47 protein-coding genes and 1 pseudogene (1 of these 48 running past the window's edge) are annotated in these 53755 nt (G+C 37.3%); 7 read left to right on the top strand and 41 right to left on the bottom strand.

The features are described 5' to 3' along the window. Both BMX11_RS24905 and BMX11_RS15705 read right to left on the bottom strand, forming a co-directional pair. Window positions 1-169, bottom strand: a pseudogene (locus BMX11_RS24905) (IS5/IS1182 family transposase); the annotation flags it as partial. 203 nt (window positions 170-372) lie between these two features. Further along, entirely contained in the window at window positions 373-795 is a 423-nt protein-coding gene (locus tag BMX11_RS15705) for a DoxX family protein (protein WP_090885927.1), read from the bottom strand. Window positions 796-1038: 243 nt separating this feature from the next. On the opposite strand from BMX11_RS15705, the gene BMX11_RS15700 reads away from it, so the two are divergent. Continuing rightward, window positions 1039-1422, top strand: coding sequence for a winged helix-turn-helix transcriptional regulator (locus BMX11_RS15700; protein WP_090885925.1), 384 nt, complete (start codon window positions 1039-1041; stop codon window positions 1420-1422). A 332-nt stretch (window positions 1423-1754) separates the two neighbouring features. Here BMX11_RS15700 and BMX11_RS15695 read toward each other — a convergent pair whose 3' ends face one another. The 7 genes from BMX11_RS15695 to BMX11_RS24340 all read right to left on the bottom strand — a co-directional run bounded on the left by BMX11_RS15695 (window position 1755) and on the right by BMX11_RS24340 (window position 14592). Further along, on the bottom strand, window positions 1755-3728 hold the full coding sequence (locus BMX11_RS15695; RefSeq protein WP_217643851.1) for a glycoside hydrolase family 97 protein: 1974 nt from the start codon (window positions 3726-3728) through the stop codon (window positions 1755-1757). Window positions 3729-4350: 622 nt separating this feature from the next. Next, window positions 4351-4887, bottom strand: coding sequence for a DUF3347 domain-containing protein (locus tag BMX11_RS15685; RefSeq protein WP_090885921.1), 537 nt, complete (start codon window positions 4885-4887; stop codon window positions 4351-4353). Then, window positions 4884-7337 (bottom strand): zinc-dependent metalloprotease, encoded by a 2454-nt coding sequence (locus tag BMX11_RS15680; RefSeq protein ID WP_090885920.1) that lies wholly within the window; start codon window positions 7335-7337, stop codon window positions 4884-4886. The genes BMX11_RS15685 and BMX11_RS15680 overlap by 4 nt, the downstream gene beginning before the upstream one ends. Window position 7338: 1 nt before the next feature. Beyond that, the gene (locus tag BMX11_RS15675) at window positions 7339-8769 is read right to left on the bottom strand and encodes a RagB/SusD family nutrient uptake outer membrane protein (protein ID WP_090885918.1); all 1431 of its coding nucleotides are present in this window, start codon (window positions 8767-8769) and stop codon (window positions 7339-7341) included. Window positions 8770-8773: 4 nt separating this feature from the next. After that, window positions 8774-12379 (bottom strand): SusC/RagA family TonB-linked outer membrane protein, encoded by a 3606-nt coding sequence (locus BMX11_RS15670; protein ID WP_245738686.1) that lies wholly within the window; start codon window positions 12377-12379, stop codon window positions 8774-8776. 336 nt (window positions 12380-12715) lie between these two features. Beyond that, window positions 12716-13897 carry a rhodanese-like domain-containing protein gene (locus BMX11_RS15665; protein WP_090885914.1) on the bottom strand — a complete coding sequence of 394 codons (1182 nt, stop codon included), beginning with the start codon at window positions 13895-13897 and terminating at the stop codon, window positions 12716-12718. 41 nt (window positions 13898-13938) lie between these two features. Continuing rightward, window positions 13939-14592: a hypothetical protein gene (locus BMX11_RS24340; protein WP_175474580.1), complete on the bottom strand. Its 654-nt coding sequence runs from the start codon at window positions 14590-14592 to the stop codon at window positions 13939-13941. A 389-nt stretch (window positions 14593-14981) separates the two neighbouring features. Here BMX11_RS24340 and BMX11_RS15650 point away from each other — a divergent pair, with 389 nt between their 5' ends. Beyond that, window positions 14982-15824 carry an MBL fold metallo-hydrolase gene (locus BMX11_RS15650; RefSeq protein WP_217643850.1) on the top strand — a complete coding sequence of 281 codons (843 nt, stop codon included), beginning with the start codon at window positions 14982-14984 and terminating at the stop codon, window positions 15822-15824. A gap of 850 nt (window positions 15825-16674) precedes the next feature. On the opposite strand, the gene BMX11_RS15645 is transcribed toward BMX11_RS15650, so the two are convergent. Genes BMX11_RS15645 through BMX11_RS15635 form a run of 3 tightly spaced genes read right to left on the bottom strand, consistent with a single transcriptional unit; the run spans window position 16675 to window position 18402 of the window. Beyond that, window positions 16675-17064 (bottom strand): nuclear transport factor 2 family protein, encoded by a 390-nt coding sequence (locus tag BMX11_RS15645; RefSeq protein WP_090885910.1) that lies wholly within the window; start codon window positions 17062-17064, stop codon window positions 16675-16677. 41 nt (window positions 17065-17105) lie between these two features. After that, window positions 17106-17495 carry a nuclear transport factor 2 family protein gene (locus tag BMX11_RS15640; RefSeq protein ID WP_090885908.1) on the bottom strand — a complete coding sequence of 130 codons (390 nt, stop codon included), beginning with the start codon at window positions 17493-17495 and terminating at the stop codon, window positions 17106-17108. A 10-nt stretch (window positions 17496-17505) separates the two neighbouring features. Further along, on the bottom strand, window positions 17506-18402 hold the full coding sequence (locus tag BMX11_RS15635; protein ID WP_090885906.1) for an SDR family oxidoreductase: 897 nt from the start codon (window positions 18400-18402) through the stop codon (window positions 17506-17508). 234 nt (window positions 18403-18636) lie between these two features. On the opposite strand from BMX11_RS15635, the gene BMX11_RS15630 reads away from it, so the two are divergent. From BMX11_RS15630 to BMX11_RS15615, 4 genes are all read left to right on the top strand, one after another. Next, window positions 18637-19713 carry a succinylglutamate desuccinylase/aspartoacylase domain-containing protein gene (locus BMX11_RS15630; protein WP_245738685.1) on the top strand — a complete coding sequence of 359 codons (1077 nt, stop codon included), beginning with the start codon at window positions 18637-18639 and terminating at the stop codon, window positions 19711-19713. Window positions 19714-19821: 108 nt separating this feature from the next. Continuing rightward, the gene (locus BMX11_RS15625) at window positions 19822-20154 is read left to right on the top strand and encodes a winged helix-turn-helix transcriptional regulator (protein ID WP_090885905.1); all 333 of its coding nucleotides are present in this window, start codon (window positions 19822-19824) and stop codon (window positions 20152-20154) included. A gap of 71 nt (window positions 20155-20225) precedes the next feature. After that, window positions 20226-21098, top strand: a complete 873-nt coding sequence (locus tag BMX11_RS15620) for a helix-turn-helix domain-containing protein (protein WP_090885903.1) — start codon at window positions 20226-20228, stop codon at window positions 21096-21098. A 74-nt stretch (window positions 21099-21172) separates the two neighbouring features. Beyond that, on the top strand, window positions 21173-21724 hold the full coding sequence (locus BMX11_RS15615; RefSeq protein ID WP_090885901.1) for a cysteine hydrolase family protein: 552 nt from the start codon (window positions 21173-21175) through the stop codon (window positions 21722-21724). A 57-nt stretch (window positions 21725-21781) separates the two neighbouring features. Here the strand turns inward: BMX11_RS15615 and BMX11_RS15610 are convergent, their stop codons facing one another. The 21 genes from BMX11_RS15610 to BMX11_RS15515 form a co-directional block, all read right to left on the bottom strand. Further along, on the bottom strand, window positions 21782-23140 hold the full coding sequence (locus tag BMX11_RS15610; protein WP_090885899.1) for an MATE family efflux transporter: 1359 nt from the start codon (window positions 23138-23140) through the stop codon (window positions 21782-21784). A 203-nt stretch (window positions 23141-23343) separates the two neighbouring features. Beyond that, window positions 23344-23508, bottom strand: coding sequence for a hypothetical protein (locus tag BMX11_RS24335; protein ID WP_175474579.1), 165 nt, complete (start codon window positions 23506-23508; stop codon window positions 23344-23346). Window positions 23509-23514: 6 nt separating this feature from the next. After that, a complete protein-coding gene (locus tag BMX11_RS15605; RefSeq protein WP_090885897.1) occupies window positions 23515-24849 on the bottom strand; it encodes a c-type cytochrome in 1335 nt (444 codons plus the stop codon). A 5-nt stretch (window positions 24850-24854) separates the two neighbouring features. After that, entirely contained in the window at window positions 24855-26348 is a 1494-nt protein-coding gene (locus BMX11_RS15600) for a c-type cytochrome (RefSeq protein ID WP_090885895.1), read from the bottom strand. A 175-nt stretch (window positions 26349-26523) separates the two neighbouring features. After that, window positions 26524-26916 carry a hypothetical protein gene (locus BMX11_RS15595; RefSeq protein ID WP_090885893.1) on the bottom strand — a complete coding sequence of 131 codons (393 nt, stop codon included), beginning with the start codon at window positions 26914-26916 and terminating at the stop codon, window positions 26524-26526. A 180-nt stretch (window positions 26917-27096) separates the two neighbouring features. Beyond that, window positions 27097-27390 carry a hypothetical protein gene (locus BMX11_RS15590; protein WP_090885891.1) on the bottom strand — a complete coding sequence of 98 codons (294 nt, stop codon included), beginning with the start codon at window positions 27388-27390 and terminating at the stop codon, window positions 27097-27099. Between the two features lie 34 nt (window positions 27391-27424). Then, window positions 27425-28072: a DUF2911 domain-containing protein gene (locus tag BMX11_RS15585; RefSeq protein WP_090885889.1), complete on the bottom strand. Its 648-nt coding sequence runs from the start codon at window positions 28070-28072 to the stop codon at window positions 27425-27427. A 95-nt stretch (window positions 28073-28167) separates the two neighbouring features. Beyond that, window positions 28168-29202, bottom strand: coding sequence for a cytochrome-c peroxidase (locus BMX11_RS15580; protein ID WP_245738684.1), 1035 nt, complete (start codon window positions 29200-29202; stop codon window positions 28168-28170). A gap of 2 nt (window positions 29203-29204) precedes the next feature. Beyond that, complete coding sequence (locus BMX11_RS15575; protein WP_139180201.1) at window positions 29205-29984, bottom strand: MbnP family protein; 780 nt, start codon at window positions 29982-29984, stop codon at window positions 29205-29207. Between the two features lie 25 nt (window positions 29985-30009). Further along, on the bottom strand, window positions 30010-30873 hold the full coding sequence (locus BMX11_RS15570; RefSeq protein WP_090885885.1) for a helix-turn-helix domain-containing protein: 864 nt from the start codon (window positions 30871-30873) through the stop codon (window positions 30010-30012). Window positions 30874-30908: 35 nt separating this feature from the next. After that, the gene (locus tag BMX11_RS15565) at window positions 30909-31280 is read right to left on the bottom strand and encodes a hypothetical protein (RefSeq protein ID WP_139180200.1); all 372 of its coding nucleotides are present in this window, start codon (window positions 31278-31280) and stop codon (window positions 30909-30911) included. 4 nt (window positions 31281-31284) lie between these two features. After that, a complete protein-coding gene (locus BMX11_RS15560; RefSeq protein ID WP_090885882.1) occupies window positions 31285-31893 on the bottom strand; it encodes an SCO family protein in 609 nt (202 codons plus the stop codon). Window positions 31894-31934: 41 nt separating this feature from the next. After that, window positions 31935-32327 (bottom strand): hypothetical protein, encoded by a 393-nt coding sequence (locus tag BMX11_RS15555; protein ID WP_090885880.1) that lies wholly within the window; start codon window positions 32325-32327, stop codon window positions 31935-31937. A gap of 59 nt (window positions 32328-32386) precedes the next feature. Then, window positions 32387-33049 (bottom strand): SCO family protein, encoded by a 663-nt coding sequence (locus BMX11_RS15550; protein WP_217643849.1) that lies wholly within the window; start codon window positions 33047-33049, stop codon window positions 32387-32389. A gap of 6 nt (window positions 33050-33055) precedes the next feature. Beyond that, on the bottom strand, window positions 33056-33559 hold the full coding sequence (locus BMX11_RS15545) for a hypothetical protein (protein WP_245738683.1): 504 nt from the start codon (window positions 33557-33559) through the stop codon (window positions 33056-33058). Between the two features lie 11 nt (window positions 33560-33570). Next, window positions 33571-34494, bottom strand: coding sequence for a transporter family protein (locus BMX11_RS15540; RefSeq protein WP_090885878.1), 924 nt, complete (start codon window positions 34492-34494; stop codon window positions 33571-33573). 10 nt (window positions 34495-34504) lie between these two features. Further along, complete coding sequence (locus tag BMX11_RS15535) at window positions 34505-35548, bottom strand: cytochrome-c peroxidase (protein WP_090885876.1); 1044 nt, start codon at window positions 35546-35548, stop codon at window positions 34505-34507. Between the two features lie 3 nt (window positions 35549-35551). Further along, window positions 35552-36409, bottom strand: coding sequence for an MbnP family protein (locus tag BMX11_RS15530; protein ID WP_090885874.1), 858 nt, complete (start codon window positions 36407-36409; stop codon window positions 35552-35554). A 5-nt stretch (window positions 36410-36414) separates the two neighbouring features. Continuing rightward, window positions 36415-37482 (bottom strand): cytochrome-c peroxidase, encoded by a 1068-nt coding sequence (locus BMX11_RS15525; RefSeq protein ID WP_245738682.1) that lies wholly within the window; start codon window positions 37480-37482, stop codon window positions 36415-36417. A gap of 24 nt (window positions 37483-37506) precedes the next feature. Then, window positions 37507-38361, bottom strand: a complete 855-nt coding sequence (locus BMX11_RS15520; RefSeq protein WP_139180199.1) for an MbnP family protein — start codon at window positions 38359-38361, stop codon at window positions 37507-37509. 186 nt (window positions 38362-38547) lie between these two features. Then, entirely contained in the window at window positions 38548-38925 is a 378-nt protein-coding gene (locus tag BMX11_RS15515; RefSeq protein WP_090885868.1) for a hypothetical protein, read from the bottom strand. 427 nt (window positions 38926-39352) lie between these two features. On the opposite strand from BMX11_RS15515, the gene BMX11_RS15510 reads away from it, so the two are divergent. Then, entirely contained in the window at window positions 39353-39838 is a 486-nt protein-coding gene (locus BMX11_RS15510; RefSeq protein ID WP_090885866.1) for a hypothetical protein, read from the top strand. A 1046-nt stretch (window positions 39839-40884) separates the two neighbouring features. Here the strand turns inward: BMX11_RS15510 and BMX11_RS15505 are convergent. The 8 genes from BMX11_RS15505 to BMX11_RS15470 all read right to left on the bottom strand — a co-directional run. Beyond that, window positions 40885-41061: a sigma factor gene (locus BMX11_RS15505; RefSeq protein ID WP_262502421.1), complete on the bottom strand. Its 177-nt coding sequence runs from the start codon at window positions 41059-41061 to the stop codon at window positions 40885-40887. 593 nt (window positions 41062-41654) lie between these two features. Next, window positions 41655-44588 (bottom strand): M16 family metallopeptidase, encoded by a 2934-nt coding sequence (locus BMX11_RS15500; RefSeq protein WP_090885862.1) that lies wholly within the window; start codon window positions 44586-44588, stop codon window positions 41655-41657. A gap of 26 nt (window positions 44589-44614) precedes the next feature. Then, window positions 44615-45727 carry a TlpA disulfide reductase family protein gene (locus tag BMX11_RS15495; RefSeq protein WP_090885860.1) on the bottom strand — a complete coding sequence of 371 codons (1113 nt, stop codon included), beginning with the start codon at window positions 45725-45727 and terminating at the stop codon, window positions 44615-44617. Next, complete coding sequence (locus BMX11_RS15490; protein WP_175474578.1) at window positions 45699-46940, bottom strand: thioredoxin family protein; 1242 nt, start codon at window positions 46938-46940, stop codon at window positions 45699-45701. The genes BMX11_RS15495 and BMX11_RS15490 overlap by 29 nt, the downstream gene beginning before the upstream one ends. 26 nt (window positions 46941-46966) lie before the next feature. After that, a complete protein-coding gene (locus BMX11_RS15485) occupies window positions 46967-48058 on the bottom strand; it encodes an AhpC/TSA family protein (RefSeq protein ID WP_090885856.1) in 1092 nt (363 codons plus the stop codon). Window positions 48059-48193: 135 nt separating this feature from the next. Next, complete coding sequence (locus tag BMX11_RS15480) at window positions 48194-49606, bottom strand: RagB/SusD family nutrient uptake outer membrane protein (RefSeq protein WP_090885855.1); 1413 nt, start codon at window positions 49604-49606, stop codon at window positions 48194-48196. A gap of 20 nt (window positions 49607-49626) precedes the next feature. After that, entirely contained in the window at window positions 49627-52926 is a 3300-nt protein-coding gene (locus tag BMX11_RS15475) for a SusC/RagA family TonB-linked outer membrane protein (RefSeq protein ID WP_090885853.1), read from the bottom strand. 135 nt (window positions 52927-53061) lie between these two features. Beyond that, window positions 53062-53755, bottom strand: partial view of a FecR family protein gene (locus tag BMX11_RS15470; RefSeq protein ID WP_090885851.1) — the 3' portion only. It continues 431 nt past the right edge of the window; 694 of the gene's 1125 nt are visible here — the last part of the coding sequence; its start codon lies beyond the right edge, outside the window; the stop codon is at window positions 53062-53064.

Raw genomic sequence — 53755 nt, 5'->3', positions numbered from 1 at the left:
TGCCCTTAATCTTATAAGCATCCAACAGCCCCTGGATATTGATTCGGTTAATGACATCGTTCACAATGCGAACAGGATGGCCTTTTGCCACAAGTTCATCCAGAGTGGGCGGAATAGCCATGATCTGGTTCTGATAATAGGGCTTGAAAACTGGTTTCTGGACTGGCATAAATTTCAATTATTTATACTTAAATATCTGAAATACAGACAAATAAGCCAAATTTAAAAAGATGAAAAATTAATTTTTTTTCCACAAAAAAAGAGACTGCCTTTTTGAGACAGCCTCATTTCTTAATAAGTGCATAAGAATATCAATTCCTGAATTTTGGATAAGCAATTTGTGATCAAATCTTTATTCGAAGATTTGGAAAATCAATTTAACAATTCATTTTTAAATTTGTAAACACTATACTTTCCTCCACCAGTAAAGAGCAATGCCAAACCACCCCCTAAATATAATAGATTCAATTCAGCTACCAATCCTCCATACTCGCCGATAGCAAATGCGGACCACCCAAATGCAAGGAATAAAGTGCAGATCATTACCAAAACAATCCCTAATCCAGAAACACGGGTCAAAACTCCAAGGATTATTAATATTGGGGCAATTATCTCTGTAAGTGGAACACCGAGCCATAAAAAATCCAGCCATCCTTTCTGTGTTAAAATGCCCTTTACAGCCCCATGTCCATTGATTATTTTCGCTATACCATGGAAAAGCATTAACGCACCCACCGAAATGCGCAGAACTAAGATACCCAGATCAACATTTACTAATTTTGCATTATTACTCATATTTATTTATTTAATTTCTATAGAATTAACCTGCATGCGTATTTTCAGAACTTCTTAGCCAATAATATTCTAGCTAGATGACCGTCAAACACATTTGCATATACCACTAAACTTTACACTACAAATTTATTGTAATCGTAATCTAATGTTTGCACGGATTTCAGATTGGAAACTGGTTTCCTATTGGAAAGTAAGTGATATATATCTAATTTAGGCGCATATATTTTGCTCGTAATAAACCAGATGAAAAAGCAACCACAGCTTAACAATAACCAAATTTGCCAGACTAGATTAAATGCAATCAGAGATGCTATGGAAATTCTTTCAGGCAAATGGAAGTTAAATATCTTAGGTACAATCATTGTTGGCGGGAAAATGCGCTTCATGGATCTTCAACGTGAAATACACGGAATTGGCTCAAAAATGTTAGCAAAAGAGCTTCAAGATATGGAGGTTAATCAACTGCTTACGCGAACAGTTTTAGATACTAAGCCAGTTACTGTAGAATATGAAATCTCTGAATACGGGAAAGCATTGGCACCCATGATTGATGAAATGGTAAAATGGGGAATTGGTTATAGGGATTTATTGTCTCGGAAGTCAACAACAAAAGGCCAATTCTCTTAGGTATTCTATGAAATTTTGCTTACAAAAGATAAAGGCTTAGCATCATTCTTTCTGTATTACCGCTCTACAAGTTAGTGAAGAATTAGAAATAAAATCACATGACAAAAGCAGGCCTATTTTACAAAATAGGCCTGCTTGATTATACGTTAAGACAAACAATAATTATGAGCCGATAGATAATGTAATTTGTAGCTCTTCAAAAATGCTATATCCAAATCTGGCTGTTTTCAGCATTCAATAATCTTAGCTTTCGATATTATCGGACTATATTAGCTTGATCATTAATAAAAGATGACAGTGAACTAGATAAGTGAAATCCCCAACTATTTAGCTTACTGCTCTTCAAAAAACACAGCAAAACCTCCTCTAGGCAAAAGATCAACTGATAGTATATCCATTTGGGAAATCGTTCTTTCGCTAATGGAAAAAGCAGTATCATAATCTCCGTCTTGGATAATGGTTGCTTTGTATATTTTACCCTTTTCCAAGAAAGATAATTTGACTTGTTGTTTTTTCGATTTGCTTTCACCATTAATTCCCCCCAAATACCATTTTTTTCCACTTCGCCTGGCCAGCACTGCGAGTTTCCCTGGATAGCCATCGACGAACTTAGTATCATCCCAACCTGCAGGAATATTTCTTAAAAAATCCTTTACCACACTGGTAAGTTCCAAAAAGCCTTCAGGTCTGTCTGCCATATGTTGAAAAGCTGATTCAAATACTACCGAAAGTGCAAGCTCATGAGCATAAGAGGTGCTATGTTGGTGCTGAGAATTTGTAAAAGTTACCGGTGTGTAGTCCATTGAACCTATAATATTACGTGTATAAGGAAGTGTTGTATTAAGTTGTGGGGCAAGCGTAGTCATTTCTGGGCCGTTATTATACTGTTCGGCACCATAAACTGCCTCCATACTCATCAAATTAGGATAGGTACGGCTCCAACCCCTTGGTACAGTTGAACCGTGAAAGTTTACCATCAATTTATACTTTGCAGCGTCCTCCAAAATATCTAAGTAGTATTTTATAATATCCTGCTTATCACTGAGAAAAAAATCGATTTTAACTCCATAAATCCCAATTTTGTTTAACCACGAAAATTCTTTTGCCCTGCTTTCTCTTGTGAGCATACGGTCTCTTGGCGTAGCAGTAACATCATTATGCGGACCTCCAGAATTATACCATAACAATGGCTTTATGCCTTTGCTATTTGCGTATCTAGCAGCATCTTGAACATTCCCCCCATTAGACATAACATCCCATTCCCAATCGAAGAGCGTATATTTCCAGCCCATACTCGCTGCCAAATCAGTGTATTGATTAACTTTTTTGTAATCCATGGTTCCATGGTTATTTGCCCAATATATCCATGAACTAGATCCGGGTATTATCCAGCTTTCATCTTTAATTTTTGAGGGCTCACTTACGTCATTTATTAAAGTTGATTCTACTAAGTTTGCTAACTGTCCAATCACTGCCACTCTCCAAGGTGATTTCCATGGTAAACTCGATGAAGGATTAACCATTCCAGTAGAATTTCCATCAGTTGGAGCAGGGTAAGTTAGTTTATATATGTTTGCATCTTGCAAATTAGAAAGTTTTGTGGCGCAGTAATTACTATAAACCCCAGCTTCGCTTAGTAGCATCCAGCAATTATTCTTTTCATTTCCCATCTTAAATAGTGCAGGATATCCCCACTCACCTTTTTTAAAATCCCTCGTTTGAACTGGATAAGGCCCTTCATAGCTTCTAACAAACTGTTGTAAGAAACGCTCACTCGAATTAGGGACCTCAAAGCTTGTTAACTCCCGCTCCATTGTTATCTTTTCACCTTTCTTCCCGTAGAGAACATAACGGAACGCCACCCCATCATTATAAGCCCTAACTACGAAATCTATTTTTTTCCCACGAACATTTTTCAGGTGAAAAGTTTGCTCCATTGCTTCATTTGAACAATTGCTGCGCTTTCCATGTACTGCTAGGTAACGTTCAACAATTTTAACCTCCTTATCAGTACCTATTAGCGCAAGATCTTTGGAATAATCCTGTTTGCTCTCCATCAAACCAAGCTTAATCTTGGGAATCACACTAATTGACTGCCCTGCATCCACATAATCAACTTTCAAGTACCAGTTAGATTTTACATTGGAATCTTTTAAAAGCAAAATTTTAATATTTTGATTAGGTGAGATTACTTGATAGGACTGCGCCTGCAAGATCATGGGGGATAGGAATACTAAAACAATAAAAAGGCTGATATTAATCATTGATAGTATTTTTAAAGGTTTCATAAAAATTAGTGAGTTCATGTTGGTAATTTATTTAATAGTTATAGCACACTTATCGAATTCAGAAATTCTTCAATTAATTTTCAAGGGCATTAATTTGATTAGAAATGATTACCAGAGCAGTATTGTTATAGATTTACGAAAGCATGCTATGGTAAATATATTGATATTTATATTTTTTGACAGTATTGTTTTTTTTATTTTGCTAGTGTTGTATAGGCTTAACTAAGTTGAGATTTATTTAAGAACTGGAAATCAACGTCAGTTGAACTAAATACAAAACAAGCTATTCGTGGAAAGCTTTGAATTTGGCTTTATCTATTTGGTCTTCGCTAAGTTTCAGTTTTTCTTCAACCTAATTTATTCCTTTGGGTTGATTTTGTGCTTTTGTAATCCATGTTTTATCAGGTGTGTCTTAGACATTAAATTCTAATTTATCTCCATTTAAAATATCTAAACATCTGATATAGTTCTCATTTGTAGGGCTTTTCATTCAGTAAAACTGAACTGATGTAAACAGACTTTAGACTTTTTATTGAGATCGTAAATTTTCCACCTAAGTTGACATTAATCGAAAAAAGCTGCAAGAAACATCCGTTATCCTGCAGCAATCAATCACTAACTATCACTAAAAATTTCTACTTTACTTTTCATCAATTACCTCCCCACAGGTAAGCATATCTTTTGGAGAATATGGGTTTTCGATTTTCTTGTCATCACTTATCCAGGTACCTGCCATCTTAGGACATTTATTAAGATATAGCGTAAAATTTTCAGGTTTTACCTTTTCAATAATTGACCAAAATTGGAGTGATAATCCTTCCATGGGTTTTCTTTGGTGGCCAATAGATGGAGCAATCACGATACTATCAGCCATTTGCTTGATAATTCTACGGGCCAATGCTGCCGCGTTCATCTCGTCAGCTGTCAATTTTTTTAGTTTAAACTTACCTATTGCCTCCGAAAATTCTGAAGCAGATGTAGCTGTTTTTTTTGAATCTGAAATCACGAGACTATTTTTAATTTTTAGATAGCCAACAACTATGACTTTCTTTTGTTCCTCTCTTTGCTTGGCCAATTCTGGTGTAGCCACTTCTTGTGCCGATGCGTTGAATTGAGCAACAGCGGAATAACTAATACCTACTAAACTCATTATCATAAGCAATATATAATTTTTCATTTTAAAGGATTTACATTTTTTTTCTTTGTGATTTCTTCAATTTTATCAAGCATATCTTTCAGATGTACCTGATCAATTCCCGAAGTTTGAGGAATCAACTCCTCAACTTTTTTTCGAATGGCTTGGATATGGACTAAAGCTTCCAATCTTACATCACTGCGTTGTGCAGGGCTCATCGCCTTTCCATCTGCCACATCTTTTGGATTAATCAAAATGCTTAGCCTCTCCAGATAATAACGCTGTAAACTTCTTAAATAAGTATTTTGCTGAATATCACGTGAAGGCTTTTTCCATACGGTTGGTTGTAAATCGGCAAGAAATTCACTAACAGGATATGGATCAGAAGAGACTAATGCTTTTTGGCTTAAATTATACAGCATACCAGCGCTTAAAAAAATATTGAGTGCCTGCGATTGCTGATCAGAAATCTGTTCCATCGGTTTCAAATCGATATATTTTGCAATTTCTGCAGGATACATCCAAAGCGGTGCTTCGAAAACCTGGCGCCCCGCATAACTCAAGACACTTTTAACTATCTTTTTTGGAACTTCGGCATAAACAATGCCTTTCTCATCTACACTTCTTTTGGTTACGTAACGATTGCCAATATTTTTCATTACATGATACAGATAACGGCTATATTGCTTCACCACTTCCTTATGCAATTCTTCAAGATTATTATACTGGTCGCCAGGCTCATAAGTCCACTGATTTAAATGAGCCACTACCCTTTTCAGGTTTTTGATTCCATAATCACTTGCGGCAATTGCATCATCTCCTAAATCCTCAGATTGACTCCTCGGATCTTCATCTTTTCCTTCCCCACCAAACCATAATCTTGGATTTTTGGTTAACGTATCAGTTGTGATTTTACTCAACAGCTGCTCTTCTGCATATTCATCTTTTTCTCCATCAAAATAGCGGTACCCCCAGTTAATTGCCCATTTGTCGTAAGCCCCGATTCTGGCATAAATTCCTTTAGGCGAAATATTATCTTCAGGCTGCGCCACATAATTAAATCTGGCATAGTCCATAATAGAAACCGTATGGCCGTTTTTCTCCACCCAGGCTTTATCGCGAAGTTTTTCAACAGGGGTTTGGCTGCTTGCCCCCATATTGTGCCTTAAACCAAGGGTATGTCCAAGTTCATGTGAAGAAACAAAACGAATGAGTTGCCCCATCAGCTCATCATCGAACTGCATTTTCTGCGCCCTTTTATCCAATGGACCAGCCTGAATCATATACCAGTTGTGCACCAATTTCATCACATTGTGATACCAACCTACATGGCTTTCCATAATTTCCCCACTGCGTGGATCACTGATTCGTGGTCCATAAGCATTAGGCGTTTCTGAAGCATAATACCTGATAACGGAAAAACGGGCGTCTTCTAAACTCATTGTGGTATCGGCCAGCGGCCATTCTTTACCAACAATTGCATTTTTGAATCCAGCTTGCTCAAATGCCTTTTGCCAATCGTTTATTCCTTTAATGAGATAAGGACGCCATTTTTTTGGCGTTGCCGGATCAATGTAATAAACGATTTGCTTTTTCGGTTCTACCAGAATATCCCTGTTATATTTAGCCATATCTTCCTTTTTAGGTTCCAGGCGATATCGCTGCACCAAATACTTGGTTTGCGTTCTTTGGTAATCTTCATCAAACAGAATGTATTTGTTATTGAAATAGCCCACACGCTCATCAGAAATTCTTTTCCGCATTGGCACCTTCGGCAATAAAATAATGGATGTGTTTAATCTTAGCGTAACCGCTCCGGTTAAAGCACCTGCAGGAATTCCAAGCCCTGAACTGGCATAAGTTTTAGTGGTTTTTATTTCTGCATTAATTGGATAACAAGCAATACGCTCGATAAATGAACGATCATCGGCTAAGCTATTTAACTTTTTCGATGTTTTTTCCTCTGCGGAAATAGATACCACCGGGATATCTTTTTTAAAGAAATCGGTAACATCAATTACATAATTGCCAGTTATCGGATTTTTGGCCTTAATATCAAAACTCGCCACTATCGGACTCTCCTGAGATTGCATTACTGCTTGATAAATCGGCCCATCGGTATTTTTGGTTTCCTGGCGATAGATAACCCCTTTTAAAAAAAGGTTGTTATTATTTCCCTTCTGAAAGTAAAGCGTTTGCTCATTTACCTTTTCGCCACCAAAACTCCCAAAGCCTTGCGGCGTACTAATGTAACGGGTTACGGCTAACAAATAACGCCCCAATAAACTATCCGGAACTTCGAAAAACCATTTTTGATCTACTTGCCGAACATTAAAAAGTCCATCCTGCTTAATAGCAGTTGCCGGAATTACTTTATTGTAATCCAATGGTGCTTTTTGGGCGGCACTATCTGGCGTGGCAACAGGCTTCTGACCAAGTGCTGTCAACGATAGCGCCAATGAAATCGGAAATAAAATTTGTTTAAAATTCATCTTACAACGGAAGTTTTTCGTCGGTATTTAATGTAAGGTTTAGATTTTTCTTTAATATGCCAAGCGGGAATGGAATGATATATAAGCGTGATGTAGGTAATAGCGTATAGGTTTGTTGCGGAACAGTTTTGTTAACCAAAGGATAAGTTCGAACCACAGTTTTTGCATATTCTGCTTCTGTATTTAATCGTTTCAAATCGAAAAACCTGTTAAAACCTAAAACCATCTCTTTTCTGCGTTCATTAATGATGATCTCCATCATTTCTTTTCTGGTTGCCGGAACTGGTAGATTAATGGTTCCTGATAGGATACGTTTTTCGCGAAATTTATTAACAATGGCGATTGCACCTGCTAAATCATTTTGACGAGCCAAACATTCTGCCTGCATTAAGTAAACTTCTGTAGTTTTCAAACCAACCGTTGGATAGAAAAACCGTGTATAAGCGATACTATAATATGCAGCGCCAGAGCCAATATCCAAAAAGCTTGCGCTTGTGGTATTGAAAAACATATTGAAACGGGCATCATTGGTTCCAAACAATGCTCTCAATTCAGGACTGATTAACCAGGTATATCCAAAGTTGGTTTCGTTATAACCTTGAATATATTGATAACTTAAAACCTCAGGATTGTTAGGTGCAATGATTGGTGTAACTGATGGTCCACCTTGTGTAGTAGTGTATTTTACTAAATCGAAAATTTGATTATTGTAGGAAAGTGATTTTTCGCAAGCTTCTTTAGCCTTTGCAATTTCTCTTTTAAACAAATGGATTTTCGCTTTCAATGCCCAGGCAAACGCCAATGATGGATGATATGGATCTAATGGTTGTACCTGTAAAAAAGGGATGGCCTCATCGATATCTTTTTGGATAAAATCATAAACTTGTGCAACAGTTGATTTAGTTGGCTGTGCTTCCAAATCATATTTATCCATAATGCAAATACCACCATCGGTTGCTGCAGTTGCCGGATTGTAGGCTTTGGCATAAACGTTAACCAATAAAAAATGGTCGAATGCCCTAAATGCCTTTGCTTCAGCTTTGGCTAAATCTTTAACGTTCTGTTCACCTTTACTCGCATCAACTGATGAAATGATGGTATTCCAGCGGTTAATGTACAGATAAGCACGATCGTAGAAGTTTGATGAATTTACCATCGATACCCGATCGATATTCTCATTAAAACTGAAGTGTACAGTGTTGATATTTGGGGTAATCCCTATAAAATTCGACTCTTTCAGCCACATATCATCGACAAGGTACTGGAAGTTAGCAATCAGGTAGCCCCTATTTGGATAAGAAACCAGTTCATAATAATCTTGTGCGGTTTCTACTACTAAGGCTCCTCGTGGTGTTAAGTCGGTGTATTTTTCACATCCAGAAATCGCAATGGCGATTAAAAATGATGCAATGATTGCTATATTTTTTTTCATGATGTTAAAAAGTTAAGTTAATGCCTAATACAAATGATTTAGGATTTTGCAATGTTCTGGTTCCACTATTTAGGGAATATGATTCAGGATCAATATCATCGCCAGCAGCACTTGCATACCATAAATTATTCACTTGTGCCGTAAATTTTGCAGAAGGAATGTTGAATTTCTTTATGAAAGCTTTAGGCAAATTATAGCCTAAAGAGACACTTCTCAGTTTAACGTAATCAGCCTTCAATACATTTATATCAGCATTTTGCCACATGGAAGAAATGGTAAGGGCTCTAGGAATCATTGCCTCTGAATAATCAACAAGAAGTCTTGGTAATTCTGGCGTAATCCCGTTTTTATAGCGCTGTGTGATATCTAAATCCGAAATATCGTTGCTGCCAAGTGGCGTAACATCTTTCCGCATCACGTTACCACCAGAGAAAATCAATAAAGCACTCAGTTCAAAGTTTTTATAAGAAACACGCTGCGAAAATGAGCCATTGTAAGTCGGTATTAAAGTCCCCATACTTACAAGTGCAGCATAGTTGTTTATTCCACGGCTACTTGCTACAATTGGATTTCCACTTGCGTCAAACTCAAGGGTTGCTTTTCCATTTTCATCTAAAAAGTAAGGATAACCATTTGTCATTCCTCCATAGCGGTAGGCATATAAGGTATTGTAATCCGTTCCTTCAGTATAATAATTCTGTGGAGATGTAACGTAAGAACTTGCAGTAGCAAGCGCCCGATTTACTTTTCCAATTTTACTTCTATTAAATCCCAATACAAATGTTGAACTTAATGATAAATCGCCTGATTTAAGCCAGTCGCCATTTACTGTAAATTCGATTCCTTTATTTCTTAAGATACCATTATTAATCACTAATGATGCTGTCCCAACAGTTGGATCTAAATCGGTAGTTACCATTAAATCAGTACTTTTACGATCATAAAAATCAATTGTACCTCTTAAGCGGTTACCCAAGAAAGCCATATCTAAACCTAAGTTGTAGGTTTCTGTCTTCTCCCAGCGCAATTTAGGATTTGGTAGTCCAGTAATGTTCAAATATTGTAGCGATGTGAATAGGTTGTCGTTCACTCTTCTGGCCGTTAAGAATTTTGTAGTTTCAGTATTTTGGTTACCGTTAACGCCATAAGTAGCCCTTAGTTTAAGTAAATTAATCCATCTAAGAGATTCAAAAAATTTTTCGTTACTGGCATTCCAACCAAAACCAACTGACCATAATGGTCTATACTTAAATTCTGGATCTGCTCCAAAAAAATCAGCCTGATCTATCCTGAAACTCCCTGATACGTTATATCGGCTTAAATAAGTATAACTGGCGTTTGAGAAGTATGAAAGGTTTCTGTGTTTTGTTTCCTGAAACGAGCGACCTGCAATACCAAGGGTTTTATTTCCGCCAAAAATATAACTTGGCAAACCAGTTTGACTTACAGTTTGATTATTAATAATCGTGGATGTTAATGTTACCGGATCATAGCCATATCTAATATCCGTCATCCCGATAGGTAAAAAAGTTTGACGCATTTCTGTACCTGCAATAGCTGCTATTGAATGTTTACCACCGTCAAAAGATTCATCATAACTCAGTTGATTTCTAAAAGTATATGATTTTTTTTGTTGCATATTCTGACTAATTCTGCCGCCAGTTGGTAAACCGAAAGTATATACATTTGTAGCTGGAGTAAAAGCTACCAATGCATTGTAGGCTGCTCTCATTTTATATGAGTTTACATCATAAATTTGTTCACTTTTGGTTGTTCCCATTTCATATTGGATCTGACTGGAGAAATTCAAGCCATCCATAATTTTGGCCTGAATGTTGGCAAAAGCCCTTAAGGAAACGGTGTTGGCTTCAGTTAAACCTTCATTTAATGATTCCAAAATGTTAAAACGGTATGACTTATATTGTGGTGTATTAATTAATGCACCTGCTACTGCTCCATTAACAGGCGAACCAGCAATACCATCTTGTAAATTCACATAATTGGCATAAACCAAACTTCCATCAGGATTTACGATAGAAGCATAACGAGGCGATATGGCAGTATAAGAATCGTAACTACCATCAGTTGAAGTAGATGTAGAATAAGCACCATTAAAACCAATATTGGTAGATAACCACTTCTTTATGTTGTATGTATTTTTAAAATATAAAGTTACCTTTTGACTATTGTTTCCTATTACTCGTTCTGCTGAACGATCATAATTAATCGAAGCAAAGCTGTTTGATTTCGGACTCGCAGAACTTAATGATAAGTTGTAACGTTGACGGAAAGCATTTTGCCACACGTTGTCACGATATTGTTCGTAATAATCTGCATTTTTAAAATTGGTAAGCTGCTGATTAAATTGATCAGTAGTAACCTTTCCTGCATCTCTATCACGAAATAACTGGTAAAGCGGACTATAATATTTGATGTTTCCATTTGCTACGGTTCCATAAGCAGCAAACATAGTTTCGGTATTGGCATACCTAGCTCTTTCCTTGTTATATACATCTGTTTCAAAATCTACAATATCCGCAGTTGATGCGTAATGCATACTTCCGAAAGTTGGCTTGGTATCAATAAAAAAATCTGTATTTAATGATATTTTTAAAGGTGTACTACCTTTTTTAGTAGTTAAAACGATTACGCCATTTGCCGATCGTGAGCCATAAATAGAAGCCGCACCTCCATCTTTTAAAACAGTAACCGATTCAATATCGTAAGGATTAATTTCATCTAATGGTGTTTCAGTTGGCAAACCGTCGAGCACAACCAATGGAGCATTTCCACCCACTAATGAAAAAGTGGCCTGCCCTCTCAACACAGGTTGATCTGCTCCCAAGCCAAATGGATTTTTATTATAAACCAATCCAGCCACTCGGCCTTCCAACGCACTTAAAATATCTATATTAATATTTTCATTAAGTTTTTTTTCATCAATTATAGTTACTGCTCCAGTTGTACCTCCTCGGGTTATGCTTTGGAATCCATTTACCACTACCTCTGCCAGTAAAGACGAATTTGCTTTAAGGCTAACAGTAACAATTTTTAATGCCGCATATCTATCAAATTTTTGAGTAGCAGTAAAATAACCCATGTAGCTAATTTCCAGTGTATTGTATTGACTTGTTAAATTTAGACTGAAGTGCCCATTACCATCTGTTATGGTATATTTGTTGGTGTCCTTAATCTTTACAGTCGCTCCGGGTAGTGGTCCGCCTACACTATCTTTAACTATTCCATGAAGAATATATTCTTTAGGGTTTTCTGATAATACTCTTAATAAAATTGTTTGGTTCTTAGCAATTTCATAAGAAAAATTCTGTCCCTTAGCTACTGCATCCATTAGTATTTGAATGTCCGAAGTATTTAAATTCAAATCTATTGGTTTAGCCTCTTTTAGCAGCTCAGGAGCGTACACAAACCTGTAAGATGTATTGGTTGATATTTGAGAGATAACAGTTCTAAGTGGTGCTTGCGTAAAATTATACAGATTATTCTGCGCCTTTACATTTGACGATAGCAGCATCACTATACATAAAAATGCCGACCAGTTCAATAAATAGCCGCATCCCGATCGGACAAAGCGACAGTAGTGATTTATCATAAAATTTAATTTAGTTTGTTATTAATTGGATAAATAGCTCAAGTGACCAATCTCGCTGAAACATTTTATTAATAAATACCTGTTTTGGGTAATATAAAGGTGGTTGTAATAGTGCAGCTGTGTCGAGGAATCTTGTAATTAATTAAAATAATAGTAAATAAAAAATGAACTGGCAACATTTCAACAGCTTGGAATTACGATTATAGCATTTAAGACCATAGTTGATAATTAAACATAGATTAGTATACAAAGCTTCTCCCGTTTCTCAGCGCAATCATGCTTTATTGCATCCTTTGTTCAACAAAATTTGCTGAGCCAAATTCCCTAACTTTAGCATTATTCATCAAGCAAACTTTTTAATGTAATATTCTGATGGTCGTAAATACTTTCCTTAATTTTCGAAATACCCCCAGAAAGCAAATACAAATCTTTTACCCCATATTCTTTTAATTTTTTAGCATACTTGAATAACTCACCATCAAACATCATCATATCATAAATGATAATGGTTTTATTTGCATAACTGGCTATTTTTTCGTTGCTTAAGTTATCTGACGGAATATTAATCGCATTTTTTATTGTTCCAATATTTTTCCAGGCAGCCTTATCTGTCCCCCTAAACTCCGCTTCGCTTCTAATATCTATAATTACTGTGTTTCCATTCCGATTGACAATTTTTAACAATTCTTCAGGCAGAATAAATTGATATTTTGTTTTCAGAAAATTTCTTTCTTTAATTTCTGTAGTGCTAATAACATTACTCAATCCAAAAATCAAAACGTTTGTATCGTACCCTTGTTCAATTAAATAATTTGCTGCACCCGGACTTTGATTACCATCATTGTCGAATAGATAAATGCTTTTGGTTTTGTCCAATACCATTAAATTATCCTTCAATTTATCATAAGGTATGTGAAGAGCTGATTTGATTTTTCCAAATGAATTTTGGCGTTCATCACTTGCCTTTCCAAGATATAAGCTATCGGGCCTTATGTCAATTACTTGAAACTCTTCATTATTTAAGGCCCTGATAAAATTTGACGGAGTGACTAATTTATATTTAAGGTTATTCGTATAATATTTATTTTTGTAGGGCATCTCGGTATCCGAAAGGATGTTGAAGTATGATAAACCTCCATTAATATTTACCAGATTCACAAAACCACTGTCAGCGAGTTGTTTAGCTAAAACCCTTGAGCGTTTACTGTGGCTACAATAAAGGTATATGGTATCGTTTTTGTGCTTGAGGTATTCAGGATAATATTTATTAAAATTGGCGAAATCGGTTTCAATCGCACCCCTTATTTTTCCTTGATTAAAGGCTTGTGATTGCCCATTGTCATTTCTTTCGCCTGCTGACCTTATATCGAAATAAGTAAGTTTCGGGTTATGTTCGAGTTTGTTAAAAAAGTCTATCCAAGAAATGGTTTTGTAGCTAATATTATCTGACTTAAAATCTTGGGCGTAGCCACAAATACCTAATAGCAGGAACACGGCTGAAACAATATATTTGTTCATTTAATTGTACTGTAAAAATTAAAGTTGGTTTGTAAATTGTATTAGAAAAGCAAAAAACTAACAAATCCGCCAAAGCTATTTTTTTTATGTTTCTCTGGTCCGTAATAATCGATATTCGAACCCAATCCAAAAGAAAATTCCTTATAGCTCAATCCCGCACGAGCAATTAAATAGCTACGGGTTTGCATATTGATAATGGTGTTGTATTCGTATAAGCCCTGAAGTCGCGAATAAATACGCCATATATCATTAATTTTTGGTTTATACTCCACCAAAACCAGTCCTTCAACATTGGTATCTCTAGAATAATCTACTCTGGAATTGGCCACAAATAACCAGGTTGGATTAGCCAATGTGTAAACTAGCCCGGCTATGGGCCTCATACCTTTCACAGGCGTTAGGTGAAAACCGGTAGCCAATTTTAATCCTTTCAATATTTCGTAGGTGAGACTGGACTGGGCCATGTAGTCATTGATCCCATTTTTATCCCATTCACCAACCAATGAGGTGACACTAAAAACACCCAACTTTGGAATACTTTTGAATTTCTTATCGATTATCAATTGAAATGCTAAACCTCTGTTACTACCCAACACTTCCATATTTATTGGAGGGCTTGTAGGTGGAATTTGCATTTCTTTTTGAGCAAAAGCATTACCATGTATTATGGAGAGCAGAATTATAAAAGCAAACATTATCTTATGATGGATAATCATTCTTTACTTAATTATATCATTGTTATAAAAAGTTTAGCTAGACTAGTTGAATGTTTGCAATCCAAAATTCACAATGTAAATTTTCGTTTTACAATTTCAAGTCTCATTCTGCAAATTTAATCCAATTGAAAGTCAACACCTATAAATAATCATTCCAAAAGCTTTAATAAACGTTCCTAAACGGACTTTATAAGTAATCCATCCTATCGGCCGGTTGCAGAATAGTAGAGATTGTATAGATCAATAATCATATTGAACAGGTATCAAAATGGTAGTTTTTATATGCTATTTGATATGTTCCATGCGTGGTTTTATATCTAATTTTGTTTCTTTTCCATTGGGGGAAATTTCACAATTTAATATTTTGAATGATGAAAAAACTAATAACATCACTTTTATTCTTTGGGGTAACAATAGTTGCTTACGCACAGAATAGCTATAGTCAAAAATCCAGTATCCAGCTGGTAAGAAATGCTACACTAATTCTACAATATGCAGGCCACAAGATTCTGGTAGATCCGATGCTTTCTCCCAAAGGTGCAATAGAATCCTGGGCTGGTATCGCTAAAAATCCAACTGTAGAGATACAAATGCCAATGCGACAAATTACTGACAGTGTAGAATTGGTTTTAGTATCCCATACACATGCCGATCACTTTGATGATGCTGCAAATAATATCCTCAGTAAATCAATTAAAATTATCAATCAGCCAGCTGACAAGAGTTTTTTTAATTCCAAAGGATTTATCAACGCAGAAACGCTTGAAAATAAAATGAAATGGGACAATCTTAACATTGAAAGGGTAAACGGCCAGCATGGATCTGGAAAAGTTCTGGAAATGATGGGCAAAACCTCTGGTTTTATACTAAGTGCTAAAGGAGAACCCACTGTCTACATCATGGGAGATGCCATATGGACTGATAGGATAAAGGAAAATATTAGAAGAATAAAGCCTGATATTATTATAGTTAATTCTGGTGGTGCCCAGATTAAAGGATTCGAAAATTTACCAATCATCATGGACGAGAAACAGACCATGAATTTGGTGTCATCAAGTGGAAGTGCAAAGGTGATTGCAGTCCACATGGATTCTCTTGACCATTGTCGTACTACAAGACTCGTGTTAAGTGCAGAAGCTAAAAAAAATAATATTACAAAGGACAAATTAGTGATCCTAAGGGATACGGAGATTTATAACTTAGGTAAGTAATATGGGAGGGCAAGCATTTAAAATGTTTTGCCCTTTTTTATTAAACTGATGAGGCCATGAGTTTGAGTTCTGAATTATAGCACAAATAACAGATAATTCAATTAACGCTAATTTACGGTAAATCGATTTCTTTGAGATATTTACAGCTCGCGTTAGCTATTCCCAATTGTAGCTTCGTAAAACGTAAATACAATTTTGATGATCAATGAATTAATGCTAGTTTTTGAAAGCCCTAAAATAGATTTAAAATGATATCGAAACTAAAATGAACCATTCAACATAAATCCTCAAGATGCCGACAGGGAGATAAGTTAAAAAATTAAATAACCAGTATATATTATGCCTTCATGCAGGAAGTTTGCTCAATTTACAATCTAAAGTTTGAAATCAAGCCTTAATTTTTTTATCCATCAATATATGTATGATATATGCAACATATTTGTCTTTAGCGTCTTGTAGCCAATACTATACTAAATGTATTCAAGTATCCAGCAATTAAAAACTACAAAAATTGGGAAAGAACCACTTTCACCCAATTACACACTTACGCAAGACCGAAATTAGAACAACATAGCCAAATAGTAAAGCTATTATGTTTCGAATTTAAGGAGGCAAATCATATAAAAACTTACTGATTACAGAAAACGACTGAAATCGGAATACTCCCTTGTGGCGACAATACGAGTATAATGAGAAGTGTTTCGTATGCGATTGAAATGGGCGGAGAAGTTGGAAGTATGGTTAGTAGAAAAATAATTGAAGGTAAATTTTAAACAAACAAAGCAGTGGGAAATTTAAAAACAAGAACGGATAGCTTAGAACTAACCGTTCTTGTTTTTTAAGGATATTATTAATTTCCCCAAAACGCATCTTCTGCCTCTTGGTCTTCAGAAAACAACCATACTTGAACAACTTTACCATTTACAACCTCAAACAAATCGACACCGTTCATATCAACTGTCCTGTCGTCAATTTTCCCCGTAAAATGAGTTGGAAATGAAACTAAATTTCCGTTTGCCATCAAAGCGCCTGTTGTTTCTATAACCAATGAACCATGTGTTGCATCCATCATATCGGCAAGCATTTTGCCAATGGCATCAAGTCCTTCTTTTGTTCCTGCAAACTGATGATTGCCTGGTTGGTGCCATTTTGCATCAAGGCTGAAATGAGAGAATGCAGTAGGGATGTCTCCCTGTGAAAGCGCTTTTGAATAAGCTGTGACTACTTCTATTGCTGTCATAATTATTGATTTTTAAATTTATATTTATTCATGTAGATTTTTTACTTTCCAAAAAACGCATCATCTACCAACTGGTCATCTGAAAATGTCCAAACGTGAACAATCTTTCCATCTTTTATCTGGAATAGATCCATCCCACCCAAACTCATCGTTTTTGTTCCTTTTTTGGCTGTGAACCAAACTGGAACTGAAACCAAATCACCGCTTTGGAGCATCGGTCCAGTCGGTTTCACCACCATATTTCCAGCTGAATCTGCCATAATTTCTTCAAGCATTTGGAAAATTTCGCTTAAATTATTTTTCAAACCAGAAAATTTATTATTCCCAGGCTGGTACCATTTGGTTTCAGGTATAAAGTTAGAAAATGCTTTCTCGATTTCCCCATTAGACAATGCCTCAAAATATGCTGCTACAATTCCCTTCGCTTCCATAAATTACCGATTATTTGATAAAATAATCTTTATTATCTTTTGCCCAATCTGCTAATGAAGTCATTTTTACAGGAATTTTTTTTAAGACTTCGTTCATATTCGGATTGAATTTTGATGGGTATTCAATAGCATTTTGCAAACTTTCGTAATAAGCTGCAACGCTTGATGCTCCCGCCTCTCCTACGAATGGCTTTAATATTTCACCGAATTCTTGTGGCTTTTGCGGATAATAAACGATTTCTTCCGATAAACCTTTAGAAAACTGTGATGCCAGATCATTTCCTTTCAGATTTTCTAATCCGCTAATTTTAAAAGCATCTGCTTTTAAATCAGAATTGTAAATAGCTTCAACCACAAAAGCACTCACGTCTCTTGAAGCAATCCATCCGATTGGCATTGCTTCTGGAGTTGGGTAAGCCAATTTCCGCTCATTAGTAATGAAGGGTGCGCAGAATGGCCCCATCATATTTTCCATATAAATTGTTGGTTCGATGATTACATAATCCAATCCGCTATTCTTCAAATATGCCAGAACGTCGAGTTTTATATCATCCACAGGAGAGCCAATTTTTTGAGCTTCCAACCATCCACTTGTGTTCCAAACGATTTTCTTTACCCCGTTTACTTTAGCTGCATCTATCACATTTTTTGAATATTGCAAACCATCAAAAGGATTTGGTAATGAAACCGGGATCATAAAAGCGATCGCATCAATTCCCTTTGTAATTTCCAAGATTTTATCGGCATCAGCTAAATTGGCCAAAACTGGTGTTGCACCTGCTTGGGATAATTTACTGAAACTATTTCCTGAACTTGTAGCAGCGATAACTTCTGCACCTTTTTTCTTTGCTTCTCCTATTACGTTGAATTGTTGTGAGCCTGTTGCCCCGAATACTAATATTTTCATTTCTTATTTATTTTAACGTTTAATATTTGGACAAAGCTAAGCAAGTACTTACCTTTACACAAGTACTTACCAACTTGTAAAGTACCTACAAAAAGGTTAGAATAACTGATTATCAATGAAAAATAAAATTAAAATAAGTGACCCGATCAACCATGGTTCTCCCTTGAGCGGTTGTTGATCACCGCTAAATGGTGAATATTTATTTTTAATCCTGTTCAAATTAAAAAAAAAATTATGCAGTTTGGCAAATTGAAAAGTGCAGCAAACTCGGTAAGTGTAGCGAAAATAACGGTTTCTATATTGATTTTACTGTTGTCAACATTCACAATGAATGCACAAGATCTTGATGGCATTATAAAAAAAGTAAACAGCGGATCGCGTTTAGATACCCTTATTGCTTTTGATAAAAACAATGAGCTGGAAAATTTGCCGCTCACGCTAATAAAAGGGAGAAAACAGGGAGCTGTATTTACCATTGTAGCGGGAATACATGGTTATGAGTATCCACCGATCATAGCTGTACAGGAACTGTTGAAAGAAATAGACTTTAACCTTCTTCAGGGAACGCTGATTATTTTGCCTTTAACGAACAAAGCATCATTTTATAGAAGGTCACCCTTTATCAATCCCTTAGATGGAAAAAATTTGAACACTGCTTTTCCTGGCTCTGCTAATGGAAGTATTACAGAAAAGATTGCGTACTGGATCACAAAAGAGGTTATTGCGAACACCGATGTGTTTTTAGATATCCACGGCGGCGATTCGAACGAAGATCTCCTCCCTTTCGTTTGCTATTATAATAATCAGCAAGAAGCGGAGCAAACAGAAAAAGCCCGTCTTTTAAGTGAAGCATCGAGAATGAAATATATCGTTTCCTATCCTTATAACCTTAAAAAAACAGAACCAGCAAAATACGCTTTTAAACAAGCAGTGCAGGACGGGGTTGTAGCATTGAGTGTAGAGGCAGGAAAACTCGGGGCAGTACAAACTGAAAATGTCGATTTAATAAAAAATGCTGTTTATAATATGCTGAATTATTCAGGTATGTATAATGCAAGAAAAACTGTTAATGATGTTAACAGGAAATACCTGTATAACCAAACCTATGTTCGCGTTGCGGAAAAGGGCATTTTTTACAGCTCGGTTAGTAGTGGTGATGCCCTTACCAAAGGGCAAAATATAGGCTATATAACTAATGATTTCGGTAAGATCTTGCATCGGATTACCGCTCCTGTGAGTGGAATAGTTCTTTACAAAGTTGGGACACCACCTGTTAATGTGGGAGAAACGCTTTTTTGTATTGGCTATTAACATCGTGATGTCTTGCAGGTACAGTCTATCCGCTTCTTTCCAGCTAAAAAATGATCAAATTTTTTCGCTGCTACTTATAACATGATTAGATCAGTTAATTAAATATCAATGACGAATAAAACAAGAGTAAATACGCCCTGTGACGACAGGTGTCCTGTTAGAGCATCCTTAACGCTCTTAAGTGGCAAGTGGACATTAATGATACTGTTTCAAATCAATGAAAATGTGGTGAGATATGGCGAATTGAAAAGGGCAGTAACCGGCATCAGTGAAAAAATGTTGATCCAAGAGTTGAATATGCTTGTTGAAAACAAACTGGTCAGTAAAAAAGTCTATCAACAAATTCCCCCAAAAGTTGAATACCGATTGACTAAACTGGGATTAAAAACTTTGCCTATTGTAGATAAGCTTGCTGAATTTGGACTGGAAAATTTAGTTTGATTTTTCAAGAGGTTTAAGGTTGACTGATAATTTAAAAAAGAAGCACCTGCGTAGTTTAAAAATAAAAAACAATGAGAACTCAAAAATTTCATAAAACAGAATGTGGGGTAGATTTTCTGATAAATGTTCTGCCATCTGATGAGTTCGCAGATACATACCTTTTAAAAGACACCTACGATACGGATTATCTCGAAATCGTTTTTTTCAAGAAAGGCAATGGCTATCTTGTTTTAAATCATCAGAGGATAAACATCTCCGATAACAGCATCATATTTATTTCGCCCTTTCAAAAGCGAGAATGGAATCTGAATCCTGATGGTCTGGATTTTATGGTTTTAGTTTTTCAGGAAGATTTTTTGAATGATTTTTTCTCCGATAAATTGTTTACCTATCGTCTGTTGTACTTTTATCAATTGGCATACCCGCTGTATACACAAATCGATCAAGTACTTGTGGAAAGATATTATGCGCTTTTGTCCGAAATAAAATCAGAATTGGTCAAAACAAGAGCTGACAGCGTTCATATTATCCGTTCTTTAATCTATTACCTGTTACAAAAACTTAACCGGGAATATGCAGAGATTCATCATTTGGCTGTCGAAAAAAATCACCATAATGAAGCTTTCCAGTTCAAGCAGCTGCTCGAAATTTACATCAGAGATAAACAGCGCATTAATGATTATACAAGTCTATTAAACATCAACCGCATTGCGCTGAATAAAGCGGTAAAAGCACAATTTAATGTTACAGCTTCGCACTTATTGAAACAACGTTTGCTTGTCGCCATAAAGGATTACTTAATCCATTCCAAACTTACGGTATCTGAAATTGCTTTTCAGCTCAATTTTTCAGAACCCAACCATCTAATGCGCTTTTTCAAAAATCAGACTGGAATTACCACAACCGATTTTTTAAATGAATATCAAAATGGTATCAATCATTGACATTTTGGTATTAAGCATCCTAAGAGGCTTTACTAGTTTTGTTTTTAATTAAAAACAAGTAAAAAATAATAGATATGAGTAGAAAAGCATTAATTATAATCGACGTTCAGAATGACTATTTTGAAAATGGAGCCATTGAACTTGTGAACCCTGTGGAAGCTAGCTTAAACGTTGCTAAAGTAATGAAACATTTCAGAGAAAATAATTTACCAATTGCGCACATACAACATGTATCAGCTAATCCAGAAGCCGTGCCAATTTTTGTTAAGGGAACCAAAGGTGTAGAGATCCACGAAAATGTGAAACCATTGGAGGAGGAACATATTTTTGAGAAATTTTATCCGAATAGTTTTAGAGAAACAGGGCTTTTGGATTATTTAAAAGAAAATGATGTAAGCGAGGTGATCATTACCGGCATGATGACCCACATGTGTGTGGATGCGACTACACGTGCTGCATTCGATCTTGGCTATAAATGTACTGTGATCGGAGATGCCTGTGCATCGAGAGATTTGGAGATCAATGGAAAAACGGTAAAAGCGGATGATGTACACCATGCATTTTTGGCCGCGCTAGCGTTTTTCTATGCAGAGATAAAAAGTACTGAAGAGTTTTTATCGGCATAAAACTAAATTAAGAGTCAAAGAGCCAAGGGGAACGATTGTTCTACTTGGCTCTTTTAGTTACAGGGTTTTCATATGACGTTTAATAATGTATTGAGATCTAAAATACAACAGAACAGAAGAGGTTAACAAACCAAATGTTAATCCGTACCAAATTCCCTCCACACCAAACTCATGCTTAATGCCTAGAAGATAAGCTATGGGCAATCCCACAATCCAGTAAGCAAAAAAAGTTATGGATGTTGGAATTCTGACGTCTCCCATACCTCTTAATGTACCCAAGCCAACAACCTGGGTGCCATCAAAAACCTGAAAAATGCCTGCAATGACTAATAACTGCGCCGCCAGGGTTACAACCGCTGAATCACTGGTTATAAGATATGGCAGATATTGATTAAAAATTGTGAAAACAACTGCAAAAAACAGCATAAAAACAATGACTAGATGGTAAGAAACGGCTGAAAATTTCTGAATTCTAAAATAATTTTGACTTCCAAAACTATTGCCTACCTTGATGGTTGCTGCCGAAGCTACCCCACCAGCCATCATGTAAGTCATCGCTACAAAAGTAATTGCAGTCTGATGAGCTGCCTGATCCACGGCCCCAATTTTACCTGCCATTAATGCCGCTACTGCAAATGCGCCAATTTCAAAAATATACTGCATGGCAACAGGTAATCCAATTCTAATAATCCTGGTAATTCTTGACAAGTCTACAAATTGGATAGAAAAATGATTGATATAGGCTTTAAAATTTCTTGATTTCAAAACATACCAGACCATTACGATCATCATCAGTATCCGATCAACTAAGGTTGCAACACCTATTCCCTTCACTCCCATAGGCGCAAACCCAAACATTCCTTTAACCAAAACCACGGCTAATAACAAATTGAGCACATTGCCCCAAATCGTAATCTGCATTGCTTGTTTTGTAAAGCCTAACCCCTCTGCAAATTGTTTGAAGGCTTGGAAAATCATTAATGGAAAAATGGAAATACCTAAAAGCAGCAAATATGATTTTGCGGTTTCAATAACACGAGGATCCTGACTTACGTGATACATCGCAAACATAGAGCCGTGATACACTACCAAAAAAAGTAAAATTGCAACTATTCCATTTATCCACATACTGTTTGAAAGCAGCCTGGAACATTCCTGATGATTTGATTTTCCATTTTCCTGCGCAATCAAAGGAGTTAATCCATAGGCAATCCCCGTTCCCAATACCAATACCACCATAAAAACCGAGTGAACCAGTGATACAGCTGCTAGGGATATTGTACCCGCAAAATGACCAACGATTATCGAGTCCACTGCTAATACCAAAGTGTGACCAAGCTGCGAAACCACAACTGGTCCCGCCAGCATTATTGTACTTTGGTAGTATATTTTATTGGATTTATATTGTTGTAGCATGATAATAATCTTAACACTCAACTAACTAGAGCGTTAAGCGCGAAATTAGCGATTCGCATATCGCATTTTGCTACCAAAAATCTACGAAATCCTACCGTTTTGATAATCTCAGAAAACGTTTGGACTAAGCCTTACCAGAAAAAAGTTTAATTAGGCCATAATAAGACCACAAATAATCCCATTCTATCTAAACATAGCTTTAATTAATACAGTCCTTTGATAAATTCATATTCTTTTTCTTTTTCGTTTGGTTGTAAGAGAATATTATTATCTTTTTTAACAAGGGCTACTAATGCATAGAAATCAATCGTTATTTTAACTAAAAAAACTATAATAGCAACTAAAAGAAAAACAAGGTAAATCATCATAATTATTTATTTAATGGTTAATATATATTTACTCAATTCTGCAAGTTCATCGTCTGATAGTTTCCCTTCGAAACTTGGCATCTGTGGGGCATCCGCACGCCTTTTGCCTGGATTTTTAATCCATTTTTTTAAATCTTCGGCATTATCTTTATAAATTGTTGCCATTTCTATAATGGGCGGACCTACAACTTTTACATCTTTTGCGTGGCATGCCGAACAATTTTGTGCAAATAATGCTCCTCCTACGGCTACATCTCCCAGGCTCTCGTCTATTTCCAATTCATCTTCTACTGGATTTTTACGTGCTTCTTCTGATGCTTTGATGAAATCTTTTGTTTTTTGAGCCATCATTTTTTGATGTGGCGCTAAAGAATTAGAACGATAAATATGTCTGCCTGAACCCATAAAAATTACCGTGATGGTTAAACAGATAGCTATTTTCCAAAAGTTATTATTAATATGCTCTGGCTTGCCCACAATTGCTCTATAAATCCAGTACATGGCAGGAATAGCGATAGATGCACCTATAAAAATAATGAAAATCAAATTCCAACCCACCCCTTTTGAGGGTAATGTAACCAGTACGATTGGGCCAATTAAAAATTGGATTACGCTTGCTGTCAATACCAAAGAGTATGCTTTTTTCTTAATATCATAACGGTTAAGATTTTTAAAAATAGTTTCGAAAGGGTATTTTTTACGCCCTATATACCAAAATAAGAACAGGCCTGTAACCGATAGTGAAGCAAAAATAAAATGAAGGTATCTTGGAAAAACATTGGGAAGGGTTAATGCAGAGATAAACCCCTTAATCAAACCCCACTTTTCCGGGAAGAGCATCAAATTGATATTAGTCAAAAATATAAGTGGGATAAATAGAAAGATCAAACATGCCAATGCAATAATGCTGATATGAACTGCTTTGTTATTCTCAAAAATTCTCCAGGTGTACTTATGAAGATAGGTTAGCAAAAACGCAACGGTCACTAATGGGATAATGGCAATCCACATAAGGCCAGTGAGCGAATTTGCGGTATAAAAATACATGGTATAGAGTGTATTTATACTTAACAAAGGTGCAACGCCCATTACCACAGCCAGGCTTTTGTTTACGGTAATGGTTTTGGCAATTTCGTGCGCAAGCTCATCATATTCTTTGTTTTTTAAGCCTTTGATTTGGCACCAAAACGTAAGTAAAGAACCGCCCAGCATTAGGTTAACAAATACAATATGTACCAGAAAAGAAAAAACCAATACAAATACCAATATGGGTTCGGGAACCGGTAATGGTAATGGAATATCTTTCGGAATCGGAATATTTGCTTGTAATAAAAAATTCATGTTGGTTATTTCTTTTTTATGTTTTCTATATCGGTTTTTTCTTTAGCAAGGTTTTTTTCTGCCGTTGCTTTAAATGCTTCTACAGATTGCTCTGGATTAAGTGTCACCCCTGTTTCTTGCGCACCTTCCAACACCTCGCCAGTTATCTGAAGTTGTTTAATGTAAGCCACGATAGCATCGATTTCCTTTTTATTGCCAGGGAAAGGTGGCATATAAGCTCTAGCGTTATGTAAATTACTGATGTAATTTTTCATCATGGTTTCATCAAAAGGCTTTCCGGTAGAGCCATACATTTTGTCAAATACATCTACAACAGAGTTAACGCCTTGTGTGGTATGGCAACGGCTACAGGCAAGCATAAAAACATTTCGACCAGCTTCTATTTTATTTTCTTTTGTAATTACAGGCGTACTGGAATAGGTTGCCCATTTAAGTAGGCCATCCTTCTTATAAAGTGGATAATCTTCCTCACGTAAAAGATTGGAATACATGTACTCGCTAATAATATATGGTTTGCGAATAAATTCTCTAACCCGTTCAAACAGGCCCATAAAAGCAAGTGCAAAAAGTAGAGTTATTGCTAAAAAAGGTGCGCGAAGCATTTTTGGTTTCCATAAACCGAGTATGGCTGTAATTAATATAATTGAAGTTGCCCCAAGTATTACTTTCCACATAATGTCGTACCATTGCTGAAAGGCTTGCGTACCGATAGCCACGTTCATATTGGCCAATTGCGTCTCTGGAATAACTTTGAAATAGTAAGCAGAACCAGCTACTGCAAATGGTAACCAGCATAAAATCCATTTAGAAATTAATTTAAATGTGTTGGTTCGAATTTCTTCTCCTCGCTTTGTAAATACTGAAGCAAGAAACAAAGCCAAGGTGCCGCCTAGGACCATTGCAAGTGGTGTGCGATATAACAATTGAGGAATATAAAGTGGATTTGTGAATGCCGTAATTAGGTTTTTATCGTTTTTCCAATTCCCAGGATCCATCATAAAGCCCAGAATAGATACGATAATGGCCATGGTTACCCAGGAAAAAACACTGAGATACCAGCCAAATTTAATGTGCCTTGTTTTTGCTTTTATAGATTTGTTGGAATTTTTCCAAGTAAGAAAATAGATTAATATCAACACAACTTCGGTTACAAATACTGTCCATTCTACAAACCAAGCGTAATAAAATACCCTTATTAAACTGGCAATTGAATTTGGACTTACAAGCGAAACGGAAAACCAAATCCCTACCCCTGTCATTGCGCCTATCGTCGTGGTGATAATGAATGCGGTCCACATCATTTTATAAACCATTTTGTCCCATCTGGCATCGGTTATCTCGGTCGGGCCACTATTCATTACGCCTTTATTCTCAAGCCAAGCCATTAAAGGTAAGAAGCCAACAGCCAGAGAATGGTTGATTAGCGCGTGAACAGTGGCTATCAATGCGATTAACATTCTATTGTTAAGCCAGTCAAGATGAAATAAAGGGATGTCCATAAAAATACTTTTTTACAAAAATCCATCTAAAACGTCAATTTCCCTTTAAATAACGAAGCAGGATGTTTATAAAAACAATCCTGCGCGATTTATTAAAACGGACTTATACATCAAGAAAAAAACTAACCAATTCGCATAAACAGTTCGAATGTATCATTATTCAATCCAGGAGGTTTTAGTTATAAAATCTATGTTCTAGCATGAGCAGTAGAGATGTAAAAAACTGTGTCGGATTTTTCACTGCATCACCTTCCCTAGTTACCACCCAACCTGAAAAATTCTTTCTGACCTCCAGAATTAATTTCCCGTCAAAAGTTAAGACTTGGTAGCTGCCATTTACTTTAGCATTCAAATAGGCATTTATTGCAGGTCCTCCTCCATGGATTTCTATTGCTAACAATTTTTCAAAGTGATTTTCGAAAATCTGTTCTACCATCAATGGCTTTAGATTAATCTGTTGCACGCCTACGATTGATGTTGCGCACCTCTGAATGCTATATTTTAAAAGCAGGTAAGTAAAAAGTATAGCAGGAGTTGTGGCAGATAATACCAAAATAGCACTGGTCATATTGATTAATTATATTACAATATTCAGTCTTTGTGTCAGCATATCCAAAAATTAATAAAGCGTGATGTATAGTTAAACAATCACGCTTTATGCTAAAATGAGGTAATATGCATTAAAATTTGTATTGATCTTTAATATTATTCTTACCACGCTTATCCATTCGTCAATTTGCTTATTCGGCTAAGCAAGTTTAAATGGAATAACCTGGACAATTTCAAATTCGTTGAATAAAGCTAGGGTAGCATCCAAAAGTGTATGAAACTCAGCATCGTCTAAAACATTTGAGGATATCATAAATAAACTATCGTCGTTGAGTACTTTTCCAAATTTCAAAGCTCTTTTTTTCCCCTGACAGTTAGCATAATATTCTTTATCGATTAAACCAGCAAACTCATTAAAATCAGACCAAGGTGTTTGCATACGAAGAAAAATTATGACTTCGTGTGCATTTTTAAAAGGATTTTCAGTTCTCATATAAATTCTTACCCAAAAATGTAAGACACAATTTCTATTTTACTGTAGTAAAAGGTACTTCAATCTTGAGCTTTTCCCATTCTACAGCTATCATACCTCTGTTAACATCAACAGGATTGATAGAATAGCGTAGCCTTTGAACCATATGATTTGATTTTGGTACAACATCTACACGAACAACGTCTTCACTCTGATTGTAATCATCAGCAAGGTGTTGGTCATAGTTTTTATTTAAGATAAATGTCCATTTCTCTTTTCCGGGAATGGTAAAAACAGCATATTTCCCTATTGTTATATTTTTACCTCCGATATCGATGGCCTTATTGATGTCCAGGGTGGTTGCCTTATGGGCTCCGGTAACCCACACCTTATCGTAAGGAACCAGTCCTCCCCAAATTACGCGACCTTTGGTTCCAGGAGAACTATAGACCATATGTAAGTGCACACCGCCAATGGTTCTCATTGCTACTAATTGAGGACTCCCCTTAAGGGTGTCTGTTTTTATCAAACCACTATTAATGCTATCGATGTATTTTCGACTGGAGGTAGAGGGCATTTCCATTTGATGTCTTTCATGCCCAGTTTTAACCGGGGTATTTGCTTTTTGGTCTACCTTGTCCGTTTTGTTATTGCATGCGGCAAGAAAAAGGCCTGTCACTAAAATAAATGTTATATTTTTCATTATTGTATGTCAAATGATTAATAAACCAGCATAGCTTGAGTATTTTTTTAATCAGCTGATGCTGGTTTGGTTTATTATTATTTTAAGTATTGATTTTAGAATTCAGAAAGTTTTTTATTAGTCAAAAACTCCTGATCGGTTAGTGTTTTTAAAAAGGCAACAAGCTTTCTCTTTTCATTCCCGTCAAGCGAGATTCCCGGCTTATCCCGCTTTTTAAAAACTGGATCAAGCGAAGCACTTGCTTTCATGCCTGAATTGTAATGTTCCAATACTTCTTCTAAAGATTGCAAACTGCCGTCATGCATATATGGTCCTGTAAATTCTACATTTCGCAGGCTAGGCACTTTAAACTTGCCAATATCAGCATCTGCTAAGGTAATCTCGTGACGGCCTTTATCGAAACGAAAGTCAGCTGTAGATCCATTGTTTCGAAAACTGCCATCGGTAAACAGGTCAGAGGAGTGGCAGGTACTACATTTATCTTTGAAAATGTTAAGCCCCTCAAGTTCATCTGCATTAAGCACTTCACCTTCTTTTCTGACATATTTATCATACCTGCTATTGGCCGAGACCATCGTTGCCAAAAATTGCGAAATGCTCTTCAAAAACAAATTTGTAGTGATACTATCCACGCCATAGGTGGCTTTGAACCTGGCTTTATAAAGTAAAGAAGCATTCAGTTTTTTTAGTACATGATCTAAATTTTCACCCATCTCTACTTCATTTTCGATTGCGTTTACTGGTGTAAGGTCTAAATTAAAAACACCTCCATCCCAGAAAAATGATTTACTGAAAATCAAATTGGCTAAAGGCAGTGCGTTACGTCTGCCAATCCTGTTTTCTACACCGTGACTGAAATCATGGTCCTGTTGAACAAAAGCAGAAACCTGTTGATGGCAGGAACCGCATGAAGTAGAGCCATCAATAGAAAGCAACCCATCGTAGAAAAGCTGTCTACCCAATTCCACCCCTTTTTGCGTAATTTTATTTTTTTCAAGATTATACACTGGAGCAGGGAAATTTGAAGGGACTACTATTTTTACAGGCTGATCATCATCGATAACAAATGCACTTGCTACCACAAAAGCTATCATCAAAAAAAAGATGAGATACATTTTTAGCTTTTTCATGTCTATTTGTAAGAAAGATTGAAAAATTTAAAGCAAGAAATATAATTGTCCGCGATCTTGGTAGATATATCCCCCCACATCACTGTCGACCTTTCAGCAATTTTAATGGGTGTATGTGCATCAAACATGCCCGCTAGGTCAACATTTATAGCCACAACTGGATTTTTATCTCTAGAAACCATCAATCCGTTTGTTTCAAATTCTTTTGTCCTTATACTGTTAATAGTTTTTGTGTTGTATCCTCCAAATCCTCCAACGTGGTATGCGAATTTGTTCTTCTGCTGGTCTGGTGCCGAGGGAGATGTACCTTCCATTTTAAAGAAGATGTAACCTGAATTCCATATCCAGTACATCCCTTTTGCTGTTCCACCTACGTCCAGAGCGCCCGTTCTTCTTGCAATATCCATTGTATTGCGAACACTATCCACACCAACTGTAAAGGTGATTCCACTGTACTCGCCTTTAGGAATATTTTTTAAATGAAGTTGCTTGGACTGTATCTCGGATTCCTTTACCAAAAAATAAGAACTATCCTGGGGAATACTGTAGCTTGTTCCATCCTTTTTGGTTAATTTGATGTTGCTTATAAAATAGTTCAGGGTTGAGAACTTGATTTTTTCGTCATGAGAATTGACAAATTCGCTGGTGAAATCAATCTTTTGTCCTTTGAAAAAGTGATTAAAGCTGATGGTGAGATTACCTGTATCATCAGTTTTTGATGTGAAGCCTAATAATAGACCAATAGTCAATATCAACAGTATACTTTTTATCTTTGCATTCATTTTGTTAAATTTTAAGTTCATTTCTTTAATTATTTTCTTTACGAAATTGTTCCGGGGTATCCCCGGTTTGTTTTTTGAAGAAGGTGATGAAGTAAGAGAGGTTTTCAAACCCTAGTTTATTAGCAATTTCGTTTACTGATAAATTGGTGTGATGCAGAAAACGTTGCGCTTCAATCGTAATCCTTCTTCTGATCAGATCTCCAGCAGTCTGTCCTGTTTCTTCCCTGCATATTTTATTAAGATAATTAGGGCTAATATGTAGGAGTTCTGCATAACCTGAGGGCATTTTTTTTATTGCATAATAGCGCTCAATCAACGCTTCGAACTGATGAATTTTATCTTGCCTTAAGCTCCTTACTTTTTCAACTTCAAATGGTCTGAAAATCCTCTCCAGCTCACACATTATAATATTCAGGAAGGAGCGTAGAACTTTTTCAGTACCTTTCTTCTGGACTGTAAACTCTTCGAGCAATAATGTATTTAACACTTCAAAGTGAACGTGCTGCTCATCGCAAAGGCGGATGTAAGGTTTAGAACCACTCTGTAAAAAAGTAAATTCATGTAGGATATTATTGTTGTATCGAAGAGAAAAAAAATCTTCTGTAAAACATATCATCGTACCTTTCGCTTGCCTGTTAATGTCAATACTGCTAACGCAACGAGGTTTAATTATGATCACCTTTGCATCGTCTAAACGGATCTTTTGGTCGTCAATGATTAGCTCACCCATGGCATGCTCTATAAAAAGCAACATGTAAAACTCCTGCTTGTGCGGATACTCCAGCGATGGAAATTTCTGCAATAGACCATTCAATTCACCCATCCAAAAATGTTTAGGCTCTTCAACAAATAAACCAATGTTGCAAACAGTCAATTCTTTTGTCTGCATAATTATGGTTTTTAAGAAGTAAAAATTTTTGAGATTTAAGTCCTTTGAGGGGGCTGAAAAACATTCATGACAAAAACGTCGGAGTAATCCGAGTAATAAAAGAAATTTGGATTGGAGTCAATAATCCGAATGCCGTTTTCTCGAGTTTGTAATTGCTGTTCTAAATAAAAAAGCTGCGTTTCTTTTTGTTTAAGTTCTGGCAATTTTTGCTCTTGCTTATCATTTTTCTTCAACTGGCTGTTTAGGTAACACTGACCTTCGCAGATGGGAATAAGATCAAAGCGATTGATACAAATATTTTTTGAAATATAATCACGGTTAGCATAAAAGGAAACACAAATCCATAGCGAAGATGTTGCCTTAAAGAGAAACAACGACATGAGTAATATGGATAAGAGTTTTTTCAATTTGCTATTTTTCTTTTAAAAGAAGATTGATTTCACTTATTAACCTTTTTGTGTCTTCAGGATCCGTACCGTCATAAACTCCTCTGATATGCTGATTAGTATCAACCAGCAAAAGACCTCCACTATGGATATAACCTCCAGGAGCGGTTTTATCAGCATAGGCAGTAGCATAATAGCTATCCTTGGCGATGGCATAAATACTATCCCTATTTCCAGTCACAAAGTTCCATTTGGCGGATTTAACACCCAGGTTTGCTGCATATTTTTTAAGCCTTTCAACGGTATCGTTCTTGGGATCTATGGTATGTGATAAAAACATTACCCGTGGATCATCCTTAAAAGTATCATATACCATCCTCATCTCCATTGTCATTTTTGGACAGATTGTGGGACAGCTTAAAAACATAAAATCAGCTATATAGATCTTGTTCCTAAAATTCTGATTGGTAACTTTTATACTATCCTGATTGATAAATGAAAAAGGTTTTATTACCGGATAAACCTGTTCACCGTTTAAAGTAGATGGGTTTCCAAGAAAAGGCAGTTTAGTTTCTGTATTTGTACAGCTAAAAAGCAGTAAGGCAAAAAACGAATAGGTCAACTTCTTTTTCATAATTCTATTAATGTATTTAACTGTTAAGATAGTCATTTCAATTAATGATTTTTCTCTCTACAGAGACCAACAATTTCGTGGAAACGGTCATGAAGTGCAGTTAAACTCTTCAAAATAACGGCATCTTTTTCCTTGCTTTTAACCTGTTGATCAAGGACTTTGCTCTCCATGTAGAGTTTTTCTATGGAGGCTTTAATTGCAGGCGTTTTATAAGCCTTTGGAATCAGTGAATTTTGCATTTTGGAAGCTTTTGCTGTCAACTCAGCACTCTTTTGCTTGATGCGATTAAGATTTCCTTCCTCGGCGGAATGAAAAGTATCGGACATCACGCTATGAAATGCCTTAAGTTCAGGCCAACTATCAAATATAGTTTGCGCATTTGTTTGCGCTGTCATGGCTAAAACGAAGCTGAATAGGATTAATATTTTTTTCATTTTTAGTTTTTTATTTCAAACCTTTATTGATGGTATTTACTTGAAGGATCGTCTTTTATTTATTTTTCTTTTAATAATATGTCCATATCTTTCATCAGCTTTTCCACCTGTTCATCAACCGTACCGTCATACGCATTTCTGATTCGACGATGTTTATCAACTAAAACCAGATAGCCCTGATGGACAAAGCCCCCAGCAGCCTGTTTATCCTCATTAACTGATACCAGATAGTTCTTTTGCGCCAAAGCATAAATAACTTCCTGAGGACCCCATAAAAACTGCCACTGTTTCCCATCTACGCCAAGTTTGGTCTTGTATGCTTTTAACTTAGAAGGAATATCATGCCTGACGTCAATGGTATGAGAAAGGAACATTACATTCGGATCATCTTTGTACTTCTCAAAAACCTTCTTCAGGTTCCTATGCATTATAGGACATATCGTAGGACAACTCGTAAAGAAGAAATCCGCGACATAGATTTTTCCATCAAAATCTTTATTGGTAGTCGCTACGCTATCCTGATTGAGAAAGGTAAATTCGGGAATGGTGCGGTAAACTGTATCGGCTACCTCTTTACCACCCACAATTTTGGTATCAACACGTTCAACCAACATCGGAAGTTTCTTTTCCTCGGTACAAGAACTATAGCTGATTAGCATTCCAAATGCTACTAAGTTTAAAATCAGGCTAGCTGATTTCGATATTATTTTTCTAGTTTCCATCTGTTTCTAATGTTTGTGCCCAGCGTGTTCTACTGGAGCATCCTGCTTATTAACTTTGTATTTTTTCAAATAACTATCAGACTGACCAAGCGCAGATTTAAACACACTGTCCATCTTCACTAGTTTAATTTTTTCCTCCTGAAAATATTTTATGGCGGCCTCATTACTTTTTCCGTCTATTTCGGGTTTAAAAACCTGCATCCAATCCATCATGCTCTCATCTGCATCATTTAACTTCTTAATTAAACTAGTGATGTATTGCTTTTCTATCAGTGTATCTAATTTAGGATCTGATAATTTCATTTTTTTAAGCCCTGTACCCAACATGGTATCCAGTGACATTTTGTTACGTATGGCCAGTTCCCCGTCCATCATGAGTTTATCGTGCATATCCATTACTTCTTTCCTTACGGTTTTGTAATCTGGCTTGTTTTCACAGGCTGAAAAGGTAATGATCAAACCCAGACACATCAAAAGTTTGGTGATGTTTTTAATTCTAATTGTTTTCATGTAAGTTGTTTTTAAAATGGGATTGATATATGGGTCATTATTCTATTGCCAGCAAAAGCTCTGCCTCCGGCCAAATTCTGTGATCGTATATTCTGGTAATTAGCGCCAAAAGAAATGCCTTTCATGGCGAATTCCAATCCTGCGATTGCGGCTAAAGAATGTCCGCCAGACACTGCCACCTCATATTTATTGCTTTCTACATCTTTTGCGGATGTTTCATACAGAATACCTGCATTTGGAGCCACAGTAAATGACTGGAAAATTCTGAATTTGTAATATGCCAATACATTGGTTGTTAACTTATTGCCATATCTGTATTCGTACTTATTTTGGGTATTAATTTTATAATTTACATTTGCATTCAAACCCAGGTCGTTGTAACGAATATCATAAGCGGCATTAAAGGTAAAATCTGTGCTAGCGGTACCCAATTGAAAATTATTTGGCGACTCCTGGATCGCTAGACGTTCTGCCGGTTCATACTTTCCGGTAGGTGTTTTTATACCTGCACCCAGCCAGAGGGATTGGACTAGAAGCTTGCTTCCCAAAGTTCCAGTCTTACTGAACAGATTATAGTATCCCATTAGGGCAACATCTCCCAAACCTGTTTTTGTACCTTGTTGATCCTGACTAACCCGTTTATTAAAATTATAAGGGACAAAGACCAGCACCCTAAATTTTTTACCAATATTCCAGCCTCCCCAAAGTTCAGCACTTTGATAGGTCTCATCTGTAGCCAATGGAGTACGCTCTCCTCTGGGTCCTAGATGAGTCTGCAAAGTTTTATACTGGTATCTTAAGCCAAAGAATCGCTTATTATACTCGGGTAAAATACCGATATAATAACTTCCAACACCACAACCGCATATATCACAGGCTTTGGCGCAAATGGTAAAACCTACAATCGCTATTACTAACATCAATTTTAATTTCATCTGATCTATTTTATTGCTCTGCTAAAAGTGGGTTCTTAATAAATTCTTCATCGTTAAGGGTATTCAAAAATGCTGCAATTTTTGTTTTTTCAGTACTTGCCAGCATAATCCCGAGTTTACTTCCTTTTAACAAAGGATCTAAATTTTGAGTATTTACGACCTCATTATTATAATGTTCAAACACACCATTTAGGCTCAGAAACCGTCCATCGTGCATGTATGGAGCCGTGTATTTTAGATTTCTCAGGGAGGGCACCTTAAATTTATACTTATCTGTTTCCAAAAGGGTTGCCACATATAAGCCTTTATCATTCACTGGGCTGATTGCCAACCCATTGTTACGGAAGGAGCCATCGGTAAATAGAGGCTCGGAATGGCATGTAGCACATTTCTCCTTAAAAAGCACATATCCTTCCATTTCCTCCGAAGTAAAAGAGGCGCCACTTTCCTTTCTAATTACCTTATCATACTTAGAGTTGCTACTCACACACATCAGCATGAATTGAGATAAGGCTTTCATAAAGTTAGCAGTATTGATTTCCTCAGTTCCAAAAGCAGCCTTGAATTTACTAGTGTATTTAGGCATGGCCCTCAATTTTTTATACACATTTTCCAAATTTTCATCCATCTCTTCATGGGTTGTTATTGGCGTAATGGGCTGGGTATCTAAGTCGTGAATACCACCACCCCAATTGAAAGCCCTGCTCCAAGCTAAGTTCATAATAGGTGGCGAGTTTCGTGTTCCTAGTCTGTCATCAATACCATGGCTTACATCATGTCCATGTTGAGTAAATGCAGACGACTGTATGTGACATGAACTGCAGGTTATCGTATTATTTCTCGAAAGGCGAGGTTCATTGAACAACATTCTACCCAATTCAAAACCATCTTTTGTAATTTTGTTATTTTCAAATTTATATACGGGTTCAGGAAAGTTTGTAGGCTTTTGGAAGCCTAAAAATGTTTCTAATTCTTCTATTAAAGGTTCACTTTTTTTACAGGCAACAATAAATAATCCCATAAAGAGTAGCACGATTAAATGTTTACTGTTCATAGCTTAATTCTCTGTATGATCATGCGTGAATAATTGGGTTAGGTTGGCAGCAATATTTACGCTATAATCACTAAACATTACGTTAGGATGTGATGCAATACTAAAAGAATTTTTACCATTAAAAACCTTCATCACATCTACAAATAAATGAACATTGCTTTGTCTATCCTTTCTGACTTTGGCTATTCCAGCATTGTTCAGATCAATAGTTATTGTCTTAATATTATTTATGGTTGGGGCGCTATAACCACCAAAGCCGCCAATGTGATATTTAAATTGTTTTTTACCTGTTGGATCACCATTTACATCATCAGATATCACGCTTGAATTGCCTTCATATTTAAAAAATATATAACCGGAATTCCAGCCCCAATACATACCACCGGCATCGTGTCCTCCACCAGCAGCTGGATCTAATATTCCAGTGCGCTTTGATAAATCCATTGTACTACGCAGACTATCTACACCTAGGGTAAAGGTTACTTTTGTATAGTCGCCTTCTGGCACTTCAACTTTTGTAAAACGGGTAGTTTTATCGGCCCCGTTAATCATAAAGTAACTTTTTTCTTGTGGCACGGTATAGGTTTTTCCTTCGGCAGTTGTCACTTTGATATTGCTGACAAAGTACTGCAACATAGAAATGGAGAATTTCTCGCCGGCTGCATTAGTGTAAAGATTACCAGTATTATTAATGGAAAAGGTCCGGTCGCCCACAATATTATCAAATTCAATAGAAAATGGCGCAAGATTTTTTTCTTCAAATTCTGGAGTTGGACTATCTGTCTTTGAACATGATCCTAGTAATAGAATGGTGCAAATGGCAAGCACAGCGTGTTTTATATTTATACTTATTGTTTTCATGTTTCTTAATTAGCGTTGCTAAATTTTTTATTTGTAATAAAATCATTATCTGTCAAGGCCATAAGAAAAGCCTTGATGTCTAACTTTTCCTTTGGAGAAATTGGTACGCCCAACTGTTTATTATTTTGAAAAAGAAGGGGATCTACAGTCGAGGATTTTTTTAATCCAGAGTTGTAGTGTTCCAATACCTCATCAATATTTTTAAAGCGCCCATCGTGCATGTATGGAGCAGTCAACATGACATTTCTTAACGTAGGTGTCTTAAAACTCCCCAAATCTGATGGATCATGTGTTATTCTATATCTGCCTTGATGTATTCCTTCATGTTCATCGCTATATACATCATCAATACCATTGTTATGGTAGGCATTATCTGTAAAAAGTTCTCCTGAATGGCAAGATTTGCACTTAATATGTATTAGGTTCAAACCTCGCAACTCCTGAGCATTCAAGGAAATTTCACCAAGCTTAAATTTATCATACTTTGAGTTTGATGATATCAGGGTAAGTTGAAATTGAGCCAGTGCCTTCGCCACGTTGGTTGCTTTGACACCGTCCTTAAAAATATCGGAAAATCTCTTTACATATTCGGGCACCTGCTTCAATTCAAATTCTAACTCGTTTAAATCCTGCTGCATTTCATGCATATTGGTGATTGGCCCAAAAGCCTGAGATTCCAAGTTTTTAGAGCCTCCATCCCAAAAGAAACCGTTAGCCCAAGCCAAATTAATTAGTGCTGGAGAATGCCTTTCTAAGTTTTGGCCAGATACACCGGCATTGGTTAATGCAACTCCATCTGAAAATGCCAAACGCTGGCTATGACATGAGGCGCAGGAAACCTTATTGTTGCCAGAAAGTCTAACATCGTAAAACAGCAACCTTCCCAATTCTACACCTTGATTACTTAATGGATTATCGGAATTTATTTTAATCGCTGGAAACCCCTCAGGAGCGGTTAATGTGATGTACTGAACGGCTTCACTGGACACAGGAATAACTGGCTCTTTCTTGCAAGACATAATTACGCCTGCAAGAAAGAAGGAAACGATTCTGTGTGCTGAAAAACGTCTCAAAATTGCCAGTTATTTATATGAATATTACTTTTTTATCCCTTCTGCTGATTTAAAACTAATGGCCTTTGAAATGACATTATCTGTCAACCTGGTCATCAATGCTGGCTTTGTTGCGCCTATAATATTATCGGTAAATGGAGCCTCTAAGTCAAGGATTTTTTTTGCATCTACCGTTAAGTCAATTTTTGATGTATAATCACCACCTATTGAAATTGGATTAATTAGCTCAATGGTTTTCTGTTTAAACTGTGCGTTTGAGCCAGTTTCGAAGGTGAAATTTTTAGAAACAGCTGCCTCGGGAGCAGACTTAACCCACGTGATTTTTCCCGCTGTAGAAGTAAATATATAACTGGTAAACCACATCCAGTCATCGTTTGCCATTGCTGTCAATGCGGATAGTTCTCCGGCTCTAAGGGTCAAGTTATCATTGTACCTTGAATCAACCCCTATAGAGAATTTAACAGTTTTATATTCTCCAAAAGGAATATCTCTTATGATTACATTTTCTCTTTTGTTAGCCGGATATACTTTATTGAATGATCCACCCTGAATTGGTTGTGCCGTATTTTCTTCGATTAAATAGTAAGAATCTGGCACCTTGTATTCATTTCCATCCTTTGTAACAAGTATGACATTAGAAACCCAATAACGTAACTTTGTAAACTCATAAGTGAATTTAGCGTTTCCAGAAGAGCTTGTAAGCTCGTAATCAAATGCCTTGTTCAAGGCAAAATCCTGGCTTCCATAGATGGCATCAAAGTTTAACGATAAGGTTCCTGCAGCTTGTTTAAGTTCAGTTTCAGGGACTATTTCTTCTTTGGAACAAGAAGCAAATAATAGGGTGATTAGCGATATAATTGTAAGAAATTTTTTCATCATAGTATTTTTTGGACACAAAGGTCCCTTCAATATGCTTTCGCATTTGTTTTGATCATAAAATTTACAGTCAGGTAGAAAGATCTAACTGAAATAAATTAAAAATTTATAGAGAATTTAGAGGCGTAATGAGACAACCCATACCGAATGATGGATGGATATCAATCTCAAGAAATTTAATTAGACAAGTTAAGCTAGGGTGGTAGGGGGATGGAGAATTTCGGTGTTAAATTCTGATAGTTCAGAAGCAAATAGCATTGGGTGCTTCTTTTTGGGTGTGGAATAAGTACAAGAGAAAACAAAAGGCTCGTTAACTACAAAAACATCTACGGCAGCCTTGCTACGTGCTTCTTTTTCCTGCTTTTGTTCACGCTCTTCTGCTGCCGCGAGTCTTTTCTTTAAAAAACATCTACCCTCACACTTCATCTCAGGTCTGTTCCTGTTTTCGCAGAGTTCCTTTATGATGAAAGACTTATTGAGCTCAAAACTGGTATAAATAAAGAAACGTGAGAAGTTTGCACCAATCATCGTAACCAATAAAAGTATAGAAATATACCGTTTTAACATTTAAGGCCAAATATAGGCATAAAAGATTAAAGTCGAATAAATATTTATTATCAAACTATAGATAAATTACATTTTAATTCACTGCATGGATGCAGTTCTTAAATCTTTGATTGATTTAAAATGAACAATCTATCAGTGTGAAGCCACCAAAGCATTACTTGAATCATTTAATAGAAAACTTAAAAAGTAGGATCCAATCAGAGCAAGAATATGGATTTGGACACAAACCACTTCCACAATTGCTAAATAGGTATTCAGAGGCGCAAAAATGAAACGAACAAATAGTTTATTTCGTAAATTATTTAGAAGGCATAATCAGAAAAGTCATCTTTTCTATTTGACTTTTAGTTCGAATAATGACCATTTTACGATTTACTCACATAACAAAATAAGCCTATATTTTATAAATTATTATATTTGAATTCTTATGTTGACAAAGAAAAAAGACCTTTTAACAGGTTACAAAACCTGGTCACTCGAACAATTGGCTTTTATTAGAAAAAAGATGATAAAGTTAAATGAAGGTGAGAAAAGAGCATATGGTTTATATTTTATTGAATCAAGCCTGGAACTGGTACCCCCTGCTGTTAAAGACGAAACTGATCTCGATTTTTTTAAGAGCAGTACCTCCGAGCTTATTTCCAAGATACCTGCTGGAGGTTCTGATAAAAGTAGGGTGATGGATTACTACAAAGCACTTGCGATCCATAAACACGAAGTTCGCAAAAAGTTCAAACTGGTATCGAAAGGCTATTATCTTTCTATTTTTCTTCCTGTAGGAATTATGCTGGGTATAATATTAAGCTTATTACTCAGCAATATATTATTAACGTTTCCCTTAGCAGTAATAGTTGGATTTCTAACAGGAAAATTACTGGATAATAGTGCAAAGTCATCTGGCAGGGTAGTTTAGGTTGGCTTTGTATCTGGTTCATAGATGAGTTGGATAAACTGCAGGCGGTTGACCCCAACTCACCAGAATTAAATTTGCGATAAATCATTTATTATTTCGACCCTACGAAATAACTGCTGCGTCTTAGATATGATGGACGAATCTACAAAAGATGATGATATTCGTAGCGGCATACTAGAGTTTCACTTCGTATTAATTTTGTGCTAATTTTGAGGCTTGAGCGGTACATGCGGAACCAATCAATGCTGCGTTCTCGCCCTTTTTCCTAAATCAATATTGGAACTGTAACTGACCTGGTACTTAAATAATATTTTAATTGAGGTAAAAACAGAGCGGAGGTCCTAGCAATATTGCCTCCAAAAATTATACAATCAATGGTCTGAAAATTAATTATTTAGCAAAAAATATACCCAGGTTTATGCTGAATTCATCAAAAACCTGAAATAATGGGTCTCCTCCTTCAACCTCTTCTATCAATTCTTTAACTTTGGGCACGAATTTCCCAGAATATTTATTGTATTTGGAAACTAACCATTTAGAAGAAAGGAAATCTTCACAGATACCTCCTATAAACTAACAGAGAGAAGATTTTGTTGTTCGTATTCGGTTAATTCAACGCCTTCACTCTGCTCGTCAAAAGCCTGACCGATTATTTTTTTAGATTCAACATCTTAAAAAGGGTCGTTAAGATAATCTCGTAAATTCTGACTGTTCTAAATCTGAAGCAGAATCATCAAAATAGAGTTTAAGCAATTCCCGAAGCCGTGTGTTGTTCATACCTATATTATTTTTTGTTAAGGTAAGTTAACCTTTTAATAACATTGACCCATAATTTAGAAGTGACGGGGTACTCAAAAAAACAAAAGACACAACCTACTTATTTATAGGCGCTTAATATTAAAATGAAAAATTTAAACAATGTATTTGGCAGGAAATCAGATTCTTCCATTCTAAGGAAAGCACGACCTTATTTTGTATTGAAAAGACTGAAAATAAAAATGGTATAATCTAGCGCAGTTTTTTTTTTTTTTTTAAAAAAATGCTCTCTAAGCTTTTTGAGTGCATCCTTCATATAAGAATGAACAGTTTGAGGAATTTCGGAGTTTTTCTCTGCTTAACCAAATTTTCAAAAAAACGTCCTGAACTATTTCTTTCGCTAAGTCATCAGAACGGGTTATCTTTCTACTGAATGCCAAAACATACCTATGGTAATTTCTGAACAAAACTTCAAAAGCACGTTTATCCCCCCCGGCTATTTCAGCAAGTATTTCAGTTTCATTATCAAGAGGTTTTTACAGACATACAATCGTTGTTTTATTATAATTTTATAGCTTTTTAAGCGCAATGATAGTCAATTTCTTCTAGACAATGATGCATATCACACAAAAATTAGTTGCAATTTTCATCAGCTAAAAGAATTATCTACAAGGACATTTCCTATTAAGGGTGTCTCCGCCAAATGATCATCCCGGTAGTAAATTGTACCAATCAAAGTTTAGTTTATGCTGTTCCCCTATCGATGAACCTTAAAATTCAAAAAAAGTTCAAATGTTAGCCCTGTCAAAAAAGTGCTCATGTGATACTGCGTTGTAACGCCGACGATATCCCTGAATGTTTAACAAAAATATTGAAGATAAAGTCAATCGCTGGGGCAATATTAACTGTATTGAAGATTTGGTGAACAAACAATGGATGCATTTACATTTTGAATGTCGAAATGCTAACGAACCCTATCTATTTTCTGAATTAGGTTTCACTGTGAGAACTTAAGTTTGTTTAAAGGGTGCCCGAAAAAAGGCACCCAAGGCAGCGTCTATTAATATCCAAAAATCTGTTCTAAACTAAGCTTGTTCAGCTTTCCCAGTTTTTCCAATTCTGTAAGAGCTATTTTTTTCTCAGATGCCACAATGCAGTAATTGTAGGACTTCCCTGAGAGCTTTTCCTGATGAAATTTCTTGATATCTGGAAAGCTCAACTGTTTTAAATTTGCGTATTCGACTATCCTTGAATCCTGTTTAAAACCAAGTTTCTGGTCTGCCAAAAATTTGTAGATGATGTTATCCTTTATCACCCGCTCAGCCCCCATTCCTGTCAGCAGACTGCCTTTTGAAAGTTCAAATGATCGGTCGGATTCTGGCAGTGTATCTAGTAGCTCGTTCATTGCTTTTACAGCATCATTAGTTTTATCTGCCTGAGCACCTACATAAGCCACAATCACATTTTGCTTATCGGGCGTAGGTGGGGTTGAATACACCGCAAAAGTAGAATACGCCAGCGCCTTTGACTCACGAATACTCTGGAAGACAACGGAACCCATCCCACCTCCAAAGTAGGCATTAAAAAGTGATACCCTTGCCACATCTGCGGAATCATATAATCCGCTATTCCTAACCCAGCGAATTTCAGCCTGAACCATATCGTAATCTGCGAAATAGACCTTGTTAAGATCTGTGTCCAAAGACGTAAATTTCTTGATCGCTGGCGGTGACTTAAGCTCCTTCTTCACAGGATGGACTGTAGCGATAGCTGAAGAAAATTCATCTATAGATTTTGGTCCATAGTAGGTGATTGTATGCTTAAAATCAAACAACTGATGCAAAATCGCAAGCAGATCTTTAGATTGTAGAATCTTGATCTCGTCGGTACTTAGACCGTAATTAAATGGATTGTCTGCGCCATATTGTGCATAATTTGTCAATCCATTCATAATCAATTCTTTATCCAACTTAGCATTTTCCCGCGATTTTAACATACTGCTTTTCAATTCTTCCAAAGCCTGTTCATTCGGTTTACAACTGGTCAAAAGATCCTCCAGTAATGCAGCGGCTTTGTCAAAATTTTCCTGCAATCCAGTAATTGAAATTGTGGTTATGTCGTTGCCTACATTAATCTGATAATTACAGGCAAGCCTGTAAAAAGCCTGGCTAATTTCCTCCGATGTATACTTATCTGTTCCGAGAAATGAGAGATACCTGGCAGCATAGGGCAGCCGCTTATCGTTCAAAGCGCCCATTTCAAAACGGTACATCATACTAAAAATGCTGTTATCAACATTTCTAGCATAAATGATATCAACTGCACCATTCTTTCCAAATTTTAGATCCTTACTGTAGTCCAAAAATTTTGGAGCTATTGGCTTAACTGGCTCCTCAACAATTCTCTTCACAAAATCAGATGCCAGCCCTGCATTTGTATTAACTGCAGTAATCATAGGCTTATCCACTTTCGGTGTATTTTTATCTTCCCCAACATGCTTCATAACCACCACGTAGTTGTCTTTGAAGAATTTATTTGCAAAATCCACCAGTTGCTTTTTGGTGATTTTGGCCATATCATCAGTTGAAGAAAGCATTTTATTCCATTCTTCTCCTCTGTTTTGGATAAAAGCAGTCATCGCAAAACTAGCCCTGACTCCATTGTTATCAAAACTTTGTAATTCAGACAATTTTTGGTTTGCAACAGTAGCTTTAATCAACTCTTCATCAAACTTTCCCTGTTTCAATATTTCAATCTGCTCCAGGAGTATGTTTTTCGCCTCTTCCAAACTCTGGCCATTTTTTGGCGATCCTGACAACATAAAAATACCGTAATCCTTCATTTGCTGGTATTCTGCATTTGCCCCCAACATACGTTGCTGTTTGTTAATGTTTATATCCATTAGTCCGGCCTTCTCATTATATAGGATGTTACTTATCAAGTCCAGCATCAGACTGTTATGGCTGTTTTGTCCGTAACCGCGATAAGCGATCATCAAGTTTTCTGTACTGGGCCCATAGATATCTACACGTTTTACGGAAGTCTGATTTTGCTCAGGAGCCGGTAAATAAGGCTTAAATTCCTTCGGCTTCAAATAAGAAAAGCGTTGATCGATTTTTCTGATGACTTCATCGTAAGCAATATCCCCGGACATTACCAAGGCCATATTGTTAGGCACATAGTACTTGTTAAAGTATTTTCTGATCTCCACAAGTGAAGGATTTTTTAAATGTTCGATAGTCCCAATGGTAGTTTGCTGTCCGTAGTTGTGTGTAGGGAACAGTACACTAAGCATTCCCTCATACATCTTACTCCTGTCGTCATCCAAGCTTCGATTTTTTTCCTCGTAAACTGCTTCAAGTTCGGTATGAAAAAGACGGAAAACCGGAGCTCTGAAGCGCTCAGACTGAACTTCCAGAAACTTATCCAATGCATTAGACGGAATATTTTCCTCATAAACCGTCTCTTCAGGAGCGGTGTGTGCATTAGTGCCGATACTGCCAATAGACTGCATCAGCTTATCATATTCATTGGCGATGGCATAATTTGCTGCCTCACCAGAAATTCTATCAATTTCCTGATAAATAGACTTCCTCCGTGCCTGATCGGTGGTCTTAAGGTACGTCTCGTAGAGTGCTTCAATTTTGTCCAAAAGCGGCTTTTCTTTGACATAGTCGAGTGTTCCGAACTTATCTGTGCCTTTGAATAGCAGGTGCTCCAGATAGTGTGCCAATCCAGTATTGGTTTGCGGATCAGTATTACTTCCAGCCCTAACAGCCATTTTGAATGTGATCATCGGTTCGTTATTGTTTTGTGACAAAATCACTGTTAATCCGTTCTTCAGCGTGTAAAAACGAGTCTTAGTAGGATCATTGGTGACATACCTGTAGGTATATCCACCAGCATTGGCAGTTTTCCAGACATATTGAGTCTGTGCTGCCGAGCTGAGCCAGATCAGCATCAAGAAGGCTAGCGCATGTAGTTTGTATTTCATGAATATATTATTATGTTAGTTTAAAATTAATCAAGCAACTCAGCTAGCTTCTGGTGTAAAGACTCACCACGAAGATTTTTTGCAATGATTTTACCTTCAGGATCGAGTAAAAACGTCGTAGGAATCGACATTATCCCATAATAGGAGGCGATTTCGTTTTTAAAACCTTTTAAATCTGAGACCTGGAGCCATGGCATCTTGTCCTCCAAAATTGCTTTCTGCCAGTTTTCCTTGTTGTCGTCAAGGGAAACGCCGATTATGGTAAAGTTTTTTGTTTTATACCTTCTGTAAGCTTTCAGAACATTGGGATTTTCAGCCCGGCAGGGACCACACCAGCTTGCCCAAAAATCGATGAGCAAATATTTTCCTTTGAAATCCGAGAAGTTAACGGGAACGCCATTCAGATAGTTCTGAGTAAAGTCTGCGATCTTCGCTCCTAGAAAACTCCGGCTCAATATGACCAGTCTTTGCCCAATGCGTTTGCCCTGCGCAGTTTCCTGAATGCTTTTTGCCAATTGCTCATACATTGCCTTTGCCCCGTAATAATCACCATCATTAGCCCAATCAGCCACAATGTACAAACTTAGTATACTGTTGGGATGACTTGCTACATACTGCTTTTCCCGTTCATCTTGTTGCCGCATGAGGATCGAGCGTTTTGTTCGAAAAGAATCCTGCTCTAGTTTACTTGCTGTAGAATAATGTTTTGAAATATAATCCTGCTGCTGTTCAATGTCCAGCATTGACTTTTTATAATCATCCGCTTCGTCCTGAACTGTTGACCCGCTTATTTTCAAACTGTTTAGCGAATCCGCTGTTCCTTTAATTAGGATTTTACCTTCTTCGGCAAAAAAATGAACAAACGCTCCAGAAAACAACATTCCTATTCTCTGTGCTTCATCCACCTTTTTAGTCCAGATAAATTTGCCGGCATCAACCCTCACTGTATCGGCTTGGTCGTCGGTTCCATTGTAATACACAAAAATTACTTGTTCATCTTCCAGCCCCGCTATATCCCCCTCAACAACTAGCTGTTGGCTCATCGCATTTATAGAACAAAACAAGCAAATTGCTAAGGTATATTTTATGCTATTGATCAACTTATTCATTTTAATTCTCAATCCAGGTCTTTTTCCCATTTTGCATCATTTTCAGTAATTCCTCCATACCGCTGAGATCTTGGTCAGCAGAGGATGCTATAATTTGTTCGATAATTCCAATTGCCTCTTTTGCCCTCCCAAGTTTATAAAGCAGGCTGGCACGAGTGAATAATATGGAATGGTCTTTCTCCTTTGACCTCATAATACTGGTCCACTGCAATGCGTTTTTCAGATAGCTGACTTCATTACAATTTAAAAAAACATTGTAGGCGTAACCATTTAGCTCATTAGCAGTCAGCATCCTTCCATATTCCGGAATTAACAAGTAGACGTTCCGGTCAACTTTAGCCCAATCCCTCCTGTCTGTGTAATACTTGATCTTTCGTTTGATGATGAGCTCATCTGCGTAATGAGGGAACCGACCCTTAATATCTTTGTAAATCTTCGTCCAGTCAGGCCGTGTAGGATTGATAGAAACCAAATCTTCTACATCTTTTGACATGTACCAGTTGATGGTCGAAAAGGCAGTCCCTTCACCCTTAATGGAATCAATTTTTTGCTTATTGCGTAAAAAGAACTGAAAGCCGGGATCCGTGGTACGCTCTGTATGAATGGTTACAAAATTGATGCCCTCCTCACTGAGCAGCTGCTGATCATCCACAAGAGACAGATACTGCCTGGCATAGAACTTCGATTTCTCTCTTTCAGACGCTTTCCAGGCACCAATAGTTAGCGCCTTTAAAAAGTCTGGGCTTAGATTTTCTCCACTATTAGCCTTTTTAAGCATAGTTAGATATTGAGTGTTAGAATCAAGTGCATCAGCAGAGTTTTGAATGAATTCATCAGCCCCGGATTGCCCCACGGTGCGGTGAACCTGATTCCCTGCCGGATCGAAGTACAACAGGGTCGGATAATTCCGTATATTGTAGAGTGCCTTTATTTTAGCCGCATCAGCATACCATTGTTTAATACCCGGCGGATCAGACTTCGAACTGTCCATTTGAACCTTTATGCTGATAAAATTTTTGTTCATAAATGTACCTACATCCTCCCTGGGAAAAATTTCCATACTCATCATCTTACAGGGGACACACCAAGTGGTGTAGACATCTACAAAAATGAATTTTTGCTCCTTTTTAGCTTGAGTCAATACCTGATCCCAGCTCTCAAAATGCCGGAACTGAATTCCCTTTTCCTGACCACTCACAGCTGCCGGGAGCATAAAAAGCAATAAATATATAATAGGCTTCATGGTAGTGATTGATTTTAGCAATGGCATTACTGATTAAAAATGTCCGCTAGAAAACGGTCTAGCTCATCTCCCCTAAGATCCTTGGCAACGATGACGCCTCGAGGATCAATTAAATAACTTGAAGGCACTCCCTGAATTCCGTAAAGCTGCGATACTGCATTCTGCCAGCCTTTAAGATCTGATACATGCTTCCAGCCCAGGCCGTCGTCTGCTATTGCTTTCTTCCAGGCCTCTGCTTTACTGTCCAGAGAAACACCTAAAATATCAAAGCCTTTTCGTCCGTACCTCGTAAACGTTTTTACCAGATTTGGATTCTCAGCACGACATGGTGCACACCAGCTTGCCCAGAAATCAACCAAGACATATTTGCCCCTGAAAGAAGACAGTGAGACTGGTTTTCCATACACGTCATTTTGTGTAAAATCAGGGGCTACCTGCCCTACTGAGTTTTTAACGATGGCATCAAAGTTTTTGCGCGCACGCTTGCCGACAGCAGAATTTCTGACGCTTGGATCAAGTCCATTATAAATTTTATTAACCTGATCTATCACCAGTTGCTCCTTAAGCTGCCACAGCAAGAATAAGCTCTGAAAGCTTTTAGGGTGACTCCTGATAAAATCAAACTCCATGGCTGCAAGTTTTCCGCTGATTACTTCACTTTCTTTCGAAAGCGCAATTAACCCTACGGTATCCTTCTGATCAGCAAGTTCCTGGAATCTGGGTCCTAACGCTTGCATTTCCGCGTTTAATAAGGCTTGACTGCGTTCAAGTTCAATCTTTTCTTTCTGAGTTGGCCCGCCCCCTTCCAATTTTGCCTCGTCAATAATTCCCGTTTCACCTGTCAAACTGAAATTTGCATTTTCGAGAATAAAGCTGAGCGACTGATCCACTCTATTGGTCAAGTCAGCAGTTGTAGGTTCAGTTACAGTTCCTTTAAAAACAAATTTTCCATTTATTACTTTTGAGGAATCGGTAATCTTATTTACCTGTCTTAAATAAATATATGGCTTAGCATAGCCAGGCAAATCTCCGTTAATGATGAAAGCTTTTTGCTCTTGTGCAGTTACATAGAGCGATAAGCTCAATAATAGTGTTGTACTAAATAATTTCAACAGCATAGGATTGAATTTTTAAGGTTACAGAGCCATCTTACGGGAGTTTTTGTTTATTTGAAACTCCCTAAAGACGAACTCATCGATTGTATGTTAACAACTTAATGAATAGAAGATATAGGGCCGAATAGTGGATATGAATTACGGCGTGTACCCTTCATTCTGTGTGAGATTGGTGTTTTGCGCCCTCTGACTAGCAGGAATAGGATATAGTTTCGCGGTAGATTTCCAACCGGGCTTGCTTTGTGAAAACAAGTCATCTGCCCTGGAAGGTGTTGCTGGCATGATCGTACTCGGAGTGCGTTTCAAATCCAACCATCTATGACCAAACTCGCCAAAAAGCTCATGTCTGCGTTCCTGCTCAATTTCAAATAAAATGTCTGACTGTGAGGCTACCAACACCTTAGGAAGTTCAGCTCTATCCTTAATTTCATTCAAGTCAGACAGTGCGCTGTTGGGACCAGTGATTTTATTCAGATGTGCCCGGGCTTCCGCCCTGATAAGTAACTGCTCCGCCAAACGAAATACGATATCATATTCAGCGCCCGAACCGATCCGCGTTTTGTACTTATAAATTTCAGTGAACTGCTGACCATTTGCAGTATTCTGACGCGTCCAGTTAATTTTCCTCAAATCCGAATTTGAAAATGAACCGTTAAGATCATCCGTCATGGACAAAATGGGAACAATCCCCGGGGAAGATACGTATAGCGGACCAAAAGACGATACACCTGTCATATTGGCTATCTGAAAAATTGTTTCCTCACTGGTGTTGGTGAAAACGCCGTCGATATTGTCTTTATCTAAAAGTAGGTAACCACCCTCGATTAACTTGGTAGAATAGGCTTCTGCATTATACCAGTCCTTTTGGTAAAGATATACACGCGCGAGGAAAGCCTCTGCTACGGATTTGCTTACCCTGGTGCGAAACCCGGTGCCGGGATAATCAATAGCTAAGCCAGCTTCTGCGTCTTTGAGATCTGTAATGATCTGTGTCCAAACTTGTGCAGCAGGTGTCCTCGGCAACCTTGAGTTCTCGAGTGCATTGGTACCCAATGGCATCGGCACATCACCAAACATGTTGGTCAGATAAAAGTATATAAAGGCCCTCCAGAATTTTGCTTCGCCTGTAAGCGATGATTTAACTGAAGGTCTCAAAGCAGCTGAAGTTTCAAGACCTTCAATAGCCTGATTGCATAACATAATTTGTTTGTAGCTGGTATACCAAAGGTATTCGCTAACGTAAAAGCTATTTACAGGTACCGCATTACTCCCGAAAACGTTAAAGGCATCCGAGGTGGATTTCAGCTCGTCTGCACTATTCCCCATGCATGCGCTGTAATATCTAATTAAACCCTGGCTTCCAGTAAGATTTTGCGCATAAAGTCCAAGAATTGCACTGGTAGCGCCTGCTTCATTTGCAAATGATTCTTTTATACCGATTCTGTTTTCCGGCGCACCAACATCTACAAATTTTTTACAGCCAGAATGTACAATCAGGGTGAGCACCAGGGACAGCCCTATATAATGTTTTAATATTGAATATATTTTCATCTTCGTTAATCTTTAATGAGTTAAAATGAACAGTTCAAGCCGAGTACAAATGTTCGTAGCGCAGGCATTGTACCAATACCTACCCCAGAAGTCTCGGGATCAAAGACATATTTATTTTTTGTCAGGGTAAGCAGGTTCTGTCCCTGAAAATAAATGTTCAGGTCAGCAATCCTTAACTTATTCAACCAGTCCCCATGGAATCGGTAGCCCAGATTAACAGATTTAAACCGCACAAATGAAGCATCTCCGAAAAATGCATTCGACTCATTAAAATAATCATAACTGGCTGACAACTGGGTTCCCTGTTCTGCTGTCGCTGCCGGGAATAACGTACCTGTATTTCCAGGGCTTCTCCAGCGATCTAACACTGAAGTGTTCTGGTTAGACATATTTCCCAGCACAGCAGCATTGTTATAAGAGCTTAAACGATTCCGTAATCCATTTCGATGGTTAAACTGAATGAGAAAATCGAGAGACCAGTTTCTATAGGTGAAAGTGTTGCTTATACCGCCGTAAAATGGCGTCCCCAATGGTGCAGGAACAAGCTCTGGCGTACCGTCCTCATCCACATCCTGATAAGCGGCGACACCAGTTGCAGCGTTCACGCCTAAATACTGATAATAGCGCTGTCCGTTTACCGGTTGTCCGATGAAAAAAGAATCCTTGTAAAAACTGGTTTCCAACCCAGGAAACTCAAGTAGCTTACTGTTTGGCATTGTGATATTGAGACTGGTATTCCAGGTAAAATTTATACCCCTTACATTCTTTGTGTTTAATTCAAACTCCAGACCCGAGTTTTCTATTAAGGCATTGATATTTTGAATAAAGGTTTTAAAGCCTGATTGTGTACCAATACTTGTTGAAATGATCTGGTTATCGGATCTGTTCCGGTAATAATTCACGCCAATCAGGAATCTGTCCTTCCATATGCCAAGGTCCAATCCGAATTCCAGCTTTCTAGTAGACTCCCATCTGATATCTGGATTTGATGTACTCATTACATAAGTAGCAGGTTGCTGCTGGTAAGGGTTTCCAAGCGAGTAGATCTGCAGATAGCGATAATTTTCAATTTGATCATTTCCTGTTAGACCGTAACTACCCCTGAATTTACCGAAACTGAGGAAGGCAAGGTTATTCTTAACAAATTCTTCTTCGCTGAACACCCATGCAACCCCAAAGGCGCCGAAACTGCCGAACCTGTTGTTGATACCGAATTTCGAAGAGCCGTCTCTCCTGTAGGTTGCATTCAATAGGTATTTGTCCCTATAGCTATAATTCACTTTTCCAAAAACAGAATTGAAATTATATTTATCGATGGTTTCGTACTGTGGAACCAGGTTGCCTGCAGCAACAATGGAACCTAGTAAAGCATCATTGCTGTAGTTTTCGCCCGTGATCGACTGTCCCGTACTGTTCGTGCTCTGCCAAGAAGCTCCGGCAAGAAAATTCAGCTTAAAGTTCGGAGATTTAATGGAGTAATCGGCAGTGGGCTCAACTATAAAATTATTCATTCTGCTGTTGCCAAACATGGCGAGGCTGGCCATGCCGAATGCAGGATTGAAAGACGAAGAAGGATAGGAAGACTTTTGATCAAGTGTCGTTTGGTTATATCCGAGGTTCATTTTCAGCGCCAGGCCTTCAAGCGGCATATATTTGATAGTGGCGTTACCTAGCAAAGTATTGGTCAGGCCTTTATACTTCTGATTTAAGGATCCCAGTGGATTCTGCTGATAGCTGTCCCAAAACAAGGAGCCGTCCGCATTGTAAAGAGGCATATTTGGAGGAAGATTATAAGTATTGGTCAGATCCATTGTTATTAGATTGGTCTTATCCGCAGAGAATGCCGCTGAAGCGCTGGCAGAAAATTTTCCGCTCGTAGAAATGTAGTCCAGGTTCATGCGCGTTCCAATTCGTTCAGTTCCCATATCCCCTTTAAAAACAGTACCTTCTTTCCGGTAATTGGCATTCATCAGAAAACGGATGTTATTGTTGCCACCCGAAAAGCTCGTTTGTGCATCAGTAACATTAGCCGTACCGCCAATGATCTCTTTCTGCCAGTTTGTGTATTTGTTCTGATCATAAATTGTCAAGTCCGGTGCGTTAAATTCATCCGGCTCTACCCCATCATTTGCAAATGCCTCTTTTCTCATCTCAAGATACTGCTGTGTATTTAGCATAGGTATGAAATGACTGACTTTTCCTGCCCCTCGGTAAACATTTGCAGTTAACCTGGCAGCACCAGAGTTTCCGCGTTTAGTAGTGATCAAAACGACACCATTTGCACCCCTTGCCCCATAAATAGCGGTGGCATCTCCGTCTTTGAGAACATCAATGCGATCAATATCTGTAGGGTTGATCATACTGAAAGCGCTGATACCACCATTTGCAGCACCTAGCCCGAATCTATTTATATCTTCGCCGGAAAAAGGCACACCATCAATTACATAAAGTGGAGTACCGCCAGATTGCAGGGAATTTTGTCCTCTGATTTGTACTGTATAATTTCCACCAGGAAGTCCATTGTTCTGGCTAATGGTCATTCCCGAAATGCGGCCAGCCAATGCTCCTAAAGGATTTGCCAGTGGCTGGCTGGTAATATCCTTTGAGCTAACTGAACTAACAGAACCTGTATTGAGGCGCTTTGTACTGGTACCGTAGCCGATAAGCACGACTTCATCCAGCTTATTATCAGCTCGCAACATCCTGATATCGAGAAATTGCGTTTTATTGGTGATTCTTATCTGTTGGGTTACATATCCGACATAGGAGCATTCAATCATTCCCTCCCCATTGAGGTTTTTAAGCTCGAAAAATCCCTGAGCATCCGAAACAACCACCTCACCACTAACGAGCATTTTAATGGACGCTCCTGGCAGAGGATTACCCCCTTCATCGGTCACTTTTCCTTTCACTATAAAAAAAGCATTGATATATGGAGTTTTTATTTTATTTTCCATCGCTTTAATCACCACTGCTTTATCTGCCATTGCTATAGTATAACTAACAGGCTGATTGTTAAAAATCTTTAGCAATGCTTCTTCAACGGAAACATTTTTCAAGGTCACCGTTACAGGGTTTGTTTTTCTGATTACTTGTAGACTGTAAAAGAAATCATAGCCAGTTTGATTGCCGATTTCTTTTATGACTTGCTCTAATGGTGCCTTCATACTGTTTAGCGTAACGCGCTGTGCAAAGGTTTTTGCACTCACCTGTAGTATGGTTGTTAGTAAGCATAGGACAATCAGTTTCATCACCAGCAGAGTTTTACAAAAAGCATAGGAATATCCCCCACGCTCAGGTTGTGGTAAAATTTTGTACATTTGATTGGTTGGTTTAGTTGAAAAAATGTTCGCAATATTTTTAAACCGGCTATCCGGTTACAGGCTACCCAATCTTAAGACCAAAGGTGTGCAACCACCTTTGGTTTTTTCAAGGATAACTGCTATGGTAAAATTTTACTTCATAACAATCACCCTCCTTCCATCTATTTTGAAATGAATATTCCCTGTTAACTCCATAATTTTTAAAGCTGAAGACAATGTCTTAGTTCGTGAGATTCGGCCGCCAAACTCTTGATTAAGGTCTACATTCCCGTCATATTCCACATCAACATTGTACCACCTTGCAATCTTGTTCATGATATTTTTAAGGTTTTCATTGAACATAAAATAACCATCTTTCCAGGCAATGACCTCTTTGGGATTTATATCGTTACTTATAATAATTTCTCTTGAATCTACCTGCGCTTGTTGCCCAGGAACAAGTAGCCTGCTATGACCATTACTGGTAATTTTTACGGAGCCCTGTAATAAAGTAGTTTTCATCAGACCCTCATCTTTGTAAGCGGAAACATTAAATTGAGTTCCCAAAACTTCGATCACTTGTCCGGCACTAGTCACTTTGAAAGGCATATTCTTATTATGAGCAACCTCCAGATAAGCTTCCCCGACAACCTCAACCTTACGTTCTTTACCGGCAAATAATGTAGGATACTTAATGGAAGAAGCTGCATTCAAATATACAAGGGTACCATCTGGCAGCCTGACCTGATATTGCCCTCCGTTCGGGGTTTCAATAGTATTGTATTGTATTGCTGATGTCGATGAGCCATTCTCTTTAACTGTATATACTAATTGTCCATCAGCGGTC

This window comes from Pedobacter rhizosphaerae (genome assembly GCF_900111155.1).
GTDB lineage: Bacteria > Bacteroidota > Bacteroidia > Sphingobacteriales > Sphingobacteriaceae > Pedobacter > Pedobacter rhizosphaerae.
Note: the sequence above shows the minus strand (reverse complement) of the source record. Positions and strands in the feature narration are given on the sequence as shown.

Coding starts and splice junctions, on each gene's coding strand:
- BMX11_RS15570 (WP_090885885.1), bottom strand. CDS start 30,873: ATGCAGACAAAAGAATTGACTGTTTGCAACATTGGTTTATTTGTTGAA.
- BMX11_RS15495 (WP_090885860.1), bottom strand. CDS start 45,727: ATGGGAAAAAGACCTGGATTGAGAATTAAAATGAATAAGTTGATCAAT.
- BMX11_RS15625 (WP_090885905.1), top strand. CDS start 19,822: ATGACGAATAAAACAAGAGTAAATACGCCCTGTGACGACAGGTGTCCT.
- BMX11_RS15540 (WP_090885878.1), bottom strand. CDS start 34,494: ATGAAATTAAAATTGATGTTAGTAATAGCGATTGTAGGTTTTACCATT.
- BMX11_RS15630 (WP_245738685.1), top strand. CDS start 18,637: ATGCAGTTTGGCAAATTGAAAAGTGCAGCAAACTCGGTAAGTGTAGCG.
- BMX11_RS15560 (WP_090885882.1), bottom strand. CDS start 31,893: ATGAAAAAGAAGTTGACCTATTCGTTTTTTGCCTTACTGCTTTTTAGC.
- BMX11_RS15535 (WP_090885876.1), bottom strand. CDS start 35,548: ATGAACAGTAAACATTTAATCGTGCTACTCTTTATGGGATTATTTATT.
- BMX11_RS15515 (WP_090885868.1), bottom strand. CDS start 38,925: ATGTTAAAACGGTATATTTCTATACTTTTATTGGTTACGATGATTGGT.
- BMX11_RS15530 (WP_090885874.1), bottom strand. CDS start 36,409: ATGAAAACAATAAGTATAAATATAAAACACGCTGTGCTTGCCATTTGC.
- BMX11_RS15550 (WP_217643849.1), bottom strand. CDS start 33,049: ATGGAAACTAGAAAAATAATATCGAAATCAGCTAGCCTGATTTTAAAC.
- BMX11_RS15580 (WP_245738684.1), bottom strand. CDS start 29,202: ATGAAAAAGCTAAAAATGTATCTCATCTTTTTTTTGATGATAGCTTTT.
- BMX11_RS15685 (WP_090885921.1), bottom strand. CDS start 4,887: ATGAAAAATTATATATTGCTTATGATAATGAGTTTAGTAGGTATTAGT.
- BMX11_RS15640 (WP_090885908.1), bottom strand. CDS start 17,495: ATGGAAGCGAAGGGAATTGTAGCAGCATATTTTGAGGCATTGTCTAAT.
- BMX11_RS15605 (WP_090885897.1), bottom strand. CDS start 24,849: ATGAATTTTTTATTACAAGCAAATATTCCGATTCCGAAAGATATTCCA.
- BMX11_RS15650 (WP_217643850.1), top strand. CDS start 14,982: ATGATGAAAAAACTAATAACATCACTTTTATTCTTTGGGGTAACAATA.
- BMX11_RS15610 (WP_090885899.1), bottom strand. CDS start 23,140: ATGCTACAACAATATAAATCCAATAAAATATACTACCAAAGTACAATA.
- BMX11_RS15590 (WP_090885891.1), bottom strand. CDS start 27,390: ATGAGAACTGAAAATCCTTTTAAAAATGCACACGAAGTCATAATTTTT.
- BMX11_RS15600 (WP_090885895.1), bottom strand. CDS start 26,348: ATGGACATCCCTTTATTTCATCTTGACTGGCTTAACAATAGAATGTTA.
- BMX11_RS24335 (WP_175474579.1), bottom strand. CDS start 23,508: ATGATGATTTACCTTGTTTTTCTTTTAGTTGCTATTATAGTTTTTTTA.
- BMX11_RS15705 (WP_090885927.1), bottom strand. CDS start 795: ATGAGTAATAATGCAAAATTAGTAAATGTTGATCTGGGTATCTTAGTT.
- BMX11_RS15475 (WP_090885853.1), bottom strand. CDS start 52,926: ATGTACAAAATTTTACCACAACCTGAGCGTGGGGGATATTCCTATGCT.
- BMX11_RS15670 (WP_245738686.1), bottom strand. CDS start 12,379: ATGATAAATCACTACTGTCGCTTTGTCCGATCGGGATGCGGCTATTTA.
- BMX11_RS15595 (WP_090885893.1), bottom strand. CDS start 26,916: ATGACCAGTGCTATTTTGGTATTATCTGCCACAACTCCTGCTATACTT.
- BMX11_RS24340 (WP_175474580.1), bottom strand. CDS start 14,592: ATGTTTGCTTTTATAATTCTGCTCTCCATAATACATGGTAATGCTTTT.
- BMX11_RS15700 (WP_090885925.1), top strand. CDS start 1,039: ATGAAAAAGCAACCACAGCTTAACAATAACCAAATTTGCCAGACTAGA.
- BMX11_RS15490 (WP_175474578.1), bottom strand. CDS start 46,940: ATGAAGCCTATTATATATTTATTGCTTTTTATGCTCCCGGCAGCTGTG.
- BMX11_RS15480 (WP_090885855.1), bottom strand. CDS start 49,606: ATGAAAATATATTCAATATTAAAACATTATATAGGGCTGTCCCTGGTG.
- BMX11_RS15675 (WP_090885918.1), bottom strand. CDS start 8,769: ATGAAAAAAAATATAGCAATCATTGCATCATTTTTAATCGCCATTGCG.
- BMX11_RS15575 (WP_139180201.1), bottom strand. CDS start 29,984: ATGAATGCAAAGATAAAAAGTATACTGTTGATATTGACTATTGGTCTA.
- BMX11_RS15615 (WP_090885901.1), top strand. CDS start 21,173: ATGAGTAGAAAAGCATTAATTATAATCGACGTTCAGAATGACTATTTT.
- BMX11_RS15555 (WP_090885880.1), bottom strand. CDS start 32,327: ATGAAAAAAATATTAATCCTATTCAGCTTCGTTTTAGCCATGACAGCG.
- BMX11_RS15485 (WP_090885856.1), bottom strand. CDS start 48,058: ATGCTGTTGAAATTATTTAGTACAACACTATTATTGAGCTTATCGCTC.
- BMX11_RS15510 (WP_090885866.1), top strand. CDS start 39,353: ATGTTGACAAAGAAAAAAGACCTTTTAACAGGTTACAAAACCTGGTCA.
- BMX11_RS15645 (WP_090885910.1), bottom strand. CDS start 17,064: ATGACAGCAATAGAAGTAGTCACAGCTTATTCAAAAGCGCTTTCACAG.
- BMX11_RS15635 (WP_090885906.1), bottom strand. CDS start 18,402: ATGAAAATATTAGTATTCGGGGCAACAGGCTCACAACAATTCAACGTA.
- BMX11_RS15620 (WP_090885903.1), top strand. CDS start 20,226: ATGAGAACTCAAAAATTTCATAAAACAGAATGTGGGGTAGATTTTCTG.
- BMX11_RS15695 (WP_217643851.1), bottom strand. CDS start 3,728: ATGAACTCACTAATTTTTATGAAACCTTTAAAAATACTATCAATGATT.
- BMX11_RS15680 (WP_090885920.1), bottom strand. CDS start 7,337: ATGAATTTTAAACAAATTTTATTTCCGATTTCATTGGCGCTATCGTTG.
- BMX11_RS15520 (WP_139180199.1), bottom strand. CDS start 38,361: ATGATGAAAAAATTTCTTACAATTATATCGCTAATCACCCTATTATTT.
- BMX11_RS15545 (WP_245738683.1), bottom strand. CDS start 33,559: ATGAAAACAATTAGAATTAAAAACATCACCAAACTTTTGATGTGTCTG.
- BMX11_RS15500 (WP_090885862.1), bottom strand. CDS start 44,588: ATGAAATACAAACTACATGCGCTAGCCTTCTTGATGCTGATCTGGCTC.
- BMX11_RS15585 (WP_090885889.1), bottom strand. CDS start 28,072: ATGAAAAATATAACATTTATTTTAGTGACAGGCCTTTTTCTTGCCGCA.
- BMX11_RS15665 (WP_090885914.1), bottom strand. CDS start 13,897: ATGAACAAATATATTGTTTCAGCCGTGTTCCTGCTATTAGGTATTTGT.